This is a genomic window from Halopseudomonas sp. 4NH20-0008, from assembly GCF_057548395.1.
Genome location: NZ_BAAJMD010000002.1, coordinates 285,602 through 329,615, shown reverse-complemented (window position 1 = coordinate 329,615; position 44,014 = coordinate 285,602). Strand labels below are relative to the sequence as shown.

The 44,014-nt window shown below is 55.9% G+C and carries 35 protein-coding genes and 2 pseudogenes (1 of these 37 only partly in view); 10 read left to right on the top strand and 27 right to left on the bottom strand.

The features are described from left to right. Positions 1 to 166 precede the first annotated feature (166 nt). Positions 167 to 574, top strand: a complete 408-nt coding sequence (cadR, locus tag AC27HQ_RS03695; RefSeq protein ID WP_004364961.1) for a Cd(II)/Pb(II)-responsive transcriptional regulator — start codon at positions 167 to 169, stop codon at positions 572 to 574. Positions 575 to 787: 213 nt separating this feature from the next. On the opposite strand, the gene AC27HQ_RS03690 is transcribed toward cadR, so the two are convergent. From AC27HQ_RS03690 to AC27HQ_RS03655, 8 genes are all read right to left on the bottom strand, one after another. Beyond that, positions 788 to 2,329: an IS3 family transposase gene (locus tag AC27HQ_RS03690; RefSeq protein ID WP_487154590.1), complete on the bottom strand. Its 1,542-nt coding sequence runs from the start codon at positions 2,327 to 2,329 to the stop codon at positions 788 to 790. Between the two features lie 113 nt (positions 2,330 to 2,442). Beyond that, the gene (locus AC27HQ_RS03685) at positions 2,443 to 3,831 is read right to left on the bottom strand and encodes a heavy metal sensor histidine kinase (protein WP_487154589.1); all 1,389 of its coding nucleotides are present in this window, start codon (positions 3,829 to 3,831) and stop codon (positions 2,443 to 2,445) included. After that, a complete protein-coding gene (locus AC27HQ_RS03680) occupies positions 3,828 to 4,505 on the bottom strand; it encodes a heavy metal response regulator transcription factor (protein ID WP_487154588.1) in 678 nt (225 codons plus the stop codon). Before AC27HQ_RS03680 ends, AC27HQ_RS03685 begins: the two co-directional genes overlap by 4 nt. Positions 4,506 to 4,601: 96 nt before the next feature. After that, positions 4,602 to 5,672 (bottom strand): heavy-metal-associated domain-containing protein, encoded by a 1,071-nt coding sequence (locus AC27HQ_RS03675; RefSeq protein WP_487154587.1) that lies wholly within the window; start codon positions 5,670 to 5,672, stop codon positions 4,602 to 4,604. A 16-nt stretch (positions 5,673 to 5,688) separates the two neighbouring features. Continuing rightward, positions 5,689 to 8,916, bottom strand: coding sequence for an efflux RND transporter permease subunit (locus tag AC27HQ_RS03670; protein WP_487154585.1), 3,228 nt, complete (start codon positions 8,914 to 8,916; stop codon positions 5,689 to 5,691). A gap of 10 nt (positions 8,917 to 8,926) precedes the next feature. Further along, the gene (locus AC27HQ_RS03665; RefSeq protein ID WP_487154584.1) at positions 8,927 to 10,144 is read right to left on the bottom strand and encodes an efflux RND transporter periplasmic adaptor subunit; all 1,218 of its coding nucleotides are present in this window, start codon (positions 10,142 to 10,144) and stop codon (positions 8,927 to 8,929) included. After that, positions 10,141 to 11,391 carry a TolC family protein gene (locus AC27HQ_RS03660; RefSeq protein ID WP_487154582.1) on the bottom strand — a complete coding sequence of 417 codons (1,251 nt, stop codon included), beginning with the start codon at positions 11,389 to 11,391 and terminating at the stop codon, positions 10,141 to 10,143. Before AC27HQ_RS03660 ends, AC27HQ_RS03665 begins: the two co-directional genes overlap by 4 nt. A 526-nt stretch (positions 11,392 to 11,917) precedes the next feature. After that, positions 11,918 to 12,832: a cation diffusion facilitator family transporter gene (locus tag AC27HQ_RS03655; RefSeq protein ID WP_487154581.1), complete on the bottom strand. Its 915-nt coding sequence runs from the start codon at positions 12,830 to 12,832 to the stop codon at positions 11,918 to 11,920. A gap of 534 nt (positions 12,833 to 13,366) precedes the next feature. Here AC27HQ_RS03655 and AC27HQ_RS03650 point away from each other — a divergent pair. Beyond that, positions 13,367 to 13,531: pseudogene (locus AC27HQ_RS03650) on the top strand (DUF2790 domain-containing protein); the annotation flags it as partial. A gap of 87 nt (positions 13,532 to 13,618) precedes the next feature. Here AC27HQ_RS03650 and AC27HQ_RS03645 read toward each other — a convergent pair. The 5 genes and pseudogenes from AC27HQ_RS03645 to AC27HQ_RS03625 all read right to left on the bottom strand — a co-directional run bounded on the left by AC27HQ_RS03645 (position 13,619) and on the right by AC27HQ_RS03625 (position 18,654). After that, on the bottom strand, positions 13,619 to 13,849 hold the full coding sequence (locus tag AC27HQ_RS03645; protein ID WP_487154579.1) for a hypothetical protein: 231 nt from the start codon (positions 13,847 to 13,849) through the stop codon (positions 13,619 to 13,621). A 292-nt stretch (positions 13,850 to 14,141) separates the two neighbouring features. After that, a pseudogene (locus AC27HQ_RS03640) lies at positions 14,142 to 14,526 on the bottom strand (MerR family DNA-binding protein). Positions 14,527 to 15,537: 1,011 nt separating this feature from the next. Beyond that, entirely contained in the window at positions 15,538 to 17,763 is a 2,226-nt protein-coding gene (locus AC27HQ_RS03635) for a PepSY domain-containing protein (RefSeq protein WP_487154578.1), read from the bottom strand. 20 nt (positions 17,764 to 17,783) lie between these two features. Then, entirely contained in the window at positions 17,784 to 18,248 is a 465-nt protein-coding gene (locus AC27HQ_RS03630) for a DUF2271 domain-containing protein (protein ID WP_487154577.1), read from the bottom strand. Between the two features lie 28 nt (positions 18,249 to 18,276). Next, positions 18,277 to 18,654, bottom strand: a complete 378-nt coding sequence (locus AC27HQ_RS03625; protein WP_487154576.1) for a PepSY domain-containing protein — start codon at positions 18,652 to 18,654, stop codon at positions 18,277 to 18,279. Positions 18,655 to 18,911: 257 nt separating this feature from the next. Between AC27HQ_RS03625 and AC27HQ_RS03620 the strand changes: the two genes are divergently transcribed. The 8 genes from AC27HQ_RS03620 (at position 18,912) to AC27HQ_RS03585 (ending at position 28,419) form a co-directional block, all read left to right on the top strand. Then, complete coding sequence (locus tag AC27HQ_RS03620) at positions 18,912 to 19,574, top strand: response regulator (RefSeq protein WP_487154574.1); 663 nt, start codon at positions 18,912 to 18,914, stop codon at positions 19,572 to 19,574. Next, positions 19,567 to 20,895, top strand: a complete 1,329-nt coding sequence (locus tag AC27HQ_RS03615) for a sensor histidine kinase (protein WP_487154573.1) — start codon at positions 19,567 to 19,569, stop codon at positions 20,893 to 20,895. The genes AC27HQ_RS03620 and AC27HQ_RS03615 overlap by 8 nt, the downstream gene beginning before the upstream one ends. 148 nt (positions 20,896 to 21,043) lie before the next feature. Continuing rightward, positions 21,044 to 21,448 carry a DUF4398 domain-containing protein gene (locus AC27HQ_RS03610; protein ID WP_487154571.1) on the top strand — a complete coding sequence of 135 codons (405 nt, stop codon included), beginning with the start codon at positions 21,044 to 21,046 and terminating at the stop codon, positions 21,446 to 21,448. Continuing rightward, positions 21,445 to 22,263 carry an OmpA family protein gene (locus AC27HQ_RS03605; RefSeq protein WP_487154570.1) on the top strand — a complete coding sequence of 273 codons (819 nt, stop codon included), beginning with the start codon at positions 21,445 to 21,447 and terminating at the stop codon, positions 22,261 to 22,263. The genes AC27HQ_RS03610 and AC27HQ_RS03605 overlap by 4 nt, the downstream gene beginning before the upstream one ends. A 218-nt stretch (positions 22,264 to 22,481) precedes the next feature. Further along, positions 22,482 to 22,928, top strand: coding sequence for a MarR family winged helix-turn-helix transcriptional regulator (locus AC27HQ_RS03600; protein WP_487154567.1), 447 nt, complete (start codon positions 22,482 to 22,484; stop codon positions 22,926 to 22,928). A 105-nt stretch (positions 22,929 to 23,033) separates the two neighbouring features. Further along, positions 23,034 to 26,204: an outer membrane lipoprotein-sorting protein gene (locus AC27HQ_RS03595; protein WP_487154566.1), complete on the top strand. Its 3,171-nt coding sequence runs from the start codon at positions 23,034 to 23,036 to the stop codon at positions 26,202 to 26,204. A 1-nt stretch (position 26,205) separates the two neighbouring features. Further along, positions 26,206 to 27,522: a DUF1302 family protein gene (locus AC27HQ_RS03590; RefSeq protein WP_487154565.1), complete on the top strand. Its 1,317-nt coding sequence runs from the start codon at positions 26,206 to 26,208 to the stop codon at positions 27,520 to 27,522. A 267-nt stretch (positions 27,523 to 27,789) separates the two neighbouring features. Beyond that, positions 27,790 to 28,419, top strand: coding sequence for an alpha/beta hydrolase (locus AC27HQ_RS03585; RefSeq protein ID WP_487154564.1), 630 nt, complete (start codon positions 27,790 to 27,792; stop codon positions 28,417 to 28,419). 82 nt (positions 28,420 to 28,501) lie between these two features. Here AC27HQ_RS03585 and AC27HQ_RS03580 read toward each other — a convergent pair whose 3' ends face one another. The 14 genes from AC27HQ_RS03580 to AC27HQ_RS03515 all read right to left on the bottom strand — a co-directional run. After that, positions 28,502 to 30,841, bottom strand: coding sequence for a methyl-accepting chemotaxis protein (locus AC27HQ_RS03580; RefSeq protein ID WP_487154563.1), 2,340 nt, complete (start codon positions 30,839 to 30,841; stop codon positions 28,502 to 28,504). 87 nt (positions 30,842 to 30,928) lie between these two features. Beyond that, positions 30,929 to 31,711, bottom strand: a complete 783-nt coding sequence (locus AC27HQ_RS03575; protein ID WP_487154562.1) for a metal ABC transporter permease — start codon at positions 31,709 to 31,711, stop codon at positions 30,929 to 30,931. Further along, the gene (locus tag AC27HQ_RS03570; RefSeq protein ID WP_487154560.1) at positions 31,698 to 32,294 is read right to left on the bottom strand and encodes an ATP-binding cassette domain-containing protein; all 597 of its coding nucleotides are present in this window, start codon (positions 32,292 to 32,294) and stop codon (positions 31,698 to 31,700) included. Before AC27HQ_RS03570 ends, AC27HQ_RS03575 begins: the two co-directional genes overlap by 14 nt. Then, positions 32,287 to 33,189 carry a metal ABC transporter substrate-binding protein gene (locus tag AC27HQ_RS03565; protein WP_487154559.1) on the bottom strand — a complete coding sequence of 301 codons (903 nt, stop codon included), beginning with the start codon at positions 33,187 to 33,189 and terminating at the stop codon, positions 32,287 to 32,289. The genes AC27HQ_RS03570 and AC27HQ_RS03565 overlap by 8 nt, the downstream gene beginning before the upstream one ends. 87 nt (positions 33,190 to 33,276) lie before the next feature. Next, entirely contained in the window at positions 33,277 to 34,572 is a 1,296-nt protein-coding gene (locus tag AC27HQ_RS03560) for a hypothetical protein (protein WP_487154557.1), read from the bottom strand. 98 nt (positions 34,573 to 34,670) lie between these two features. Beyond that, positions 34,671 to 37,835 (bottom strand): efflux RND transporter permease subunit, encoded by a 3,165-nt coding sequence (locus tag AC27HQ_RS03555; protein ID WP_487154556.1) that lies wholly within the window; start codon positions 37,833 to 37,835, stop codon positions 34,671 to 34,673. Continuing rightward, entirely contained in the window at positions 37,835 to 38,845 is a 1,011-nt protein-coding gene (locus AC27HQ_RS03550; protein WP_487154554.1) for an efflux RND transporter periplasmic adaptor subunit, read from the bottom strand. Before AC27HQ_RS03550 ends, AC27HQ_RS03555 begins: the two co-directional genes overlap by 1 nt. A 164-nt stretch (positions 38,846 to 39,009) precedes the next feature. After that, positions 39,010 to 39,453 carry a PaaI family thioesterase gene (locus AC27HQ_RS03545; RefSeq protein ID WP_487154553.1) on the bottom strand — a complete coding sequence of 148 codons (444 nt, stop codon included), beginning with the start codon at positions 39,451 to 39,453 and terminating at the stop codon, positions 39,010 to 39,012. 9 nt (positions 39,454 to 39,462) lie between these two features. Next, positions 39,463 to 39,888 (bottom strand): PaaI family thioesterase, encoded by a 426-nt coding sequence (locus AC27HQ_RS03540; protein ID WP_487154552.1) that lies wholly within the window; start codon positions 39,886 to 39,888, stop codon positions 39,463 to 39,465. A gap of 114 nt (positions 39,889 to 40,002) precedes the next feature. Beyond that, positions 40,003 to 40,587 (bottom strand): TetR/AcrR family transcriptional regulator, encoded by a 585-nt coding sequence (locus AC27HQ_RS03535; protein WP_487154551.1) that lies wholly within the window; start codon positions 40,585 to 40,587, stop codon positions 40,003 to 40,005. Between the two features lie 147 nt (positions 40,588 to 40,734). Beyond that, a complete protein-coding gene (locus tag AC27HQ_RS03530; protein ID WP_487154550.1) occupies positions 40,735 to 41,418 on the bottom strand; it encodes a helix-turn-helix transcriptional regulator in 684 nt (227 codons plus the stop codon). 69 nt (positions 41,419 to 41,487) lie between these two features. Further along, entirely contained in the window at positions 41,488 to 42,552 is a 1,065-nt protein-coding gene (locus AC27HQ_RS03525) for a hypothetical protein (RefSeq protein WP_487154549.1), read from the bottom strand. Then, positions 42,539 to 43,747 (bottom strand): SDR family oxidoreductase, encoded by a 1,209-nt coding sequence (locus AC27HQ_RS03520; protein WP_487154548.1) that lies wholly within the window; start codon positions 43,745 to 43,747, stop codon positions 42,539 to 42,541. Before AC27HQ_RS03520 ends, AC27HQ_RS03525 begins: the two co-directional genes overlap by 14 nt. Continuing rightward, on the bottom strand, positions 43,744 to 44,014 hold the 3' portion of the coding sequence (locus tag AC27HQ_RS03515; RefSeq protein ID WP_487154547.1) for a hypothetical protein. It continues 164 nt past the right edge of the window; 271 of the gene's 435 nt are visible here — the last part of the coding sequence; the start codon falls outside the window, past its right edge; its stop codon occupies positions 43,744 to 43,746. The genes AC27HQ_RS03520 and AC27HQ_RS03515 overlap by 4 nt, the downstream gene beginning before the upstream one ends.

Genomic DNA, 44,014 nt, shown 5'->3' with positions numbered 1-44,014 from the left:
GAGGCCTGTATATCGGTATCCGCTGCGGACGTTGCATCACCGCCACAGGCGCCACCACAGGATTTGCTCATGATACGACTCCACTTGAACAATGTTGTGGTACCATTTAAAACTATAAAGCTACTATAAGGTCAATAGAGTAAAGAATCCGTTGGGGAGGATGCTGATGCGCATTGGTCAGTTGGCGCAGTTGGTAGGGGTCGAAACACAGACGATCCGCTTCTATGAACAGCAGGGCTTGTTGCCGCCGCCTGATCGGCAGGACAACGGTTACCGTGTCTATACCGAGAAGCATGGTGAGGGGCTGGCCTTCATCCGTCGCTGCAGAATCCTGGGCCTGTCACTGGCAGAGATTCACGAACTACAGAGCTATCAGGACGACCCTCATCAGCCTTGTACCGCCGTCAACGCCTTGCTCGATGATCACATCTCTCATGTGCGGTCGCAGATAACCGCTCTGCAAGCGCTTGAGAAACAACTCGTTTCACTGAGAGCGAGTTGCAACGATGACCGGGAAGTTGAGGCGTGTGGGGTTCTTGCTGGAATTAGCGAAGGAAACATGCACCAGCAGTAGGTGAAGCATCAACCAGATAATCCGATGAGATGCCGGTCTGTCTCACTCTCATGCAAAGGTAAGATCAACCATTTAATCCGCTTACCCGAAAAAACAAACACATGGGTCATAACGCGATGAGTCAAAGTGCATCCGAATCAATCGCCATGGCCAGCTGTTAATGGCCAATTAATCTGGCCCACCTGAGGATGCGGCGCTTTTCTTGGACAATTTTCACACTGCAATACCTAAGCCCTGACGATACTCGACGGGACTCCTTCCACCCAGCGACATCTTGATTCTGGTCTCGTTATACCAACGGATGTAACCGTCGAGCTCCGCCATGAATTGCTCCATGGTAACGCCGGCCCACTGCCGCGGGTAGAAAAATTCGGTTTTTAGCCGGCCGAAGAAAGCCTCACAAGCGGCATTATCCGGCGTACATCCTTTACGTGACATTGAGCGCCTGAGGTTTGCTGTCTCAATGCGTTGAAGCCAGCCTGGCCAGCGGTAGTGCCAGCCCCGATCCGAGTGCACGGTTGGTGTCTCGCCAGAGGCTAGTGTACTGAGGGCCTCATCGAGCATAGAGTTCACAAGGTTGGCATTGGGTGACGGGCCAATCGACCAGCTGACTACCAGACCGTCGAAGCAATCGATCATCGGCGAGAGGTAAACCTTGCCAGGTGGAATTGCGAATTCGCTCAAGTCTGTTAGCCACTTTTCGTTAGGTGCAGGCGCTTTGAAGTCTCGAGAAATTATGTTCTCCGGCGCCGGGCCCAGCTCACCGCGATAGGTTTTAAAACGGTTACGCCGTGTGCTGCCGACAACTAGACCCTCTTCTGTCATAAGTCGGCGGACTACCTTTTCAGAGAGCTGCGAACCGCTGCGCCGCAGGCACTCGCCAATGCGCCGATAGCCATAACAGCGGTAATTCCTTTCGAAGATCACCACGATCTCTTTTCGTGCCTCGGCATACTTGTCGGGGCGCTGCAGAGCTTTCCGCTCGTAGTAGTAAGAACTCCGGGGCAGTTCTAGGGCCATGAGCAGCTTGGCGAGCTGATAGATATCTTTCAGGGCGTCAACCAGCAGAGTCTTCTCCCGATTGTTCAGGGTCCGCGGATTGATGCCCCCGTCTTTTTTTACAAGTTCGTTCGCCTTGATGAGTATGTCGTGTTCGAGTTGTAGTTCATGGACTCGTTTCTCTAGTGCCTTGATTTCGTCCTTCAGCCCACCTAGTTCATCACTATCGCCAACAGTGGTTCGTCCCCGTCGTCGCTTCATGGTTTGCCCCATTTCGGTATCGAGTAATTGGTTACGCCACTTATACAGAGCTTGGCGAGTGACGCCGAACTCGTGGGCAACCTCAGCGGCCGAGGTTTGACGGGTACATAGCTTGATGACGGCACATTTCCTCGCCGCCCTGGAGCGATCTGGCGGCATCGCCAGGCTGGACTCTCCCCTTGCTGCAGTTGGCGTTTCACCGTTTACCCATGCACGCAGCCACCCTTTGCTCGGATAACCAAGGTCCCTCACCGTTCGTGCTATGCATTGGCCAGTACGGAAATAATGTTCGACGGCTTGGCGACGCTCAGCCGAGGTGTATTTTGGCTTACGCTTTTTCCGTGAGGAAATCTGATTGGTAGCCGTGTAGCTCTGGTACCAGCGCCTTAACTGCTTCTTTGATGGATATCCGAGAACTCGGACGGTTGCAGCCGCGCTCTGTCCATACTGGATGTACAACTGAATGGCCTTTAGACGATCAGAATAGGAATACATGAACTACCTCCAAAGTAGTCCAGGATTTTCGCCGCACCCTCTAAGTGGACACTATCCTGACGCCGGAGACGACAGGCTCAAGACGGGATTACCGGACGCTTACGGAAAAGGCACTAAATATCTTTTGGGAAAAACAACGTAAAGACGGTCGACTCTCCTGGAATACTGGCAACCGTAACCATTCCTTCATGTAAGTCCATGATTGCTCTTACTATAGACAGTCCGAGACCAGTACCAACAAGCTGGCGGGAGCGGCTAGAGGGAACACGATAGAATCTGTCAAATATCCGTGTCATATGCTCTGCAGCTATTCCCTCGCCGCTGTTTCGTACAGCTATAATGGCATAATCTTTATTTTCGCTTAGCTCCAAGCTTATTATGCTTCGAGAAGAGCTGTGTCGAATAGCGTTCGATAAGAGATTGTAAATAGCTCTTTGCATCATCAAGCTGTCTGCTTTAGTGTGGGCATCACCCACTACCTCAAGAGATATATTTTTCTCTTGGGCTTCGTCTAAAAACAAATCAACCACTTTGACAACCTCCTCGCGAAGATTAACAGAAGCAAGGGTCAAAGAGAGAGTTGGACTGTTGGCGGAAACAATAAACAACATCTGCGATATCACTTGCGATATGCGATCAAGCTCTTCAGCACAGCTTTCGAGCGCCTGTTTGTATATTTCAGGAGTTCGCGCTCTGGACAGCGTCACCTGTACTTTCCCTAAAATATTATTGAGTGGAGAGCGCAACTCATGTGCGAGATCATCAGAGAACTGCAGTAATTTTTGAATATCCCTATCTAATCGCTCCAGCATAAAATTTATCGCGTGCGCAGAATTTTTCAGCTCCTCAGGAAAAGTCGTAAAATCTATACGATGATCAAGATCGTGAGCAGAGATTCGAGCGGCAATCGCACTAAATTTATATAAAGGGGATAATCCATGGCGGACTAGCCACCATCCACATCCACCCACAAGAATCAAAATAAGTGGAAGAGATAAGAAGGTAGATTTTATGTAGGACTTTAATAGAGCCGCATCACTTTCACGCTCCAACAGCAAAGTGACTACTATATCATTGCCATCAGCCAGCCTAATCATCTTATTCATGCCGAGTATAGCGTAGCCTGTGGGTGGAAAATATTCCTCGTACCCAGAGGTATATTTAGCGATATCCGAGAATACCTTAAGAGCCGCCTCATTTCCCACACTCAATATAGGAGCACCTGGATGCTCTGCATCCCTAACAATTAATGCAAGATAATCGTGCCCAATAACATAATCGTTCAATATGTGCGGAGTCAATATAACTTCGGATTTCGCACTATAGCTTTCCAAAAGGCCATGTTCTATTTGGTTTAGCTTTTCGCTTAAGGAGCCACGTGCTCGGATGTCAAGTTGCCGGCCAATTTCGAAATAGGTGAAAGCGATTATCAAAAGCACCACGATCACACCCATGAGGCCTACTGCAATACCTAGGCGGGTCGATAAACGTTTCGGCCTCATTCTCTCGACTCTAAAACATAGCCCACACCACGCAACGTATGTATCAACTTGCGATCAAACGGGTCATCAATTTTTGCACGAAGCCGTCGAATCGCTACTTCGACAACATTGGTATCACAATCGAAGTTTATGTCCCATACCGTTGATACTATCTGCGTGCGTGTAAGAACTTCACCAGCGTGTCGCATCAAAAAATGCAGAAGAGTGAGCTCCTTGGCTGTCAGGTCGATACGCTTTCCCGCACGCACCGCTCTATGGCGCCCTTGGTCTAGTTGCAAGTCATCAACTACAAGCACATCCGGGGAGAGAGGGCTACTATCAGTTCGGCGGATCAAGGTCTTTATTCTGGCTAGTAGCTCAGGGAACTGAAAAGGTTTGACTATATAATCATCTGCCCCTAGATCGAGACCGCGCACCTTCTCTTCAAGGCGGCCTCGTGCCGACACTATGATTATCCCCGCCTCTTTATGCTCTCTAATCTTTTTAAGAACATCCCATCCTTCCATTTCAGGAAGATTAATATCCAATATGATTGCGTCATAATTATAAGTCAATGCTAAATGACAGCCGTTCACGCCGTTATTGGAAACATCTACGACATAACCACTCTCAGTCAATCCTTGACGCATATAGTCAGCAGTTTTTACTTCATCCTCAATAAGGAGAATTCGCATCATTCTTTTCCATACAGGTCTGGAGGGTGACGGATGACATTGGTATTCACGCATGATCGCGATAGGCAAGTAATCGAAGTGCGTCGAAGACGACGATCAAGGTAGAACCTTCGTGTATCGCAACTGCCGGCCCAATGGTAATTGCTCGTTGGGACGGACGAGTACGGCGTCACCGATGACCAGCTCTTCAACCGGTACCTGGTGGGTTCTGCCGTCCCGACGCACTGTTGCGCGCTTCGGTGCAAGCTCTGCTAGTGCCTCAATGGCCCGTTTCGCACGGCCCATGGCGTAGTGCTCGAGCGCGTGACCGAGGCTGAACAGGAATAGTAATAATGCCCCTTCAGCCCAGGCACCCAATGCAGCAGCGCCAACCGCAGCCACCAGCATCAGCGTGTCAATCTCGAATTTTTTGAGTCGCAGGTTATCCAGCGCCTCGCGCACAGTGAAGAAGCCGCCAAAAAAGTAAGCGCTGATATAACAGGTTACCGGTAACCACGGCGGCGTGCCGAACACCAGCTTTTCCATGGCGAATCCGAGCACCAACAAAACGCCACTGGTGAGGGCAAAGATCAGTTCGCTGTTCGACCCGAAAAGACCGCTGTGGCCGTGATGATGCTTGCCGCTATGCTTGTGACCCTCCTCTTGATCGTGCGGCTGCGCCCCTTCGGCGCGAGCCGCCGGGGCGTCAATATCGATGGGTTTCACGCCCAGGCCTTTCAGCAGCTCCAGGATCGCCTGTTCCGAGCATTGTTCACGATCGTACTCAACACGGACCCTGCCGACTGCGCTCACATCCGCTTCTAAAACACCTGTGAGAGCGCGCAGCTGATCGGCTATCGTCTGCGCATGGCGCTGATGGGTGATACCTTCTACTTCCCACAGTCCATGACCAAAACGCTCCGTGACCTGCGCACCGGCCGCCGTCAAAAGTTCACGGATGCGCGCCAATGTCAGCGCATCCGGATCGTAATGTACACACAGCTGGCTTGTCCCATCGTCTTGCATATAGAGGTAAACCCTTTTCACCCCCGGCTGACCGCGTAACGCAGCGACCAGCCGTTCCACGCAGGCGTCGGCAACATCCGGGACATTCGGCAGCAAAATAGGCAGATCGATGCGCAACAGTGTTCCCGAGGCTATCGTTTGTTCAGTGTCATGAGCTTGCATGTGCTTGCTCCTCTGTCTATTCAATGCGCACGGGTTCCAGCCGGGGCTTGGCGATGCGCGCGGCAAAGGTGGGTAGCACCAACAACGTGAGGATTGTTGCTGTCAACAGGCCGCCAATGACCACGGTCGCCAGCGGCTTTTGTACTTCTGCTCCCGCTCCACTGGCAATGGCCATCGGGATAAAGCCCACGATGGCGACCAAGGCAGTTGTAAGCACCGCTCGTAGGCGACTCGCGGCACCGATAGTTGCGGCTTCTAGGCCGGAAAGGCCAGTATCCAGGCGTTCGCGGATTGCCTGCATGAGGACCAAGCCGTTGAGTGTTGCTACCCCTGAAACGGCGATGAAGCCGACCGCTGCCGACACCGAGAACGGCATGTCCCGTACCAATAACGAAAGCGCGCCGCCCACTAATGCCAGCGGTACGCAGGCGAACACCAATGCGGCTTCGCGTACGGTGCCGAGCGCCATGTACAACAGACTCCAGATCACCAGAAACACCACCGGAATCACGAGCATTAGCCGGGCTTCGGCGCGTTGAAGGTTTTCGAATTGGCCGCCCCAATCGAGATAGACTCCGGCCGGTAATGAGACATCAGCCACTGCCTTCTGGGCCTCAGCTACGAAACCGCCAAGATCGCGGCCGCGTACGTTGGCCTGCACAACAATCCGGCGGCTACCGTTATTGCGGCTGATCTGGTTGGGACCTTCGCTAACTTCAATGCGAGCGACGGATGAAAGGGGAGCGACCGTACCGTCCGCACCGATGACGGGCAGAGCAGCTAATTGAGCCGGGTCGTTGCGTGTCGCTTCGTCGAAGCGAACTACGACATCGTAACGGCGATCGCCTTCGAATATCTGACCCGCTGCGGTGCCGCCGATGCCGGTGGCCAATGCCTCACTGACGTCTGCCGCAGTCAATCCGTAGTGCGCCGCAGCAGTATGGTCTATGCGTACGGTTAGTGTCGGCAAACCAGATACCTGCTCAACGCGCACATCCGCTGCGCCGTCCACGTTACGCAGTTGTTGCGAAATCTGATTGGCCACGCCCTCCAGAATACCGAAATCATCGCCATACACCATCACCGCGAGATCCGTACGTACACCCGAGATCAGCTCGTTAAAGCGCAGTTCGATGGGCTGGCTGAACTCAAAAGCATTGCCGATCTGGTTGCTGACCACCGACTCAAGCCGGCTGATCAGAGCGTCTTTTGCGAGAGACGGGTCCGGCCACTCAGACTTCGGTTTGAGGACAATAACACTGTCACTGATGTTGACCGGCATAGGGTCAAGGGCTGCTTCTGCAGTTCCTGTGCGCGAGAAAATGGTTTCGATCTCGGGCTCACTCGTGATCGCCTTCTCCAACGCAAGCTGCATCGCGAGAGATTGCTCCAGCGATGCAGAAGGTACCCGTAATGCCTGTAGTGCCAGGTTGCCTTCATCAAGGGTCGGTACGAATTCCCGTCCCAGCGACATGAATGCGGTAGAACCGATCGCAAGCATGACGGCCGCGCCTGCGAGGACGGTGCGTGGCCGCCGCACCGCAGCGCGGATGATAGGCTCTACTTTGCTCCGAACGTAGCGGATGATTCGCGTCTCGTGTTCGCCTTCGTACCCCGCATTTCCTTCGTGCGATACATTGATTTTGGGTTCACGGACAAATAGCGCTGCCATTGCTGGCACGAAGGTAAAGGAGAAGATAAAGGCACCGGCCAAGGCGAGCATGAAGGTTGCGGCCATTGGCTGGAACGTCTTGCCTTCCACCCCTTCCAGGGTGAGCAGCGGTACAAACACCAACAGAATGATGAGCTGACCGAACGCAGCAGGCCGCACCATTTTGCGCGTTGCTTGGATCGCCACTCCCATGCGTTCGCTGGCCGAAAGCGAACGACCCAGCTCCGCCCGCTTTTGCCCAAGCATGAGCAGCGTTGCCTCTACCACGATCACCGCGCCATCGACCAGCAAGCCGAAATCGAGTGCGCCCAGGCTCATCAGGTTCCCGCTGATGCCGAAGCGATTCATCCCAATCACCGCAAACAGGAAGGACAACGGTATAACCAGTGCAGTGATCGCAGCGGCGCGGATGTTGCCCAATAGCAGGAACAATACAACAACGACCAGCAGGGCACCTTCAGTCAGGTTCTTGGCCACTGTTTTAATCGTGGCGTTAACCAGCACACTGCGATCGAGCACCGGTTGGGCCACAATCCCTGGTGGTAGGGAGCGGCCGACCTCTGTCAGACGCTCAGCGGCAGCTTGTGCGACGGTGCGGCTGTTGCCCCCGGCGATCATCAATGCCGTACCGAGTACCGCTTCATGACCGTCTCGGGTCGCAGCGCCTAGCCGCGGTGCCTGGCCTAAGCCAACATCTGCCACATCAGCAACGCGGATCACCATGCCGTTGCGGTTGGCGACCGGAGCCCGCGCCAGATCATCAACGGTTTGCGCCAGAGCATCGGCTCGGACGATGAGGCCGTCGCCGGCACGTTGTATGAAGCCTGCACCAGCCTGCACGTTCGAACGTTTCAGCCCCTGCACCAAGTCATTCAAGCTCAGGCCATAAGCGGCCAAGCGGTCGGCATCAGGCCTGATCGCATATTCCTTAACATAACCGCCAATCGTGTCGACGCCCGCGAGTCCCGGCGTAGACCGCATTTGTGGCGCGACGATCCAGTCCTGTACAGTACGCAAATACGTGGCACGTTCCTGGGGGGTTGTCAGCCGATCGCCTTCCGGTGTCAGATAGCTTTCATCAGTTTGCCAGCCAGGCGTACTGGACGTGCTCGCGGTTTCTGGATCGAACGGTATGAAATCCACCGTCCACATTAGCACCTCACCCAGCCCGGTGGTGACGGGCGACATCATCGGCGTGACCTCCTCGGGGAGTTCCTCCTGCACCTCACGCATCCTTTCGGCGACTTGCTGACGCGCGAAATAGATATCAGTCTGGTCGGTAAAGATGGCTGTTACCTGTGAGAAGCCATTACGCGACAGGGAGCGTGTGCTAGTCAGGCCGGGGATACCGGCGAGCGCGGTTTCGAGCGGATAGGTGACTTGGCGCTCGATCTGATCTGGTGCCAATGCAGGCGCTACGGTGTTGATTTGTACCTGTCTATTGGTGATATCAGGCACCGCGTCGATCGGCAACTGGCTAAGCTGGAAAAGGCCATAGGTACAGATGAGTGCCGCGATGAACACCACCGCCCAGCGGAAGCGAACCGCTGTTTCGATAATCAACTTGAACATGATGGTGTCCTCAGTGAACGTGCTCGGCTTCGCCTTTGGCGAGTTCGGCTTTTAGCAAGAAGGCATTAGTGCCGGCAATGCGCTCATTACCCGATAGTCCCTTGAGGATTTCGATCTGACCGCCAGCGCGACGCCCGGCAAGTACCGGTGTGGCACGGAAATCCTCTTCGGTAAACACGAACACCACAGATTGACCATCCACCATTTGAACTGCGTCGGCTGGCACTGTCAGGCCGCCATCCTGCTGGTTGGTAATGATGCTCCCAGACACGGGCGAGCCAACAGGCGGTAGCTTTCCAGCGGTCGGAGTGGCACGTACAAGTGCAGCACCACTGCGCTCGCTGGCATCAAGAGCGACTCCCACCACCACCGCTTCCACACTCCCAGCAGGGCTAGTGACGCGCATGCGGGCACCTGGCGCGACTTGTGCGGCGAAGGCTGCCGGCATGGAGAAGGCTAATTCTGTTCTAGCTGGGTCGGACACTTCTGCGACAATGCCACCGGATGACATAAAACCACCGGGCGTGACTTCGACAGCACCGACCGTACCTGCCAGCGGGCTGGTGATCGCAATGCGCCCTTGGGCGTCCGGTGAACCGACAGCCTCCATCTGTGCCCGGGCGGCGCGTGCGGCCGCATCAGCAGCCAGCGACTTGGCACGGGAGGCCTCCAGCTCTTGACGGGCAACTACGCCTTGTTCAACCAGCTTCAGGTCGCGCTGGTAGATGAGACGTGCAGCTTCCGCTGCTGCAATAGCAGTGTCGGTGTCTGCATAGAGTGTTGCAGCCTCACCGCTGACGAGTATGGCGAGAGCCTGACCTGCTTCAACCGTGTTGCCGGGGGCAACATTTACCTGCACGACACGACCGCTTACCGGTGCGGCGATGGCTGCCTTGGCATCTATAGCTGAGATGACTCGTCCGGTCAGCCTGGTTTCGTGGCCACCGCCACGGCCCACCATGACAATGGATATATCGGAGGCCTCTATCTGTCGAGAGGTCAGGCTAACGACACCCTCGTCTTCATGTTCGGCGCCACTCTCGCTGCCATGATCGTCATTATCATCGTGAGCGGGGCCGTTATCCTCGTGATCATGATTCGCATCTTCAGCAGTGCTGTGAACGAGAGCCTGAGCTGGCCAGTCCACGAGGTTGGCCAAGCCAAATCCCACGAGTACCGCTACAAACAAGGCGATGACAGAGAAACGGCGATTTCTTACATTAATCATGGTGCTTCCCCAAAAGGTACGCGCCCTTCCAGGCGCGCCAGGTCAATTTCTGCGCGGACGCGCGCGAGGCGGGCATCTACAGCTGCGTAACGGGCGTCAATTAATGCTGTACGGATGCTGCGCAATTCCAACTGCGAGATACGTCCCGCGTCGTAACCGATACGTGCCAGGCGATAGGCTTCCGTAGCCGCCGCCACGCCACTATCAGCAGCGTGCGTTCTACTATTGGAGGCGCCGAGGCTGGCTTGGGCCGCCCGGTGGGCCGCCAGGACTTCCGACCTGCTATAGGCGAGTCTCGCCTCGGCGGCCCGCTGCTGAGCTTGTGCTGCGCTAATAGCACCCTTGTTACGGTCAAATATTGGAATTGATAGACTGACCCCAAACATGAAAGCCTTATCACTGGTCTCACCGAATCGTTGCATGCCAAGCGATGCTGTGACGTCCGGACGAGCACGGCGCTGCTCTACGGTGACAAGGCCCTCAGCAGCGTCCAGCTCAGCTTCCGCGACCCTCACTGCCATTGGCACAGTTGAAAATGCATCAGGCTCTTCGGGTACGCGGTCGAGCAGGCTGTAACTGATCGAGCTGGCTGGTTCGTCCAATGACGCCAGTGCGGTAAGTTGAGCCAAGGCGGCGTCACGGTTTGCCCGGGCCTCGTCCAATCTCGCCTGGGCAGCGGCCACCTCGCTGTTTGCTTGAAGAGCGCGCAACGTGGGTTCCCGGCCTTGATCCACGAGCGCTTGCGCCGCTCGCAATTCGTGCTGTGTCAAAGATAATGCCTCACCTGCCAGCTTGTGGCGCAAGGTGGCAGCTTCTGCCTCAGCATAGGCGATAGCCAGACGACCAGCTGTCATCCAGCGTGTCTGGTCTCGACGTAGCCCAGCAGCTTCCGCTTCGGCCTGCGCCGCATGGATACGCGCTCCGCGTTGTCCCCAGAGCTCCAGCGGCTGGCTGATAGATATCGTGGAATCCGCGCTACCGTAACCGGAGTAAGGACCGCTGCCATAGGCATTTTCTGCCTCTAGCGTTATAGAGGGGTTGGGTAAAGCTCGTGCCTGTCGCGCCTGAGCTTCTGCGGCGTCGTACAGAGCTTCGGCTTCGAGCGTGGCAGGTGAAAGGCCGAGTTGGTCGATCAGAACTTCATAAGATGGTGCTGGGGCGGCCAGTATCGATGGTGTCGATATGATTGACGCGGCCACCATGGTACACCCGAGCGCACGCAGCGATCGGTCAAGTAGCATAGGCATGCAAAACTCCCAAAGCGATGGTTGACAAAGCACCTGCGGAAGCAGGTATGGAAGCTCGTCAAGCTTTGGGGGGGCGTATCAATCCGTCGGGCGAGTGAGAAAGAGCCTTCTTAAAGTCCATCAAGTCATATCTTACGCGGTCGACCGGCGCTGTGCCTGAGGCAGTTGCGCAGACATGTGATGTTGTATGGTGGCAATGGCCATGATCGCAATGGCCATCCACGAAAGCAAAAGAACTTCCTTTTTCTTGTGTCTGATGATCAGGCTGTTTACCCCCATCGGCAGCGATGGGGACATCAACCGTCCCAACCTCTATCATACAAGCAGCAGCATCAACAAGAGGTATGATCGCGAATGCTCCCAGAAGCAACGCGACGATCATTAGCCTATGTAGATGGGAAAATCTGTTCATGATCGAGAGGCTATCAGAGATGCAAACATCGCGCAATATACCTGGCTAGTGAAAATCTGTAACCGCAAAAAACTTAGTCAGTGTAATCCACCCCTACCTTATCTGGGTTGCAGCCTAGCTTTGGTTGCGATGACTGTCGGTCTCCCTAGTATCTATACATACATTGCTGTCCAGCTCCATTTCAAGTGTCGAGTGGTCAACTTTGAATTGCTCATGAAGCACACGTTTTAATTCAGCCTTCAGCCGCTCGATGTCGGGCAAATCAACCGTCCTTATGACAACATGGGCTTCCAAGGCAATAGTATGTTCGGCGATTTCCCAAACATGTACATGATGGACGCTCTCAACGCCGCTCATATCCTCCATGACATAGATGATATCAGGAATGGACACTCCTTCCGGCACCCCCTCCATTAGTAGGTGAATGGTTTTGGGTAGCATACTAAACCCCTGCCACAAGACGTATCCAGCAATGATTAATGTCAGTACAGTATCCGCCCAGTACCAGCCGTACAGAAGGATCAATGTCCCAGCTATAACAACACCAACGGAGGCTAATGCATCCGAAACATTATGCAAGAACGCCGCCTTTATATTCATGCTGTTCTTAGACATCGTGTAGGTTAGGCTGGCTGTGACGACATCTACAATTAAGGCTATTCCCGCCACCACGACCACTGTCCACCCCTCAATCGGTTGGGGGGAAAAAAAGCGACCTATAGCCTCGTAAATAAGGTAGAGACCGATGATAATCAGTGTGACCAAGTTGATCAAAGCCGCTATGGTTTCACTACGTCGATAGCCAAAGGTTTTAAACGCATCTGGTGGTCTGCGGCCGATCTTACGTGCGATGAGCGCTATTATCAGCGATGCGGCATCACTCAAGTTATGTAGCGCGTCAGCTATGAGTGATAGGCTGCCAGAGAGCACTCCACCTACGACTTGTGCGAATGTCAATACGATGTTGACGCCGATAGCAGCAACCAGACGCTTATCGCCTAAGGTTTCGGGGTTATGGTTATGGCTCATTTTTCTTAACCGCTCCTAGAAAAAGCCAACGTAAAGCCACAGGATAGATCCGAACGACCCAAGGGCAATAGCGTCAACACCGTTTGACAAGGCAATAATTTGCCAGCACTCCACCGATTACAATACGACCAGCGCTGTGCGAATTCGTGCCGTCACTTTCGTCCACATACAGATAACTGGACGATCCCGCGAAACGCCTCGCCATATATGTAACCTATCCATTGTCTTATGTCACCTGACAAATTTGTAATCCCTGTACGGTGCTTTTTATTAAGACAAAGCGGCGCAAATACTTCCTGTCAGTTTTGTAATTTCTCAGTCCTCTGCAGGACAGCTTAAATCGGTATGCTGTTGTAAATACACTTATGGGGGCGAGGTATGATTAAGACTTCAGTAGCGGCTTTACTTTTTGTTTTTACACTAACGGCGCAAGCCACTTCATTCTATGGTGACAACCAAGCACTCCTAGAAGAGCATGAGCGCTTTGTAGAGTCTTATGCCGAATAAACAGGGCAAAAAGTCCCTGCAGTAAAAGATTATGAATACGGAATGAAGCTTGACATCGCAAACTCGATTCGAGTTTCAAGAGACCCAAAGAGTTGCGGTGTTTTCAAAAGAATGTCGACATTTGAAAATTCAAACGGGGAGTTGGAAACCATAAGGTATTCCATGCTATCAAGATGCCCAGGGGAAAATTAGGGCAGCTGCAAGAACTAGCACAAATTGAAATGCCAGGCATTTCCTGGCATTTCACTATTCGCTTATATCAGAAAATAACAGCAAGCGTTAACCATTATCCCGGGATTCATCAGAAACTTTTTCTTTCTCTTGATCGCTTTCGGTTACTTGGGCCGCTGACGCCCGTTCAGCTCGCAAGCGTTCCTGGTTGGACCTGAAATTCTCATGGAACGCCCTCATACGATCAAGGCCACCATTTGCTTGCTCGTTAACTGCGTAAACTGGACTCAAAAAGCCCATCAGCATCCCTACAGCTAATAGACGTATAATAATGGTCATCGGAAGCCTCACTTATTCGAGTGTTGATGATGAAATTTCTTCTTTAGTTTAAACTGCTTCCGATAACGCAAAGATGAGCAGAACATTACAATTCTGTTATCTTGCAGCTAGCCATGGCGTGCGCTGACCAAGCCATGGCCATCCGATACTGCAATTTCTGTGATGCTGTTAAGATTCCAGCTCCGTAAAATAGCGCTGCAACAGTCCCTTCGGGCTATATGCTCGCGCTTGGCCATGAGCACTTCCAGATGAAACTTTATCGCTAGATTGAGGCCAGAGCTTCGGGCTCCACCTACTGGTAATCTGTAAGAACACCGAATTGCTCGGTTTCCCGATCATCTTTGCATCCCGCGCTCAGTAAAATAAGCTGCTTCTCAACTGCTTGCAGAGCGATTATCTGTGGCCGCATATGAGAGATGTGACTATCGAGCAAGACAATGATGGCGGTACAAGACTGGCGACGATCAGCCTGATAGCTCGGAGGCTCGGAAGCCTCTGCCAATGACAGATCAAGTGTTCGGCTGCTGCGAATGAAGACCAGCCACTTACCATGCTTGTCGGTATAGGCACGTAATTGATTTCTTGCCGATCAGGATGGGGTAGCAAGCCTGCTGTGCATAGGAAGGGGAGTTTGTGCACAGCCCTACTAATCGTGCCAACTGACCAATGCGCCTCAGTCTCTTCAGCCAATCCTCTTTCAGCTATACCATATATGGCTACTATATGGTTTTGAGTGGCATCACACATTGGTCAAGTGGAATAGTAGCATGAGAAAATCCTGTGGTAGCGCCTGTGACGGTGACGCAACGCCCGCAGTGGATAGCAATATTCAACGCTCCTCCGCATCTGGGAAAAGGTGCGGGATCTCGTGGATGGGCAGCTTGTACATCTCATTCATTGTTTGGATGCGGTCGCGAAAACTCTTGCTCATTGGTCCTTCTCCGTAGGTGAAGCTTTCGCAGCAGACACTACGCTTCTTTTTTAGGATAAATCAATTCAGGATAAATAGGGGGCAGATGAAAATAACCCTTGTTTGCAGTACTAGATTTAATGAGTTCTCACCGCTTCGATAAACGTCCGTGGAATTCCGCTTCTGGCCGATTGCAGGCGTTCAGCGTCTAAAGAACTTAACCCGCGGCCCCCTTGGACGCTGCCTGACCGAGACTTTCCGGAACAGCTTGCTACGAGCGCTCCAGTTAAGCTCGCGTTCTTACAACGGCGTATCCACGAAAAGCTTTATGTCAAAAGCCACTTCATATTATGTGCCGTATTTTGTGCCAAACTTACAGATGCTTGTTAAGCGCCCACCAAAATCGGCATAAAATGGCACAAAGCGTGATAACTATTTTTAGTTACTAATCAATGCTTTATGCGATAAACGCACTATTAACAGCTAGCAACATTAATTAAAACATTTAGCACGCATGCATTAATTTTTGCCCTCCGAAGGCGGATAAAAAGGCCCAGCGAATGCTGGGCCTTTTTTGTTGAACGTCTGATCAGCAAGACCTTTCTAACGCAACCGGATCCAAATACGGAAATGCCCGAGAATACCCACTCACGGCAAAACTTGGGTATTTGGAAACTCAAGATAATTCAGGCAACTATGTTCTTGAGTCTGGGGTATAGCACATAACACTCCATGGTCTTGAGGAACGGCTGAGTCTTTCTCTGAAACACGGGAAATATCAATAGATGTCTTCCAGATACCGGCCCTGAACTCTAAGTGTGTCAACGTCAAGCCGCAGCGGTTTGAGCATCTCGTTAATCACGCTCCTTACTCCTGCCGCCATATTCTGGCCACCGCAAACCAAGATTTGAGCACCTTTCTCAATCATCTGGCGCAGTTCAGCCTGATCCTGTCTGAGCTTATCCTGAACATAAACAGGCTCCTGAGACCTAGAAAAAGCCGTATTCAGACCGGTCAGCCGATGGTCTTCAAGATAACGCCCAAGCTCCGGCTGATAAAGAAAGTCCGACTGCTCGCTGCGCCCACCCCAGTAGAGATACATCGGAGAGCGTGCGGTGTTTTTGCGGATAAATCCGGCCAACGGCCCAATCCCGGCACCAGCACCAATCAGAATAACCGGGGTGTTTCCACTGGCTGGTCGAAATCCGGGGTTAAGGCGAACAAACCCATCAATTTGATCGCCCAGGGCAAGCTCGTGCAAAAAGCTGGAGCACAAGCCCCCTGGCTGCTTACGGACGCATACTTCCAGAACACCATCAGTCGCAGAGGAGGCCAGCGAGTAGAATCGCGCGGGCTCCCCGTTCGGCGGCATAACACCCAGCAGATCGCCCGCTTCGAAACGCGGCAGCCGGTCACGAGGCTGGCGGAATAATCGCCACCACCGGCCACGCTCTGCTTCTGCCACTTTGAAGCGCAGGATACTGGTAGGCGCTTGCACGGCGATTCCGTAATCAGCTCGATCAACAAGCTCCAGCCTTACTGTAGCCTGAGGTAATGGGTCAAAGGTCAGCGACAGTGGCACCTTTATTATCTGGCTAATGCTGTCTCCCCACTGGTTGAACTGAAGGCTGGAACAGCGATCTATCAGCTCAATCTTATGCAGCCTGGACAATCCTTTCTCGGCAAGCGCCGCATCTACTTCCAAGGCAAACTGACAAAAGCTAGGGAACTGTTTGTCTCCAAAACCCAGTACAACATATTTCAAATCCTTGTGACCCGTTAAGTGGGCCAGCCTGGACATGAACCGCCGCGCGGATGCCGGTGCATCGCCATCACCATAAGTCGAGGTCAATACAAAAAGCCGGGATGCCTGTGGATAATGCTCAGCCAGTGCGTTCATCTCACTGCAATGCACCCGAACACCCGCCTTGCTCAGGCCGGATTGGAGTTCTCGGGCAAAGCCCCAGGTGGCATTGTTTTCGGATCCGACAAGAATGATGGCTTCAGCCTCAGCGAGGCTGACACTGCCTGGTAACGTTACTGACATACGATATCGCCGCCACCAGAGGGTAATACCCGTGAATGACAGAGCCGGAACAGCGAGCGCCGCAGCACCGAGCATCAAGCTCAGCCACCACAGGCCTTCGCCAGTGTGCAAACGAACCATCCAGTGCTGAAACACGCTTTCTGCGGCATGCGGCTGAAACTTCAGCAACGCTCCGGTCGCTTGATCAACAAACCCGGCGCCATCACTGGTTGTCAGCGAGAACGCATCCTGCGCGTCTCCGGGATAGGGAAATACCAGTTCCCGTAACTCGCTGAGGTCAACATGCGTTAAGGCGCTCAGGGTCGCTACCGGAACCGGCCGCCCACCAGACACCTCGGCGGGAAAAGACGGCCCGCTTTCCACCGGCTCGGGCAACAGGCCGAAACGTAGCGCTGACATATAACCACCAGTCAATGCCGACAACAGCAATCCTAGAACAACAAAACGAGCCAATTCGGCGTGAATGCGACTGCTGCCTGAGCCGCTGAAGGGCTCCAACAATGCTCGCCAGCTGCCCACTCGGCGACGCAAAAGCAGAATGCCGGAGAAGCAAAGAAGGAGCATCACTCCCGCCATCAACCCGGCTAACATTCGCCCAGAATTATTCAGCAGAAACGAGCGATGCAGGTCCTTGATCCAAGTGAAAAAGGCCGAGGGCTCGTAGGGCGCAATACCCTCGCCGGTCAAGGGGTTGACCAGATCAGCGCCAGGCCGTCCTTCGTCGCTGTAATAGACGATGACGCGGCCAGATGGGCCATGCACAATCTGTTCGGTTCCGGGGTAGTGGGCAACGATCCGCCCTGCCAGCTCCGCCACAGTTACCTCACCCGCAGCCGGTATCACCGTTGCAACTCTGTCCAGGACAGGCACAAGGGACAAAGCGGCGCCTGTGACAGCAAGCATGACGAGCCCTACCGCTGCGAACAGCGCTGGTATACCGTGCAGTTTACGCAACATTACTGTCAGCCTCCCGTCCGTTAAAAATCGTAGCGAAAGGAACGGACATAACCGTTGCCTGACACCGACTGACCCACACCTTCGCTGGTCAGCGGTACGACGATATCCGAGCGATTGTCCCGTCTATCTTCAACGGCGGTGTCGATATGAACCTCATAGCCGTTGTCGATCAGCGAATCATCCAGATCCAGAACCACTTCCAACGTGCGCCCACTGGTTACACTGGCCCCGGTAATACCATCGTATTCAGCCGGCTCCAGTCCACTTCCACGAGCCCAGCCAACGAGGTGCTTGTAGTATTTGGGTTTATCTCCTGCAACCCAGAGCGTCTTCTCATATCCCCCGGCTGCATCTTTCAGGTACAGCGCCAGATAGGCGCCCTCACCTCTGTAGTTGAGCAGTTCAGTCGTGAAGGTCACCTCACGCGCCTGTGCAAGATCCGATATAGCGATCACCAGGCCCAGAACAATCAAGCACTTTTTCATAAGGTCTCTCCGGTAAAAGATGAACGGATCATTCGATCCTTGCGCTGGGCTGGACGTTGTCATTCACAGAAGAAGGGGCGGTCACAGTGTCTGCGCCCTCAGTCGATCGATGGCTATGACGGTCATCATGGTCATCGTCATCTTCGCGTTCCACTTCCATCAACAGCAGGGAGGCGGGTGCAAAATACGCCTCGACTCGATAGCCCTCCGGAGCCAGTCCCTTGACCTCATAGCAACCGTCATCGACCTTGATGCGGTATACCGTCCAGCCTTCGGCTTCCAGTTTAAGGCGCAGATTTTCACGAGGCTGCCAGCTGGTAACTGGATCATCACAATCCTCGTCAGCGAATGACGCGGTACTTAGAAAGGCGAGGGCGAGACCAATAAATAGGCTTTGAGTTTTCATGGCACGTCTCCTGTTATATCCACACCCCGGACTCTAACGATCATTCCTGACACTGAGCTGAACAAGGCGGACCAAGCGCATCCTGAAAATAAACAAGAGAAAAGCGGAGTCACTCAACCCAGTTCGTCCGTACGGTTGCTTCTGACCGGCTCTGGATGCGCCATAGTCCCTTGCCTGACGGAAAGGGGGCACGCTTAAGGCTACTGTCAGCTTGTACCTGTAGTATCGTGCTACCGAAGCTGGATCGGAGAGGAACTATGCGGGTATTGCTGGTTGAGGACACGGTTGGTCTGGGCGAAGCGGTGCGGGACCAGATCACCGATGATGGCCACGCCGTAGACTGGGTAGAAACCTTGCGCTTTGCTGACGCCAGCATGCAGGCCACGGCCTACGACCTGATTCTGCTCGACCTGATGCTACCGGACGGCCACGGAATTGATTTTTTGCGAAAGCACAGAGCAACCGGCAATGCCACGCCTGTGATCATTCTTACTGCACGGGATCAGGTCTCTGATCGGATAGAAGGACTCAACGCAGGCGCCGATGACTACCTGGTCAAGCCCTTTGACCTTTCTGAGCTGTCGGCCCGCGTTGCCGCGGTTGCACGGCGCTACCGGGGTGACCCTAACCCGCTGATACACCTGCGCGATCTGGAAATTGACCTGGGTGATCACCGTATCAGTCGCGGCGGCTTGCCGATCGACCTGACAGCTCGTGAATGGGCCATTTTTGAGGGCTTCATCCAGCGCCCCGGCATGTTGCTATCACGAGCGCAACTGGAAGATCGCCTTTACGCCTTCGGTGCAGAAATCGAAAGTAATACCATTGAGGTCTACATCAGCCGTCTGCGCAAGAAGCTGGGGCGTGAGGCCATTATCACTGTCAGGGGCATGGGCTACCGCCTGGAAACACATGACTAACCGGACCAGCCTGCAAAAGAGACTGGGCCTTGGCCTAACACTGGGCGTTACGCTGCTCTGGCTGCTGGGTGTTGCCGCTTCCGGCCTGGTGGCACAACATGAAATGAACGAGGTGTTCGACAGTGCCCTGGAAGAAACCGCCCAACGTATCCTGCCGCTGGCGGTTACCGATATTCTGAACCGGGAAAAGAATGCAGGTCTCCAGCGTGCCCCCGCCCTGAAAGACCATGACGAATACCTCACCTATCTGGTCAGAGACCAACACGGACAGCTCCTGCTGCAATCCCACGATGCTGATCCGCAGGTTTTTTCCACCCTGCCCCGGGAAGGATTCTCAAACACAGCGACACACCGGATATACGGTGTCTCTGCCGTCAGCGATAGCCTCTACCTGGAAGTGGCGGAGCCCCTGGCGCACAGGCGTGAAGCGGCGCTGGAAGCGGGGTTGGCGCTATTGCTGCCTCTGGTATTCCTGATCCCGGTCAGCCTGGTGGGCATTTGGTGGATAGTTCGCCTTTCTTTGCGCCAGGTAATCGATTTCCAGCAATCAATCGAATCGCGGGGGGCTGGCGACCTTTCTCCTGTTGCAGAGGGTAGATTGCCGAAAGAGTTTGAGCCGGTTGCCGTTGCTGTCAATCGACTGTTGGCACGATTACACCGCGCACTTGAAGCAGAGCGTAGCTTTACTGCCAACAGCGCGCATGAATTGCGCACACCCTTGGCCACGGCTCTCGCTAAAGTGCAGCGCCTGAAAGCCCAGGTACCGAATGACCAACTAAAAAACAAGGTTGCTGAGATTGAGCACGCGCTGCGCAATCTGTCAGATCTATCCGGTAAGCTGCTTGAACTGGCCAAAGCCGAAGGCGGGGGAGCAGTCACGCCTGATCGGCATAATCTGCTACCGATTCTCGCATTGATCTGCCACGATTTTGAGTCTCAGGTACCGGGACGGATCGCCCTGACCCTTCCAGCGCTAGACGTGAACGCCTTTATTGACCCCGACGCCTTTGCCATCTTGATCCGCAATCTGATTGAGAATGCGCTCAAGCACGGTGCCCAGACACAACCGGTCGAAGTCAGCATGCAGGGCGATGGCACCTTGCGCGTGAGCAACGCTGGCGACATCGTGCCAGCGAAACAGCTCGCCCTGTTACGCAACCGGTTTGTTCGCTCAACAACCGATGCGACGGGGTCCGGTCTCGGCCTGGCTATCGCTGACGCAATTGCCTCTGGCGCCGGAATGACGCTGCATTTGCGGTCCCCTGCAACGGGACGACAAGACGGCTTTGAAGCAGAGCTTAATGTGCTCAATGGCACCTGAGAATTGTTGATGCTATGCGCGGCAACGTACCGACAGGCACCCGTTAGCCTGAGATGGTGTTCGTCCTGACGTCTCAACCAGTGCTCCGTGCGCAGTGAAAGGAGATGCAGGCAACCAAAGCGTTTCCACGCGTTATAAGGACATTATCATGTTTCGGACCAAGCCTTTCTCCAGCGGCCAGGCTGCAATGCGTATTCTCAGCATTAGCCTTGGCTTACTCATACTGAGTGCCTGCGCCGCGCCAGCACTGCCACCCACCAGTGCACTGCAAGCGGCGCAAACGGCGATCACCAACGCAGAAAGGGCGCAGGTTGCGGATTACGCCTCCCCTGAACTGGGCATGGCCCGCCAGAAACTGACGGCTGCCAATGCCGCCGTAGCCGAGGAGGACATGCTGCGTGCCGAACGTCTGGCCGAGCAATCCCAGGTTGAAGCCGAGTTGGCACTGGCAAAGTCGCAGGCGGTTAACGCGAAAAAGGTCAACGATGAAATGCTCAGGAGCAACACCAGCCTGAGACAGGAAATGCAGCGCAACACTGGGGGTCAACAATGAACACTGTCCATAAGGTTCCAGCGCTGCTCAGCGTTATCGCCGCTTCTCTGCTGCTTGGTGCGTGCGCCAGTGGTCCGAGTGCGCCTATGGGTGCCGCCGATACGCGCAGCAAGCTGATCAGCCTGCAAGGCGACCCACAACTGGCCAATCGCGCGCCCGTAGCAATCAAGCTGGCTGAAACAGCGGTGATCGCCGCCGAAAAGCCGACTGACGACGAAGCGCTGGGGCAGCACCGGGTGATCATTGCCGACCGCAAGGTGGAAACCGCGCGTGCCCTGGCCGAAACCCGGCTGCTGGAAGAACAACGTACACAGCTCAGCAGCCAGCGCGAAAGTGCCCGCCTGGAGTCACGTACCCGTGAAGCCGATATGGCCCATCGTGCAACAGATATGGCCAATGCAGAAAACGAGGCGCTGAGAGTGCAACTCGCTGATCTGAACGCCCAGGAAACAGAACGCGGTCTGGCCATTACCTTGGGTGATGTGCTGTTTGCCACAGACAAGTCAGAGCTTCTGGGCGGCGGCGCCAGCCATTTGGACAAGTTGGTGACCTTTCTTCAGCAGGAGCCGGAGCGCACTGTGCTGATTGAGGGGCATACCGATAGCGTTGGCAATGCCAGCTACAACCTGGCGCTGTCGCAACGCCGCGCCGATTCGGTGAAAAACTATCTGCAAACGCGTGGCATCAGTGGCAATCGTCTGAGTGCCTCAGGCCAGGGTCAAAGCGCGCCAGTCGCCAGTAACGACACCACGTCGGGTCGGCAGATGAACCGTCGGGTCGAGGTCATCATCAGCCATCCTGTCTCAAGCAACTAAAGGATATGGGCAAATACTCGGCTCCATTGGAGCCGAGGTTGCCTTGATACGTGCAAAGGCCTCTTGCCACAGCTGTTCGAAAGCCCTGCGCCTAAACATCATCGCAATACCACGCTACCTGCATCATCACGATTATTGCGCGACGCCGTTACGCCGCTCCAGGTCAAATACACGCTGAAAGGTTTGACCCTCCGAACTCAATAATGTATATACACTATATGACCAATGCAGATGCCGCTCTTTTCCCGATCATTGCCCAGGAATGCCTGTGCCGCAAAGCACGTATGGCAGACCGCACGATTACCCGCGCCTACGACGAGGCGCTTCGGCCGTGTGGACTGCGCATCACCCAATTTACTTTGCTGGTGGCAATAGGGTACGGATCACCTGGCTCCATCGGTGAGCTGGCTGACTGGCTGGCCATGGAGCGGACAACCCTGACGCGCAATCTGAAATTACTTGAGAATGAAGGTCTGATCATCTCGCATGCTGGTGCACATCATCGCTCACGGGCCATGACGTTGAGCACATCAGGAAAGGCTAAGCTCGATCAGGCATACCCACTGTGGCAGTCCGTGCAAAAAATGTATCGCGAAGAGCTGGGCCCACAGGGATGGCAGGAAAGTCATGAAGCCATGATCAGACTCGCAAATGTAGGTCGTTAAACCGAAACGGACAGGAGCAACTGAAGCACGCTTTTATTTAACAACGCCCTCGCGGGCATTTTTTTGAACCCCTAATGTGTATATACACCAAATAAGGAGATACACATGCACACCAAACTGGGTCGTCTAGAACGATACTTCCAAGTGGTGCTCAAGTTGCGCTGGCTGATTCTGCTGCTCGGGGCTGCATTAATTGCCGCTGCCGCGACGGCAATACCCACGCTGACCAAAGACACGTCAGCCGGGGCATTCATTCACCCCGACAATCCGGCGCTGCTTTACCGCGAACAAGTCGAAGAACTCTTTGGTCTGCGCGATCCGATTGTAGTGGCCATCGTCAATGAGGGCGATGAAGGCATCTTCAACCCTACCAGCCTTAAGCTTGTCGACTGGCTGACCAACGCCGTGTCGGCACTGGATAACGTTGATCCGGACCGCGTGATGAGCCTGTCCACCGAGTCAAACGTAGTCGGTACGGATATAGGCATGGAAGTAGATGAATTTCTTGATCCGCTTCCGACAACACAAGCACAGGCTTCTGCGGTTCGCCAGGCAATTGCCGATTTCCCGCTGTACCAAGGCAGCCTGGTAGCGCGTGACGGAACAGCAACCCTGGTTGTCGTGGAAATCCTGGACGAGGACCAAGCCCAGCAGACCTACGACGAGATACTGAAGTTGATCTCCTATGCACCCACGGGCGCAGAAGATGAACTGATGGTCGCGGGTGAAGGTGCCGTTGCCGGTTACCTCTCCAGCTACATTGATCAGGACGCCCAGCGGCTCAATCCCTTCGCCGGCTTGATTATTACGTTAATTCTGTTTCTTGCATTTCGTTCGCTTGCCGCCACCCTGCTGCCAAATCTGATCATATTGGCCACCGTCGCGATAACCCTGGGGCTCATGGCCGCCAGCGCTACGCCGTTTTATGTCATTACCAATGGTCTGATCGTCTGCATGATCGGCATTGCCGTGGCCGACTCCATCCATGTGTTCAGCCAATATTTTGAAGAACAGACAAAAACTCCCGCGGCACATCAACAAGAATTGGTGATTCGCACCATGCTGGTGATGGCGCGCCCCATTACCATGACGACCATCACTACCGTGGCCGGCTTTTTGGCCTTGTACAGCACATCGGATATGCCACCGATCAAGGCCTTTGGTCTGTTCGGCGCCTTGGCCGTTTGTGTCGCGTGGCTCTATAGCCTGACGGTGTTACCCGCCGCGATGAGCTTGCTGAAGTCACGACCCAAGACGTCACGCAGCGGCAAATCAGACAACCCGTCCTTAAAAATGAGCCAACGCCTGATGACCGGGCTGGGCTCTATCGTCCTGAAGTACCCCCGTACCGTGGTTGCAGTGGGCGTCACGGTTGGCGTTATTGGTGCCATTGGCCTATCCCGCGTCCAGGTCGAAGACCAACGTATTGAGAATTTCAAATCATCAGAGCCGCTATACCAAGCAGATAAGCGCATCAATAATGCCATGGATGGTACTTATCACCTCGACGTACTGGTTGAGACAGTAGACATCGAAGGCCTGCACGATCCAGCTCGTCTGCGCAAGATTGAAGCTCTGCAACGCTTCCTGGAAAACCAGCCGCATGTGAACGGCAGTACATCCATCGTTGACTATGTAAAACAGATGAATCGCGCGGTTAACGAAAACCAGCTGGATCAATATGTCATTCCGGATGACAGCCTGCTCATTGCTCAGCTGTTTTTGCTGTATTCAACCTCGGGTAACCCAACCGATTTCGAGAACGAGATAGATAGCACACACCGGCAGGCGCTGGTTCGCGCGCATCTCGATACAAATGCCTTCAGCAACAACCGACAGTTGGTTCCACAGGTAGAAGCGTACCTTGCGGAGCATTTCAATGAGCCCGGCATGAGCGCCACGTTGACCGGCCGAGTCCACGTCGACTACCACTGGATTAACGGTATCGCCCAAAGCCATACCAGCAGTGTTGTCGTCTCGCTTCTTGCCGTACTGGTGATGGCCAGCCTGTTGTTCAGGTCCTTGACCGCCGGACTACTGGCGATTGTTCCGGTAGGCATGTCGATTCTTCTGATCTACGCCGTCATGGGCTTTTTCAACATCTGGCTCGGGGTCGGCACCTCGATGTTTGCGGCCATTGCCATTGGACTCAGTGTTGATTTTTCCATGCATACCCTAGAGCGACTGCGAGAACTTGGTCGCCAAACCGAACGCCCTGCTATCGCAATCATGGCCGAGCTATTTCCCACAACTGGCCGGGCACTGTTGTTCAACCTCGCTGCCGTCGCGCTGGGTTTCGGCGTACTTTGTCTGAGTGATGTACCGCCATTGATCCGCTTCGGTGGATTGGTTGCACTCGCCGTGGGCACTGCATTCGTTGCCAGCGTAACGCTGCTGCCGGCTTTGGTACTGATGCTGAAACCGGCCTGCATCATTAGATCAACGTCCACTTCAAATGGTGTGACGCAGGGCGCCTCTACTGCGGCCATGCTGGTGATCATGACGCTCGGCGTTTTTAACGCCCCGGACGTTTCTGCTCAGGCGCTGCCCGACGGGCTGGAAATCATGCGCAACGTTGCAAGCCGTGACGAGGGCCAGCAAGTTTCCCGGGATATGCGCCTGGAACTGACGGACCGCCGCGGGCAAACTCGAACTCAGGAGATAAAGGCCTATCGCCGTTATTTCGACGAAGAAAAGCGCACCATCCTGTTTTATACAGCACCTGCAAACGTCAGGGGAACGGGGTTTCTTACCTACGACTATCCCGACAGTGCGGCAGAGGACGATCAGTGGCTGTTTTTGCCCGCCTTACGCAAAGTAAGACGAATCCCGGCATCCAATCGCGGAGACGCTTTTCTGGGCACCGATTTCAGCTACGAAGAAATCAAAAGTGAGAACAAGGTTGGCTTGCAGGATTACACCTTCCGCGTGACCGGGCAGGATGTGGTGGGCGGTATAACCTGCCTGGTGGTGGAAGGCACACCCGCGAATAATGAAATTGCCGACGAGCTTGGCTACAGCAGGGCAGTTTGGCATATCGATCCGAACATCTGGATCTCGCGTAAAAGTGACTATTGGGATGTAAATGGCAATCATCTTAAAACCATCGAGAATCTCGACATTGCGCAAATCGATGATATCTGGACGGTATTACAGGTACGGGCAAGCAACCACAAGAGCGGCCATAGCACCCTGCTGACCAGCACCAATGTCGACTACCAGAGCGATGTGCCTGAACGCACCTTCGACCAGCGCACGCTGGTAAGGGGGCTATAACATGGGGAACAGGTATACCTGGCTCAATAAACTGACCCTGCTGCTAATCTCGGCAGGGCTCTGTCACCCGGCCTCGGCGCTGACCTTCCAAGGTATTGCAGACTACAGCCTGGCGCTACGCACCGGGGGAGGTGACATCCAGAAGTCAGAGCTGGTCTTGACGCCCAGGTGGGATTTCAATCTGAGCGAATCGACCCGAAGCACACTGATCCTTCGCAGCCGGGCCGACGCTGTGGATACGCTTGCTCCGGGACAACCAACCCAGCCGTCGCGCAGCCACTGGAATCGCCGCGCCTACCTGGGTAGCCATGCGGATCTGGAGCTTAGAGAGCTTTATATCGACGCGACACTTGAAGATACCTATATCCGCCTGGGCAAGCAGCAGGTGGTATGGGGCCAGGCCGACGGCTTTCGGGTGCTGGATGTGCTAAACCCTATCGACTATCGCGAGTTTATTTTGCCTGACGTTGATGACCGCCGAATCCCCTTGTGGATGCTGAACCTCGAAACCCCACTCGGCGTGGGCATGTTGCAGTGGGTTCTGATCGCCGATCAGACCTATGATCAACTACCCGCCTCCGACGCGGCCTTTGCCTTCAGTTCACCCTTGCTGGTTCCAAGTGCACCTTCGAATGTGCCGGTTACGCTGGTTGACTACGATCGTCCAAAAAAACCACTGCAGGACGCTGATACCGGTGTGCGCTGGAAGGGCTTTGTCGGTGGCTGGGATCTGAGCCTGAACTACCTCTACCACTATCAGGATCAAGCCGTTTTCTACCTGAGCCAGAATCAGAACCGCGTGCGTGTCTCGCCCACCTATGAGCGCTCACATTTGCTGGGGGCAACCGCATCCAATGCCTTTGGCGACTTTGCCTTTCGTAGTGAGCTGGGCTATTCGACAGATCGTTATTGGGTTGCAGACCCGTCACAGGACGACAACGGCGTTGAAGCCAGCCCAGAACTCGCTTATGTCATAGGCATCGACTACAGCGGGTTGAGTGATACCTTCCTGAGCTTCCAGCTGTTCCAGAGCTACCTCACGGAGCCTGCCAGTTCCGTTGTACGCGACCAAACAACGACTCAGATTACAGCGCTTGCCCGGCACAACCTGTTGAATGAGGCCTTAGCACTGGAAGCCTTTGTTATTCACGGCCTCAACCAGGACGATGGTCTGGTTCAACTAAAAGCCCGCTATCAAATCAGCAGTGCGCTGTCAGGCCGAGTGGGCGCCGATCTGTTTTATGGCGACAGCGATGGCTTGTTCGGTCAGTTCAGACCTGCCAACCGAATTCATGCAGGCCTCAGCTATGCGTTCTAACCGTCGGATCAAAAACCCAGACAAGAGGGCGCAAGCATGACTAGTCAGACATCACGACCTGAGACATCAGCAACAATGAAAATCGCAACTTTACTGTCGACGCTTTTCCCGCGCTACTTCGGCGCGCTTGGGGCGCGCGCTTTTTTGCAGCCTCGCCCCAATACCAGCAGGCAACAATGGTCAGAAGCCTTCGACGGCTTTACACGGAGCACCCTCTGCATTCAGGGTCATCAGGTACCGCTTTGGGTCAAAGGAAGCGGTCCAACCGTGCTCCTGGTGCACGGCTGGGAGCGTGATCATTTTGCCATGGGCGGCTTCGTTTCACCCTTGCTTGAGGCCAACTTCCAGGTTGCTGCCCTGGACCTTCCCGGACACGGTGAAGCAGGCGGAAAACAGGCGCCACTGCCTTTACTGGCACGCTCGATAGCTGAAGTCGCGGCAACGCTCACGCAACCCTGTACGGTTATTGCCCACTCGATCGGCGCCGCAATGACAGCCTTGGCAGCAGAAGATTTTGGACTCAAGCCCCACAGTGTCGTGCTGATCAGCGCACCACGCGGCGCAGAGGACTATGCCCTGGCACAAGCCAAGCGTCAGGGGCTTGGCAGGCGCGCCATACAACATATGATCGTGCAGATTACTGAAGCCCTGGGAGAGCCTCTGGAACGTTACCGCGTTGATAACGCACTAACCTCTATGGCGGCGCCAATCCTGCTGGTTCATGCCGAGGACGACGCCATTGTTCCGCTATCCGATGCCCGGGACAATCTTCACGCCCCCACCGCTCGGCCGCTCTGGTTGCCGGTCGGCGGCCACAACAGGATTCTGGCTGACCAGCAGATGATTGCGGGGGTGCTGGGGTGGATTAACAGTCACAACCTGCAATCCGCCGAGTAATACGCCTAGGCGTCAACGCGAGAAACAAACAGAGCGCTGGGCAGCTACTACTGCCCAGCGCTCTGTTCCAACAACCCCGGCGTCAGACAATAAAGGCCGAGGCGGCCGTTTTGCCCTCAAGTGCCAACTGATTCTGCGCCTTGGCAATCTCGGCCAAACTGGCCATGGCTCGCGCTGAGCTCTCGGCATCTCGGTGAATATCCGCCAGGGTATGACCCATCACCACAGCCCGCTGGTTCTCGTCCTGAATGGCCGTATCGATGCCCTGTGTGGCTTGGCTGATCTGGCCAACCTGTTCAAGTATGCCAACCAACAGGTGGCTGGCCTCGGCAGAGGCCTGCAGGCACTGCCGCGTACTGGCCTGTTCGCGCTCCAGGCCGGCCGAGGCTTCTGACACCGTGGCACGCAGTCGGTCGAGCATCTGCTGGATCTGCCCGGTGGCTTCCTGAGTGCTGCGCGCCAGGCGTCTGACCTCGTCTGCTACCACGGCAAAACCCCGGCCCTGCTCACCCGCGCGGGCGGCTTCAATGGCCGCATTCAGCGCCAGCAGATTGGTCTGTCCGGCGATGCTCTCGATGGTGTCCAATACGGAGGTGATATCCCCAGCGGCTTTTTGCAGTTCGGCCATACTCTGGCAGGACTGTTTCACCTCATCAGACAGCTGTGTGACCTGCTGACTGACCTTGTCTACCGCGGCATGACCCAGGCTGGCGCTGCTGTCTGCTTGCCTGGCCAGCTCTGCCGATTGCGCCACCAATACCGCGATGCCATCAAAGGCCTGCAGCAATGCCATGGACTGCTGGTCCACAGCGGCCAGGGCCGCCTGCTGGCGCTGCGCAGCAGACTGACAGTCCTGAGCGATACCGACGTTGCGTGCACTGGCGGCCAGCGTGGCATCGGCACTCTGATGTATGCGTCCGACCAGCGCGGCAAAGGTATCGAACAATTGGTTGAGCGCACCGGCCATCAAGCCGATTTCATCCCGGCTGGCATCCGGCATTCTGCTGCGCAGGTCACGCTCGCGAGCGACCTGACCTATTGCCAGGGCAAGCCCATCCAGTGGCATGACGACCAGGCGGGTCAGCCACCAACTGCCCAGGGCCGCCAGCGCAGCCAGAACAACCACGGACAACAACACACCCATGATGATGTTCTCGCGCAGTGCATCCAGCGCCCCGAAACTTTCGCTGATGGCCTGTTCGGTAATCAGGGCAAAATTCCGACCACCGATCTGCAGCGGCTGCCAGCTCTTCAATACCGCTTCGCCAAGCAGGCCCTGGTCCAGACCGATACCACTGTTGCCGGCAATCGCTGCGCTGACGCCTGGGTTGCTGATGCGATAACGACCATTGAGGCGCTGGTAGCGTTGCATCGCCGCGATGTCCTCGGCCTGCTGACCCTGCAGCGGCAACTGCGCGAGGGTTTGCTCAGGGTTCTCGAACATGGCCCGGGGCTCGGTGATCAAGCGTCCGTCATCCGCCACCAGATAAGCATCACCGGTACGCCCAAGCCCAATCGCCTGCCAGTTGCCCTGCTCGGTCATGATGCTGGTGAAACGCTCAGCAGGCAGTTGCGCCACCAGAAAACCCAGGGGTTTATCCGGGCTGTAAACCGGGTGAAAGACCGGTACGGCAAAAAACACCACATGCTCGTCAAAGTAGCCGCTGAAACGGGAGAAGTCGGAGACCCAGAAGCGGTCCTTGTCGGGCTGATCGCGCATCTGGCCGACCAGCTCTGCCAGCGCCGATTCGGCAAAGGGGCCGGTAGCCAGCGAGGTGGCATACACCGGCCCTTTGCTGACGCTGTAAATCACCTCGAGGCTGGCGGCATCCACCAGCATCAGATCGTGGTAACCATATCGCTGGGTTATCTCCCGATAACTTTCGTGATACCGCCGGTGCTGCTGGCCGTAGATGGTGGCATCCTCAGGGTCAACCAGCTGCGCCAGTTGATCTGCCGGGTTGGGGTTGTCCCGGACATAGTTGTTCTGGATCAATAGTCCTTCGTAGCGGGTCTGGCTAATCCAGTCCTGGAAGGGCGCTTCACGTCCCAGCGTACGTTCAGCGTATAGCGGCTGAAACTGCTCGGTATACCACTGCGTCATGCTGGCCTGAAGCGCCTCCAAAGAGGGCGCCTGCACTTCATACCGATAGGAGACAAAGGGCCGGACAAAACCGTAGATGGCTTCCTGGGTCATACGGTTGTTGGCTGTCGACAGCAACAGGTCATGGTGGCTTTTCAGCTGCAACTGCAGGCTGGTAGCCCGGCCGCCTGCAACCGCCTGAAACTGAATTTTGACGCTGTCATCAACCACCTGACTGCTTCTGCCCAACGCCTGCCAGCCGGTAAAGCCAGATGACAGCACCACCGCCAATACCGTCAATAGCGACGCACCGAGCATTAAACGCGTAGAAATCTTCATTGGATAGATCATCACCAGAGGGCTGAGCTCCGGCGATAATATTTCACTGACATGACGGTCAGGTTACAGGCGCAAAGCCGCAGCCCTCTAGATCGCAGGATGCAGCCTATTGAGCACAACCGTCAGGCCCAAGACAATCAACTGCGTCACTATCAGCGTGGGTGCAAAAGGTTGGTCCAGCCATAGACTGGCTACCCAGGCGATGACAAAGGCCAGCAGGGCCAGTACCTGACTCCAGATCAGCAACTGCGCCAGATTATGCGCCACGCGCGCGGCGGCCCAGGCCGGCAGCAGCAGCGTGGCCATCGCGCCAGGCACACCCAGGCTCTGGGCACCCAGAACAATGACCAGCACCAGCCAGGCCAACTCCAGCATATGCCAATGCCAGCCTGGGCCAGGCTGCGCACTGACATCCGCTTGCCGCTGGGCCCAAAGCCAGACGCTGCGCAGCCTTGGCAGGACTATCAGGCTCACTGCTACCAGCACGACCAGCCCGATCAGCTCGGCCAGGCCGGTGAAATACAACTGGCCATCGACCCAGCGAGCCGCAGCCAGACTGGCAGTGGCGATATTGGCAACCAGCAGGGTAATCAGCGCCAGACCCGCCAGAAACAGCGTCAGGGATAGCCGCTCGGCATCCTGCCAACGGCGCTGGATCGCCAGTGCCAGCGAAGCCAGCAGCAACGCCGGTAGCAGCGTTGGTACTGTCAGTACCGAGGCCAATACGCCGCCGACTGCCGCCCATTGGCTGACCGCAAATACCTGCCAGACCGAACCGCGCAACAGCAAGCCGACGCCCGCTAACGCCAGGAGCAGGGTGGTCAACAGACCGTTGACCAGGGGCAACAGAAACCAGTCATGCAGGCTCAAGCAACTGCTCCATCGGGGTAGCGGTAAAGCCCAGCGCACGCATGAAAGCCTCGTCGTGGCTGGTCATCAACAAGGTGCTGGTGGCAGGAATGCGCTGGATCAGTTGCACGGCCGTGGCGCGTACCTCGGCATCCAGATGATTGGAGGGTTCATCCAGCAGAATCAGCCCCGGACGGCCAGCCGTCCGCGCCGACTGCAATACCGCGGCCAGCCGCAGCACTTGCCATTGTCCGCCGCTCAGGCGATCCAGGCGCTTGCCCAGCAGGGCCTGTACGGCCGGTAAATCCGGCGTGGTTGCCTGCATGGCGGCAAACCAGTCATAGCCACTGAGGGGCCAGGGCGAAGGGCGCGGATGTTCCTGTGCCAGATAGCTCAAGGCAGCATCCGCCAAGTGCATATCACCGGATAATACCTGTGCCCGGCCCGCCAATGTCTGCAATAACAGGGATTTGCCACTGCCATTGGGTCCGGTTATCAGGCGCCGTTCACCCTGGTGCATACGCAGATTCAACGGCCCCAGCAGGGGTCGCTGAAAGCCCATGACCAGGGCGTTGCACTCCAGCAAGCAAGGCGCTTCAGTCATGGATAAAGACACCGGCCCACTGCGCCATCAATGCCAGATAGCTATCCAGTGTTGGCTGTGCCGGCTCCAATGGCAGGGGATTGACCGACCAACCGAGCCGTTCCTGCAGATAGCGCGCGCCGCGCTCTGGCTGAAAAACCGCAAACAGCACATGACCCTGGGTGTCCGCCAGTTGGGCGGTCAGCTCACGCAAATGTCGCGCGGTCGGCGGAATGCCCGGTACCGGCTCCAGATAGCCCACCACCTTGACCGGCAACCATTCACTCAGATAGTCCAGATCCTCGTGATACGCCACATAGTCCTGGCCTGGCCTGACCTGGGCAGTCAACCGTTCGGCCTCCGCATTCAGACGATCCGCCAAACGCGCAGCCTGCTCGGAAAACAAGTCGGCCTGGGCTGGTTGCAACTGCCCCATGCGCTGGGCCAGTGCTTCGCCGAGCAAGGCCAGGCGCTGCGGGTCGATGGTAAAGTGCGGGTTGCCTTCGGCATGCACATGCCCCATGTTCGGGCCCTGTACGGTTTTGGATTGCCGCAGGCTGACAAAATTGGCGGCGCGAAAGTCGCCGGGCCGCCCTTGATTGATGGCCGGGTTGGCCGCACCGCTAAGCGCCGCTGGCAACCAACCTGCTTCAAGACCTGCACCTATGTGCAGCAGCAGATCGGCACGGCGCATGGCCGCCATATAGCTGGGTCGGGCATCCAGATAGTGCACATCCCGATCAGCCGGTGCCAGCACCCGCACTGTCACCTGATCGCCACCAATTTCATTGGCCAGCATGCCCAGACTCGGTGTGGTCGCGACAATCTGCAAACCTGCGAAGGCCGGTTGTGCCAGCAACAGGACAGCAGCCAGCAGGATTCTGGGGAGCTTGATCAGTTTCAGCATTGTTTGCATGTAAGGCTCCGAAAATGCCGGTGCTGCCTTGCTCAGGCAACACCGGCATCAGGTACAAGTTGCGGACCTCCCTGTCCGCGCCGATCTTCAGAAGCTGTGGGCGGCGTGCGCACCCAGCGCGACATTCAACTGCAGCATGAATTCAAGACCATGATCACGGCCTGAGCCGTGCCCATGGTCATGCTCGTCCTCATGGCCACTGGCGGCGAAATCGATGCGACTGAGTTGGGCTCGCAGAAACACCGGCTCGATAGGACGGAAGGTCAACTGCGCACTTTGCCGATAGGAGGTATCGAAGCTCTCTACCCCGGTTGGATGCGATGTTACTGCCTTGTTGGTCAGGCCCAGCGCTTCAGCCCTTAAGCCCACTTCCCAGCGCGGTGCAAAACCGTACACAGCCTCAACATACAGGCCGTCCTGGCGCTCGCTGTAACTGTCGCGCTGGTCCCAGTGGCTATGATCATCATGCTCATGCTCGACGTACTCGGTGAGGTCGCGGTGCATGTAGTAGTACTCACTGGCCAGTTTCCAGTTGCCATGGCCATAGGTCTTGCCCGCATCGAATTTGTACACCGCATCCAGACCGGCAAACCAGGCATCGCCTTCAAGTCCATGGGCATGTCCATCATGGCCTTCAATGCGTCCGTACTGACTGACATAGCCGGCAGAAACGCCGTATTGAGCGGCATGCTGGTCGCCCATATCCGGTGCCAACTTGGCAAAGGCGGTGACAATACGCGGACCGCTTTTTTCGCTGACCGGCAATTCATCGCTGTACTGTGAGACGCTGTTCTCCTGCTCACCCTGCAGTAGCTCGACACCCAGGCGGGTATAACTTGAGACAGGCGCCAGCCAATTGAGCTGTACGCCGGTGTCCTGCAGACCGTGGTCACCAAACAAATATTGGTTGACCAGCGGGCGGTCAACAAAATCCCAATCATGGCCGTGCTTGCTGTTGATATAACCAATATCAGAGAGGAACTTGCCGGCCTTGAGCTGCAAGCCACCCGGCAGCGAACGCGTGGTCAGATAGGCTTCCTCGACCTCAAAGTCGCTGTCGTCGAAGCCGATCAGCAGGGTGCCATCCATGAAGTCACCCAGACGGGCTTGAAAGGCCAGCTCTGAATGCCCCATGTTGAAACCGTCGTCAAAGCCATGATCATGACCACCGTGATCGTGGTCATGATCATGCCCACTGGCAAAGCCGGCTGGCTCGTCGTTGCCCTCGGTGATGCGGTTGTAATACACACCTTCGAGGATCAGTGACATGTCGATATCAACGTCCAGGTTTGAACGACTTGGCGTAGCGGGCTCGGCCAGCAGGGAGGAACTGAAAAACAAGGCAGCCAGGGCGACTGCAAGGGGTTTGGGTGACACATTCATAGTGGGCAGACCTGATTGATAACAAGCTAGAAATGAAACGTAATAATGTAACATTTACTAAATCAGGTCAATCACGCACTCAGAACGTCAGGGAAAGTTCAGTGGGCGGGCGTGACTGATGCGCGTTCGCGCCAACGCAACACCAGAATGGTCAGCGCGGGAAGGAAGGTGACGGTGACAATGGCGGCCCCGAGCAAGCCAAACAGGACAACGGCGCCCACGCCACGGTAAAGCTCAGTCCCCTCGCCGGGCAAAAAAACCAGCGGCGACAAGCCGCACAGCGTCGTGAGGGTGGTCATGGCAATCGGCCGCAAACGGGTTTGCACGGCGGCCAGCACGGCATCCACCACCGATACGCCAGCCTGGCGCAGATTGAGCCGCGCCTGCTCGACCACCAGGATGGGGTTGTTGACCACCGTACCCATAAGAATCAGAAAGCCGAGCATGGTGATCATGTCGAACGGCTGCCGCAACGGCAGCAGACCGAACACCGGCAACAGGGCACCGACCAGGTTCATCAGGGCCAGTCCGACTATGCCGGCAGCCACTCCGAGCGGAATCGCCGTCATGATCAGCAGGGGGTAGCCCCAATGGGCAAAGATCGCCACCAGCAGCAAATAGACCACGGCAATGGCAATGAGGAAATTGCCGGTCAGTGCATCACGGGTGGCATTGAGCTGATCACTGGCACCGGAGATATCCACATTGATCGAAGCCGGAAGTTCACCACTGGCGCGCATCGTCTCTAGCAGCTCGCTCCTCACCCGCTGCACGCCAGCCTCAAGAGGCACGTCAGCGGGCGGGATGATATTCAACGTGACAGTACGGCGCCCATCGACACGTCGGACAATGCTGGTATCCACCGTTTCCTCGATACGGGCCAGACTCGACAACGGCAGTGCCTGCCCAGTGGCCGTTTGAATCTGCACACCAGCCAGCCGGTCAAGCTGTGGATCACGGCCCTGACTGCCATACAGATAGATATCGATCTTCTCGTCATCCAGAAAGAAGTCATCGACATAGGCCCCTTCGGTCGCCGCGGCGATGGCAAAACCGATGTCTGCCGTATCCAGCCCCAGTTCTGCAATCCGGGCCCAGTCCGGATGAATCTGGATCAAGGGCTGGGCCAGGGTCAGGGTCGAGGGCTGGCTCTGGATTCTCGGGTTGTCGAAGATCTGACCAGCCCGGGCATAGGCGGCATTGGCGGCCTGGTACACCGACGCCAGGTCGGCACCGGAAATGTCCAGATTGATGCTGCGCGTACCCCCGTCATTACTGGAGATGATCGAACCCTTGGCGGCGAAGGCGCGCATGCCGGGGAACTGCCGGTAGTAGCGGGTGATTTCATCCATCAGGGCTTCGATATGCCGCGGGTTGAGAGTTTCAGCGATGATCCGCAGCTGCGTTGGTGTCACCTGCATGTTCAGATAGGCCATCGGTGGTACTGCCGTTTCGCCGGCGATATAGGCCTGATCCTGTGCATTCACATGGGGTAGAAAATAGTCTTCAACCTGCTGGGCGATGGCCTGCATTTCCGTCAGGTTGTAGCCCGGTGGCGCGGTCATCACCGCGAAGGTCTTGGGTTCTTCGCCTTCAGGCAAATACTCGGCAGGCGGGGTAAGCCAGAGCATGATCAGCAGACTGCCCAGCAGGGTGACGACAAGGGTGCCGGCACGCCGCGTTGGCCTGACCACCAGCCAGCGAACTGCCGCCATCAGTCGCCCGGTCCAGCGCCCCCCGGTCACGTTGCCATATTCATCGGTAGCTACATCAGTGCGACCAAAATCCAGTCGCGCACACAAGGTCGGAATCACCGTGACCGCCACCAGCATGGACGCCAGAATAGCGGCCGAGATGGCAATGGCAACATCAGAGTACAACTGACCGGCCTCCTGCTGAATGAACAGGATCGGCAGAAATACCAGAATGGTCGTGGCCGTTGAGGCCAATACCGCTGGCCAGACTTCCATCACGCCCTTGAGCGCTGATTCAAAGCGGTCCAGACCCAGGCGTCGATGTCGCTCGATATTTTCCAGCACGACAATACTGTTATCCACCGTCATGCCAATGGCAAAGGCGATGCCTGCGAGGGAAATCACATTGACCGTGCGGCCGGCCAGCAGCAGGCCGATAAACGCGGCAATGGCACACAGCGGGATGCCGACAACACCGGCAAAGGTGGCCCGCCCGGAGCGCAGGAACAGGTACATGACCAGGGTGGCAAAGACGGCGCCTATGCCCAGATTGGTCCAGACATTGGCTACCGAGGCCTCGACATAGCGCGCATCATCCGAGGTCAGACCCAGGTGCAGTCCCGCCGGCTGCAGTACCTCGCGGTTGATCGCCGCGACTTCATCGAGCATGGCGTTCTTGATGTCGATGACATTGGAGCCACTCTCGCGCCTGACCTGCAAGCCAATGCTACGCTGGCCGTTGACGATCGACAGCTCACGGACCCGCGAACTACCCTGTTGCACCGTCGCCACATCCGCCAGTCGCACAACGCTGTCACCCCGGCGAGCAATGACCAGCTGTTCGAGCGCGGGAATATCCTCGAAACGCCCTACCGTACGCAGCAGATAACGGCGTTTTCCGGCGTCCAGCTCACCGGCGGATACATCCTGATTACGGCTGTTAATCGCCGCTCGCAGGTCGGTCAGCGCCAGCCCGCGCTGGGCCAGTGCGGCCTCATCAACGGTAATCTGTATCTGCCGCTCGGCTCCCCCGCCCACCGTCACTTCCGAGACGCCGGGGACACTTTCCATGCGCGGCCGCACACGGTCCTCGATAAAATCGCGCATCAATTCGATGTCCAGCTCACGCGGGTTACCCTCCAGCGTGGCGACACGAAAATACATGAAGGCATTGGACGAAAAGGAGGCCGCCACAATGCGCGGCTCATCAACGTTGTTCGGGTAACCCGAGACCTGACTCAAGGCATTGTTGATCTGGATAAGACTCTCGGTAATATCCACCCCGAACGGGAACTCCAGCTCAATTTCAGCCGCGCCACTGGACGCGGTGGCCGTCATGCGGCTCAGGTTCGGGACATTGCGTAGAAAGCGCTCCTGCTCAATCAGGATTTCCTTTTCAATATCCTGAGGTGTTGCACCGGCCCAACGGGTTTCGACGGTAACCGTGCGCACCTCAAGATCCGGGATCATCTGCACCGGAATACGCAGTGCAGCCGCAGCCCCAAGAATCAATACGATCAAGGCAATAACCGTGACCAGGGTGCCATGCCGGATAATCGCAGCAAACATCAGGGCTCACCCTGTGCTGACAACTGCACCTCAAGCCCCTCACTGAGCAGCTCATTACCACGGGTAACAATCTGCTCGTCTGCCCGTAGTCCATCCGTCAAGGCTACGCGCCCGTCAAAGGCGGCACCCAGCTGAATGCGCTTTTCCGTAACGCTGAATACCCCTGACTGCTCGGTTGGCAGCGCCAGCCAGACCGTCACCCGTCCATCCGGGTAACGGTTGATCGCATCCCGCGGCACGGTCAGCCCTTGTTGCCCGGTTGTTGTGCGCAGCGTGGCTTGCACCGCCATACCGGGCAAGGCGACAACGCTGTCTGGTGCCACGGCACGCAGCAGAAAGGTCCGAGAAGCAGAATCACTGACCGGCACCAGCGCATCTATGCGCGCCTGCACAGCCTGGTCCTGATGCATCAACCAGAGACCCGCCTGCTCATTGATAGCCGTGTATTGCTCCTGCGGCACTTGAAAATCCAGTCGCAGATTCTTGGTATCCACCAGGCGCACCAGTTCGTCACCCGGCGACACCCACTCCCCCAGATCGCGCATGCGCTGACTGACGACCCCGTCGAAGGGCGCCATAATCCGGTGACGCCGCAGTAGCACCTCTGCCTGACTGCGCTCAGCCTCAAGACGAAGTACGCTCGCCGCTGCGGCTGCAACAGCGTTTTCCCGAGTACTGATTTCAGTCGCAGCAATATTCCGCCCGACGCCTACCGAGCGGGCTTCAGCCAGCCTGCGCTGCGCTTCCGCCAACGCCACCCGACCTTCTTCAAGCAGCGCCTCAGATTGCTGCAAAGCCAGAGCAGCTTGCTCATCATCCAGCCCGATCAGCAGTTCACCGGCGGTCACCTCGCTGCCCGGCTCGACCACAACCTGATCAATCAGACCCGCGACGGCAACGGATATGCCCGATGAGCGCATCGGATTGACCGTACCGCTGAGCGACACCTCAGCGAACAGCTCGGTCTGATCCACCCGCTCAATCCGTACTTCAGGACGGTCCTCAGCCATCAGCTGGCTGCACCAGCCTGAGAGCAACAATGGCAAGACCCACACGCCTGTCGATAAACGCATCAACGCAACTTCCCCGTATTGGCACTGAATATAGTCATCAAGACTACAACATCACCTACACAGGCAAAGCTCACGCCACCCATTAAAGTGCAACAGGATGCTTAGCCTTGCAATTCAGCCTCTGTTTTCTGTTGCGCTTGTGGCACCAGCAACACATCACCACATGCGACCAGCGTTTCCTCACCGTTCCTGGTGGCATAGAGCTCGGCGGTGGTAAATATCTGTTGCCGCCCTGGCTTGATTACCTTGGCCACAACACGGAAATGCTCACCAACGGCAGGCCGCAAGCAGCGCACCGTGTATTGCGAGGCCAACACCTGGCCGCTCAATGTTGCGGCGGCAAATCCGCAGGCGGTATCAATCAACCCACCCTGGACCCCGGCGTGCATGAAGCCGGCGTACTGACCCATTTCGGCGCGCCACGGCAGCGACAACTGCACGGCACCGGACGACACCTCATCCACCTGCAGGCCAAGCCAGTTATTGAAGGCGGCAAGCTGAGAGACCGCACGTAATCTTTGCTGTAACTCCGGGTTATTCATCATCAGTCCTCTTCAGGATGGAATGGGTGCAGCTATCTTGAATACCGCACGGGCAGTTGCACAAAGGCGACCATCGGCATACAGGCTGGCATCGGCGAAGCACAGCGTCTTGCCGATTTGCCGCGGCTGTGCGCGAACTTCAATCCAGTTACCCAACTGGCCGCTACCGAGGTAATCCACGCTCAGACTGACGGTGACCAGCGCTGTCCGACCGCCCAGCTGATGGGCACAGCTGAGCCCCATGGCATTATCCGCCAGTGCACTGAGCAATCCGCCATGGACAAAACCGCGGCTGTTGACGTGGGCCTGGGCAGCTACCAGACCGAGGCTGAAGCTGTCATCACCGAAGGCGGCATAAATTGGCTCCCAGGGCTCGGTCAAACCGCTGGATCGGGTGTGGCGACTGAATCCCGGTGGAATCTCGGCTGGCTGATTCATGGCATACATGGCTCCTAATGGATGATTTTCCATATGAACATTTTCATGTAGACCGGTCACTATATTTTAATCCAATCAATTGCTTCGATAACAGACAATTGATGATCTGGATGATCAGGCAGGGCGTTGCGGCATTCTCATCCACTGCGCCACTTCAGCTACTGCATCGTGCAATGGGCGAGCGCTCATCTCAACCCGGGCCTGAATCAACGCGCCCTCCAGCACGGCAATACTAAGGCTGGCCAATCGGTAGGCAGACTCGGCAGGAAAACCTTCTGCCTGCAACCGGCGACGAAAAACCGCCTGCCAGGCTTCTAGACCTTCACTGGCCGCTAGACGGAGTGCAGTGGAATGCGGGACGGTTTCAAGAATGGTCGTGGCCATCGGGCAGCCGTCACTGAACGCCGACGCTTCAAGCCAAGCCCCGAGTTGCGCGGCAAAGGCCACCAGCAGATCGGCAGCAGAGGCATGCTGCAAGGCCAATTGTTCCAGTGTGGCCAATGCCTGACTGGCCGCAAACCGCAGCGCTTCTTCACCCAACTGTTCCTTGCCCAGGGGGAAGTAGTGGTAAAGCGAGCCCTTGGGTGCCTTGCTCTCGGCCAAAATGTCTTTAAGGCCGGTATTCGCATAACCACGCTGACGAAAGAGCTTGGCTGCAGCCAAAACAATATTCTGACGATGGCGTGGCGCTGCAGACATGGAAAGGTCCTGACTCAAGGATTGGAGCACCGCCTGACATCAAGCAGGCAGAGTGCCTTGCGGGCTTTGTACGCCAACCATTGTAGCCTGATGGGCCAGCCTCAAACAGCGCTGAGGTGATCTCTGATAGCAGCCTGTACCGGAACCCTATTTGGTGGCCGCTACACGCATAGCCAGCGCTGTCCGGTTTGTTACTTCGGTTTTACGAAACAGTGCATGGATCTGATTGCGCACCGTATTCGGACTGGAACCGAGCTCGCGGGCAATCTGCTTGTTACTGATGCCGCTGGCGACCAACTTGAGGATCTGCACTTCACGGGCGGTGAACTGATACCAGTCCAGGCCTGTGTCAGCCTGCTCGGCCTGCGCAGAAGGAGGAGAGTCATCGGTACTGTATAGCTGCCCGGCCTGCTCAACCAGTTCGGTCACCATGCGCTTGACCGCTTCAATATTGTTCCAGCGCCTGGTCGAACTAATGACAACAAACAGGAGGCTATTTTCACCGAGCTGACTGGCATGCACGGCAAAACGCCGTCCAAGGGTTGGCTCCTGCTTGAGCAGGCGCCGACCAATGCAGGTGCATTGGCCGAGATCAACCAGTGATGGGGTGCGCATAGCGGTCCAAAGAGCAACCAGTGACGCACAGTGACTCTGGAGAGTCTCTGGCTCTTCGTGAATTTCGCCTTCAAGAAACAGAATTTCCCTGAAGTGCACAGCAGGGCCATTTACATCCGTAATACCAATGGCGGTACAGTCCACGTCCAGTTCCAGAAAGGATGGCGCCTGCATGCTTTCCTGAAGCACTTGCCAACTATTCTTGACACCTTCCATGTTCAGTCTTCCTTAGTAGATGTGTCTAGTTCCCCCATTATAGAGCCATCCGTTGATTGACTGGTACATTTAGCAGCATCCGTTTTCCGCTGAACAGCACGCGTCGGCCTGAGCGCCTTCAAAGGATACTAGCCCTTTGGTTACCTTTGGATCGCGCAATGATGGCGTGTTGCAATCAAATGGTACCGCCTGTGCCAGCGGCGGCTCGTTGACACTGCGCAGCCCCAGAAAAGCACCCTGATATGGTGCACGCATCATCAAGTCAAAGGTCTTTGCGCAGACCGCAACCCGTTCGCCACGACGGTAAAGGTGGCCATCATCGTCACGCACTTCCAGCCAGGGTCCGCGATACATAACAGCCTGACCCAATTCCCAGCAGGGGCCTTGCTTACCTTTATAAGCCTGGATGCTACACATGCGCACTTCAGCGTCGCCAATACGGTCAATCGCTTCGCCTGCCGTTGCTGACCAGTGCAAGCTGATGCCGTGAAATCCGGCTTGCTCGAATGCCGCAATGATTGCTGTCTCCGAAGGGACACGAAGCGCTGCGCCCGTCGGCGCCGACTTGATGTTATGCCGAGCAGGCAAGGTTTCATCACTCACCAGCAGGGTGCAGATGACACTGCCGGTTGCACTTAAACAGCGAAAGGCCTCCGACAGCAGCTTAGCCTCATCAATGGTATCTATGCGGTTCAGGGTGAAATCCATGAAAATACTATTGGCCCATCCGTCAGGTACCGCTGGTGAGCGCTCAATGCTGTAACGCAAGCGTTCTTCTAGGGCCAGGTAGGCGTCGATATCACGCATAACCGCTCCCTGAAGCATGGACTCAATAGCGCTGGCATCGCGGGACAAGTCCGCCAGCGCCAGCAGTCGAACGCCACTGGCGTTATCGACCAACCCGGTACTGATACGCAAACGTCGAGGATCCTGATCCGCAATAATCACCTTGCCACGGAGATTATCCGCACACAGGGGCAACATCTCGGAATAGGCACCACCCCACCACAGCGTGTTGGGCGTGGTATCGGTCTTCTGCGACTGTTCAAAACGGGCATTGATCACGGCAACGGCGTGATTAAGCTCACGTTGCCAGGGTTCCAGTCTTAACCCGTTAGTTTTAAGCATGCTCATTGGCGGTAGCATCCCAGGTCTCGTGGTATTCACGGTATTCGATCTGCGCTGGCAGCTCGTCCCCGAAGCGTTCGTAATAGCGTGGAATGAGCACGGATGAGCGAACAAATCGATCCTGACACACCTGCAGCGTATCCATGGTCGTTTCAGTAAAGTTCAGGCCATGCTGACCCAGCGTTGTGAGCCATTGACGCTCAAAGTCCCATTGATAAGCGCCAATTTCCAGGTTGGTCTGGGCAAAAGCCAGGTAACCACGCTGGCGGATATTGATGGCCTTTAAATCTACGTCTTTGAGGCTTTCATAGAAGATAACGGTCTTCGGGCGTATGACTTCACAGATCAGGCGCCATACGTCTTTCATCGACGGCGTGCTCTGGTTGTCAACCACCAGGTTGACGTATTCACCTGCAGGAACCCAGCGCAGAATACTGGCCACACTGGACTGAAATACATCCTGATGCAGCAGGTTTAGGGGCTGCTCCGTGGCCACCGTATGCAGTTCAACATGATGTCGATCGCACAGCAGCCGTTCAATGCCCATCCACTGCTGATAAAGGCCATAGCGCTTGCCGCTGTAGCGGCCGTCCATTGAGCTGCCGATCACCACCGAGGGTCTGATGACCAGAAAGGGCAAGCCGGATTGGGCCACGACCCACTCCGCAGCACGCTTGGTCAGGGTGTAGTTGGTGGGATCACTGGGGGGTTCCGACAACGCCGCTTCCGGTATCACATCGCCTGAATAGCCTGCCGAATAGGCCGTCGAAACAAAAATAAAGAAGCCAACGCCGGCCTGCTTGGCTGCCGTTGTCAGCCTGGCAGTGAAATCAACGTTCATCGCTTGCAGGGCTTGATTATCGAAGTAATCAAGGCAGCCTGCGCAATGAATCACGGTGTCGACGGCGCCTAAGCGCAGCATGCTTTCAAGTGACTCTGTCGACGCCGTCTCGGCACCCTGCCAGTACACGGTAGTGACGCGCGATTCATATTCATCCGGCGTCTGCCCTAGCGCAACCAGTTCGCGCTGAACCTCTTGCGGAACCCGACTGCCATTGTCTGCCTGACGGGTTGGAATGACCACATGCTCAGCCCAGCCATCGCTAAGCAGTTGCGCCGCCATCAATGAACCAAGATAGCCGGTGCCTCCCGTAAGCAGTACGCGCTTTCCGTGCCGCGGTGTTGGTAATGGTGCTTTCATTGGGCCCCCTGGAGTGCCATTCCTTTGCCTTTATCCGTTGTCTGGGTCAGCGCATTGAGAATCATCGCCTGTTCTGGCATACCGCCATAGGAAAGCAGAATCTGATCAACGATTACGATCGGGAAGGCGCTCAAGCCATGCGCCATAAAGAGTTCGGAAACCTGTCTGGCAAGCTCCGCTTCCTGGGCATTCAACTCGCCAGAAATCTTCGGCAGAATCGACTGCGCGGTTGTCACCGTGAGCGTCATTACCGGCCAGTCCAGCTCA

Bases quoted from the DNA above. Each gene is read 5' to 3' on its own strand.
- AC27HQ_RS03590 (WP_487154565.1), top strand. From the start codon at position 26,206: ATGGGGAACAGGTATACCTGGCTCAATAAACTGACCCTGCTGCTAATC.
- AC27HQ_RS03605 (WP_487154570.1), top strand. From the start codon at position 21,445: ATGAACACTGTCCATAAGGTTCCAGCGCTGCTCAGCGTTATCGCCGCT.
- AC27HQ_RS03570 (WP_487154560.1), bottom strand. From the start codon at position 32,294: ATGACTGAAGCGCCTTGCTTGCTGGAGTGCAACGCCCTGGTCATGGGC.
- AC27HQ_RS03655 (WP_487154581.1), bottom strand. From the start codon at position 12,832: ATGAGCCATAACCATAACCCCGAAACCTTAGGCGATAAGCGTCTGGTT.
- AC27HQ_RS03565 (WP_487154559.1), bottom strand. From the start codon at position 33,189: ATGCAAACAATGCTGAAACTGATCAAGCTCCCCAGAATCCTGCTGGCT.
- AC27HQ_RS03595 (WP_487154566.1), top strand. From the start codon at position 23,034: ATGCACACCAAACTGGGTCGTCTAGAACGATACTTCCAAGTGGTGCTC.
- AC27HQ_RS03645 (WP_487154579.1), bottom strand. From the start codon at position 13,849: ATGACCATTATTATACGTCTATTAGCTGTAGGGATGCTGATGGGCTTT.
- AC27HQ_RS03625 (WP_487154576.1), bottom strand. From the start codon at position 18,654: ATGAAAACTCAAAGCCTATTTATTGGTCTCGCCCTCGCCTTTCTAAGT.
- AC27HQ_RS03665 (WP_487154584.1), bottom strand. From the start codon at position 10,144: ATGATTAATGTAAGAAATCGCCGTTTCTCTGTCATCGCCTTGTTTGTA.
- AC27HQ_RS03535 (WP_487154551.1), bottom strand. From the start codon at position 40,587: ATGTCTGCAGCGCCACGCCATCGTCAGAATATTGTTTTGGCTGCAGCC.
- AC27HQ_RS03610 (WP_487154571.1), top strand. From the start codon at position 21,044: ATGTTTCGGACCAAGCCTTTCTCCAGCGGCCAGGCTGCAATGCGTATT.
- AC27HQ_RS03550 (WP_487154554.1), bottom strand. From the start codon at position 38,845: ATGGCTGAGGACCGTCCTGAAGTACGGATTGAGCGGGTGGATCAGACC.
- AC27HQ_RS03545 (WP_487154553.1), bottom strand. From the start codon at position 39,453: ATGATGAATAACCCGGAGTTACAGCAAAGATTACGTGCGGTCTCTCAG.
- AC27HQ_RS03560 (WP_487154557.1), bottom strand. From the start codon at position 34,572: ATGAATGTGTCACCCAAACCCCTTGCAGTCGCCCTGGCTGCCTTGTTT.
- AC27HQ_RS03660 (WP_487154582.1), bottom strand. From the start codon at position 11,391: ATGCCTATGCTACTTGACCGATCGCTGCGTGCGCTCGGGTGTACCATG.
- cadR (WP_004364961.1), top strand. From the start codon at position 167: ATGCGCATTGGTCAGTTGGCGCAGTTGGTAGGGGTCGAAACACAGACG.
- AC27HQ_RS03630 (WP_487154577.1), bottom strand. From the start codon at position 18,248: ATGAAAAAGTGCTTGATTGTTCTGGGCCTGGTGATCGCTATATCGGAT.
- AC27HQ_RS03540 (WP_487154552.1), bottom strand. From the start codon at position 39,888: ATGAATCAGCCAGCCGAGATTCCACCGGGATTCAGTCGCCACACCCGA.
- AC27HQ_RS03690 (WP_487154590.1), bottom strand. From the start codon at position 2,329: ATGTATTCCTATTCTGATCGTCTAAAGGCCATTCAGTTGTACATCCAG.
- AC27HQ_RS03520 (WP_487154548.1), bottom strand. From the start codon at position 43,747: ATGAAAGCACCATTACCAACACCGCGGCACGGAAAGCGCGTACTGCTT.
- AC27HQ_RS03555 (WP_487154556.1), bottom strand. From the start codon at position 37,835: ATGTTTGCTGCGATTATCCGGCATGGCACCCTGGTCACGGTTATTGCC.
- AC27HQ_RS03685 (WP_487154589.1), bottom strand. From the start codon at position 3,831: ATGAGGCCGAAACGTTTATCGACCCGCCTAGGTATTGCAGTAGGCCTC.
- AC27HQ_RS03580 (WP_487154563.1), bottom strand. From the start codon at position 30,841: ATGAAGATTTCTACGCGTTTAATGCTCGGTGCGTCGCTATTGACGGTA.
- AC27HQ_RS03615 (WP_487154573.1), top strand. From the start codon at position 19,567: ATGACTAACCGGACCAGCCTGCAAAAGAGACTGGGCCTTGGCCTAACA.
- AC27HQ_RS03600 (WP_487154567.1), top strand. From the start codon at position 22,482: ATGACCAATGCAGATGCCGCTCTTTTCCCGATCATTGCCCAGGAATGC.
- AC27HQ_RS03635 (WP_487154578.1), bottom strand. From the start codon at position 17,763: ATGTTGCGTAAACTGCACGGTATACCAGCGCTGTTCGCAGCGGTAGGG.
- AC27HQ_RS03530 (WP_487154550.1), bottom strand. From the start codon at position 41,418: ATGGAAGGTGTCAAGAATAGTTGGCAAGTGCTTCAGGAAAGCATGCAG.
- AC27HQ_RS03670 (WP_487154585.1), bottom strand. From the start codon at position 8,916: ATGTTCAAGTTGATTATCGAAACAGCGGTTCGCTTCCGCTGGGCGGTG.
- AC27HQ_RS03620 (WP_487154574.1), top strand. From the start codon at position 18,912: ATGCGGGTATTGCTGGTTGAGGACACGGTTGGTCTGGGCGAAGCGGTG.
- AC27HQ_RS03680 (WP_487154588.1), bottom strand. From the start codon at position 4,505: ATGCGAATTCTCCTTATTGAGGATGAAGTAAAAACTGCTGACTATATG.
- AC27HQ_RS03525 (WP_487154549.1), bottom strand. From the start codon at position 42,552: ATGAGCATGCTTAAAACTAACGGGTTAAGACTGGAACCCTGGCAACGT.
- AC27HQ_RS03675 (WP_487154587.1), bottom strand. From the start codon at position 5,672: ATGCAAGCTCATGACACTGAACAAACGATAGCCTCGGGAACACTGTTG.